49 protein-coding genes, 1 other RNA gene and 1 pseudogene (2 of these 51 cut by a window edge) are annotated in these 57,671 nt (G+C 61.5%); 17 read left to right on the plus strand and 34 right to left on the minus strand.

What is annotated here, in order from left to right:
- The 5 genes from HFO99_RS05635 to HFO99_RS05655 all read right to left on the minus strand — a co-directional run.
- A protein-coding gene (locus HFO99_RS05635; RefSeq protein WP_222359821.1) for a DegQ family serine endoprotease crosses the window boundary here: on the minus strand, positions 1-388 show its start. It extends 1,364 nt beyond the left edge of the window; 388 of the gene's 1,752 nt are visible here — the first part of the coding sequence; it begins with the start codon at positions 386-388; its stop codon lies beyond the left edge, outside the window.
- A gap of 208 nt (positions 389-596) precedes the next feature.
- Positions 597-1,565 carry a protease modulator HflC gene (hflC, locus tag HFO99_RS05640; RefSeq protein ID WP_222359823.1) on the minus strand — a complete coding sequence of 323 codons (969 nt, stop codon included), beginning with the start codon at positions 1,563-1,565 and terminating at the stop codon, positions 597-599.
- Between the two features lie 3 nt (positions 1,566-1,568).
- Positions 1,569-2,651, minus strand: a complete 1,083-nt coding sequence (gene hflK / locus HFO99_RS05645; protein WP_222247231.1) for an FtsH protease activity modulator HflK — start codon at positions 2,649-2,651, stop codon at positions 1,569-1,571.
- Between the two features lie 148 nt (positions 2,652-2,799).
- Positions 2,800-3,318 carry a dihydrofolate reductase gene (locus tag HFO99_RS05650; protein ID WP_222359825.1) on the minus strand — a complete coding sequence of 173 codons (519 nt, stop codon included), beginning with the start codon at positions 3,316-3,318 and terminating at the stop codon, positions 2,800-2,802.
- 13 nt (positions 3,319-3,331) lie between these two features.
- Complete coding sequence (locus tag HFO99_RS05655; protein WP_222331551.1) at positions 3,332-4,126, minus strand: thymidylate synthase; 795 nt, start codon at positions 4,124-4,126, stop codon at positions 3,332-3,334.
- A gap of 111 nt (positions 4,127-4,237) precedes the next feature.
- On the opposite strand from HFO99_RS05655, the gene ssrA reads away from it, so the two are divergent.
- The 4 genes from ssrA (at position 4,238) to HFO99_RS05675 (ending at position 5,814) form a co-directional block, all read left to right on the plus strand.
- Positions 4,238-4,600, plus strand: a transfer-messenger RNA (tmRNA) gene (gene ssrA, locus HFO99_RS05660).
- A gap of 127 nt (positions 4,601-4,727) precedes the next feature.
- A complete protein-coding gene (locus tag HFO99_RS05665) occupies positions 4,728-5,243 on the plus strand; it encodes an SspB family protein (RefSeq protein WP_003541317.1) in 516 nt (171 codons plus the stop codon).
- A 46-nt stretch (positions 5,244-5,289) separates the two neighbouring features.
- Complete coding sequence (locus HFO99_RS05670) at positions 5,290-5,484, plus strand: DUF4169 family protein (RefSeq protein ID WP_064249591.1); 195 nt, start codon at positions 5,290-5,292, stop codon at positions 5,482-5,484.
- Positions 5,485-5,592: 108 nt separating this feature from the next.
- Positions 5,593-5,814 (plus strand): ribbon-helix-helix domain-containing protein, encoded by a 222-nt coding sequence (locus tag HFO99_RS05675; protein WP_064246068.1) that lies wholly within the window; start codon positions 5,593-5,595, stop codon positions 5,812-5,814.
- A gap of 43 nt (positions 5,815-5,857) precedes the next feature.
- On the opposite strand, the pseudogene HFO99_RS05680 reads toward HFO99_RS05675, so the two are convergent.
- From HFO99_RS05680 to HFO99_RS05695, 4 genes and pseudogenes are all read right to left on the minus strand, one after another.
- A pseudogene (locus tag HFO99_RS05680) lies at positions 5,858-6,558 on the minus strand (DUF1223 domain-containing protein).
- A gap of 189 nt (positions 6,559-6,747) precedes the next feature.
- The gene (locus HFO99_RS05685) at positions 6,748-10,455 is read right to left on the minus strand and encodes an AsmA-like C-terminal region-containing protein (RefSeq protein ID WP_222359827.1); all 3,708 of its coding nucleotides are present in this window, start codon (positions 10,453-10,455) and stop codon (positions 6,748-6,750) included.
- Between the two features lie 202 nt (positions 10,456-10,657).
- Complete coding sequence (locus tag HFO99_RS05690) at positions 10,658-12,070, minus strand: FAD-binding oxidoreductase (protein ID WP_222359829.1); 1,413 nt, start codon at positions 12,068-12,070, stop codon at positions 10,658-10,660.
- Between the two features lie 161 nt (positions 12,071-12,231).
- Positions 12,232-13,266 carry an aldo/keto reductase gene (locus HFO99_RS05695; protein WP_222359831.1) on the minus strand — a complete coding sequence of 345 codons (1,035 nt, stop codon included), beginning with the start codon at positions 13,264-13,266 and terminating at the stop codon, positions 12,232-12,234.
- A gap of 91 nt (positions 13,267-13,357) precedes the next feature.
- Between HFO99_RS05695 and HFO99_RS05700 the strand changes: the two genes are divergently transcribed.
- A complete protein-coding gene (locus HFO99_RS05700; RefSeq protein ID WP_222359833.1) occupies positions 13,358-14,260 on the plus strand; it encodes a LysR family transcriptional regulator in 903 nt (300 codons plus the stop codon).
- 253 nt (positions 14,261-14,513) lie between these two features.
- Entirely contained in the window at positions 14,514-15,608 is a 1,095-nt protein-coding gene (locus HFO99_RS05705) for an AbrB family transcriptional regulator (RefSeq protein WP_222247216.1), read from the plus strand.
- Positions 15,609-15,659: 51 nt separating this feature from the next.
- Here HFO99_RS05705 and HFO99_RS05710 read toward each other — a convergent pair whose 3' ends face one another.
- Positions 15,660-16,580: an AraC family transcriptional regulator gene (locus tag HFO99_RS05710; RefSeq protein WP_222331544.1), complete on the minus strand. Its 921-nt coding sequence runs from the start codon at positions 16,578-16,580 to the stop codon at positions 15,660-15,662.
- 45 nt (positions 16,581-16,625) lie between these two features.
- Between HFO99_RS05710 and HFO99_RS05715 the strand changes: the two genes are divergently transcribed.
- Positions 16,626-17,033, plus strand: coding sequence for a DUF2000 family protein (locus tag HFO99_RS05715; RefSeq protein ID WP_222247211.1), 408 nt, complete (start codon positions 16,626-16,628; stop codon positions 17,031-17,033).
- Between the two features lie 52 nt (positions 17,034-17,085).
- Here the strand turns inward: HFO99_RS05715 and HFO99_RS05720 are convergent, their stop codons facing one another.
- The 9 genes from HFO99_RS05720 to HFO99_RS05760 form a co-directional block, all read right to left on the minus strand.
- The gene (locus tag HFO99_RS05720) at positions 17,086-17,751 is read right to left on the minus strand and encodes an OmpA family protein (protein WP_222247209.1); all 666 of its coding nucleotides are present in this window, start codon (positions 17,749-17,751) and stop codon (positions 17,086-17,088) included.
- Positions 17,752-18,001: 250 nt separating this feature from the next.
- On the minus strand, positions 18,002-19,000 hold the full coding sequence (locus tag HFO99_RS05725; protein ID WP_222359835.1) for a flagellin: 999 nt from the start codon (positions 18,998-19,000) through the stop codon (positions 18,002-18,004).
- 374 nt (positions 19,001-19,374) lie between these two features.
- A complete protein-coding gene (locus tag HFO99_RS05730) occupies positions 19,375-22,527 on the minus strand; it encodes an efflux RND transporter permease subunit (protein ID WP_222359837.1) in 3,153 nt (1,050 codons plus the stop codon).
- Positions 22,524-23,735 carry an efflux RND transporter periplasmic adaptor subunit gene (locus tag HFO99_RS05735; RefSeq protein WP_222359839.1) on the minus strand — a complete coding sequence of 404 codons (1,212 nt, stop codon included), beginning with the start codon at positions 23,733-23,735 and terminating at the stop codon, positions 22,524-22,526. The genes HFO99_RS05730 and HFO99_RS05735 overlap by 4 nt, the downstream gene beginning before the upstream one ends.
- Before the next feature lie 267 nt (positions 23,736-24,002).
- Positions 24,003-24,929 (minus strand): adenylate/guanylate cyclase domain-containing protein, encoded by a 927-nt coding sequence (locus tag HFO99_RS05740; RefSeq protein ID WP_222359841.1) that lies wholly within the window; start codon positions 24,927-24,929, stop codon positions 24,003-24,005.
- A gap of 240 nt (positions 24,930-25,169) precedes the next feature.
- Positions 25,170-26,720: a SpoVR family protein gene (locus tag HFO99_RS05745; protein WP_222331539.1), complete on the minus strand. Its 1,551-nt coding sequence runs from the start codon at positions 26,718-26,720 to the stop codon at positions 25,170-25,172.
- Positions 26,717-27,991, minus strand: a complete 1,275-nt coding sequence (locus tag HFO99_RS05750) for a YeaH/YhbH family protein (RefSeq protein WP_222331538.1) — start codon at positions 27,989-27,991, stop codon at positions 26,717-26,719. The genes HFO99_RS05745 and HFO99_RS05750 overlap by 4 nt, the downstream gene beginning before the upstream one ends.
- Positions 27,992-28,003: 12 nt before the next feature.
- Positions 28,004-29,947 (minus strand): PrkA family serine protein kinase, encoded by a 1,944-nt coding sequence (locus tag HFO99_RS05755; protein ID WP_222331537.1) that lies wholly within the window; start codon positions 29,945-29,947, stop codon positions 28,004-28,006.
- Positions 29,948-30,366: 419 nt separating this feature from the next.
- Positions 30,367-30,843 (minus strand): VOC family protein, encoded by a 477-nt coding sequence (locus tag HFO99_RS05760; protein WP_222331536.1) that lies wholly within the window; start codon positions 30,841-30,843, stop codon positions 30,367-30,369.
- A 245-nt stretch (positions 30,844-31,088) separates the two neighbouring features.
- Between HFO99_RS05760 and HFO99_RS05765 the strand changes: the two genes are divergently transcribed.
- Entirely contained in the window at positions 31,089-33,569 is a 2,481-nt protein-coding gene (locus tag HFO99_RS05765; protein WP_222359843.1) for an ATP-dependent helicase, read from the plus strand.
- Between the two features lie 27 nt (positions 33,570-33,596).
- Here HFO99_RS05765 and HFO99_RS05770 read toward each other — a convergent pair whose 3' ends face one another.
- The gene (locus tag HFO99_RS05770; RefSeq protein WP_018483837.1) at positions 33,597-33,944 is read right to left on the minus strand and encodes a hypothetical protein; all 348 of its coding nucleotides are present in this window, start codon (positions 33,942-33,944) and stop codon (positions 33,597-33,599) included.
- 390 nt (positions 33,945-34,334) lie between these two features.
- On the opposite strand from HFO99_RS05770, the gene HFO99_RS05775 reads away from it, so the two are divergent.
- The 3 genes from HFO99_RS05775 to HFO99_RS05785 all read left to right on the plus strand — a co-directional run bounded on the left by HFO99_RS05775 (position 34,335) and on the right by HFO99_RS05785 (position 36,536).
- Entirely contained in the window at positions 34,335-34,814 is a 480-nt protein-coding gene (locus tag HFO99_RS05775) for an EF-hand domain-containing protein (RefSeq protein WP_222331534.1), read from the plus strand.
- Positions 34,815-35,146: 332 nt separating this feature from the next.
- A complete protein-coding gene (gene pncA, locus HFO99_RS05780) occupies positions 35,147-35,773 on the plus strand; it encodes a bifunctional nicotinamidase/pyrazinamidase (protein ID WP_222331533.1) in 627 nt (208 codons plus the stop codon).
- A gap of 97 nt (positions 35,774-35,870) precedes the next feature.
- Positions 35,871-36,536, plus strand: a complete 666-nt coding sequence (locus tag HFO99_RS05785) for a dihydrofolate reductase family protein (protein ID WP_222359845.1) — start codon at positions 35,871-35,873, stop codon at positions 36,534-36,536.
- Positions 36,537-36,727: 191 nt separating this feature from the next.
- On the opposite strand, the gene HFO99_RS05790 is transcribed toward HFO99_RS05785, so the two are convergent.
- Positions 36,728-38,320, minus strand: a complete 1,593-nt coding sequence (locus HFO99_RS05790; RefSeq protein WP_222359847.1) for a hypothetical protein — start codon at positions 38,318-38,320, stop codon at positions 36,728-36,730.
- Positions 38,321-38,409: 89 nt separating this feature from the next.
- The gene (locus tag HFO99_RS05795) at positions 38,410-38,655 is read right to left on the minus strand and encodes a DUF2164 domain-containing protein (protein ID WP_222359849.1); all 246 of its coding nucleotides are present in this window, start codon (positions 38,653-38,655) and stop codon (positions 38,410-38,412) included.
- Positions 38,656-38,788: 133 nt separating this feature from the next.
- Between HFO99_RS05795 and HFO99_RS05800 the strand changes: the two genes are divergently transcribed.
- Together HFO99_RS05800 and HFO99_RS05805 are read left to right on the plus strand one after the other, a co-directional pair.
- Positions 38,789-39,520, plus strand: a complete 732-nt coding sequence (locus HFO99_RS05800; RefSeq protein WP_222359851.1) for an AzlC family ABC transporter permease — start codon at positions 38,789-38,791, stop codon at positions 39,518-39,520.
- A 3-nt stretch (positions 39,521-39,523) separates the two neighbouring features.
- On the plus strand, positions 39,524-39,832 hold the full coding sequence (locus HFO99_RS05805) for an AzlD family protein (RefSeq protein ID WP_222359853.1): 309 nt from the start codon (positions 39,524-39,526) through the stop codon (positions 39,830-39,832).
- 69 nt (positions 39,833-39,901) lie between these two features.
- Here HFO99_RS05805 and HFO99_RS05810 read toward each other — a convergent pair whose 3' ends face one another.
- Positions 39,902-41,737: an aminopeptidase P family protein gene (locus HFO99_RS05810; RefSeq protein WP_222359855.1), complete on the minus strand. Its 1,836-nt coding sequence runs from the start codon at positions 41,735-41,737 to the stop codon at positions 39,902-39,904.
- 278 nt (positions 41,738-42,015) lie between these two features.
- Between HFO99_RS05810 and HFO99_RS05815 the strand changes: the two genes are divergently transcribed.
- Entirely contained in the window at positions 42,016-42,189 is a 174-nt protein-coding gene (locus HFO99_RS05815) for a hypothetical protein (protein ID WP_222359857.1), read from the plus strand.
- Positions 42,190-42,592: 403 nt separating this feature from the next.
- Here HFO99_RS05815 and HFO99_RS05820 read toward each other — a convergent pair whose 3' ends face one another.
- Positions 42,593-43,471: a 50S ribosomal protein L11 methyltransferase gene (locus tag HFO99_RS05820; protein WP_222359859.1), complete on the minus strand. Its 879-nt coding sequence runs from the start codon at positions 43,469-43,471 to the stop codon at positions 42,593-42,595.
- 68 nt (positions 43,472-43,539) lie between these two features.
- Complete coding sequence (locus HFO99_RS05825) at positions 43,540-44,142, minus strand: SCO family protein (RefSeq protein ID WP_064246046.1); 603 nt, start codon at positions 44,140-44,142, stop codon at positions 43,540-43,542.
- Positions 44,143-44,468: 326 nt separating this feature from the next.
- On the opposite strand from HFO99_RS05825, the gene HFO99_RS05830 reads away from it, so the two are divergent.
- Both HFO99_RS05830 and HFO99_RS05835 read left to right on the plus strand, forming a co-directional pair.
- Positions 44,469-44,936, plus strand: coding sequence for a chemotaxis protein CheW (locus HFO99_RS05830; protein ID WP_017965084.1), 468 nt, complete (start codon positions 44,469-44,471; stop codon positions 44,934-44,936).
- 176 nt (positions 44,937-45,112) lie between these two features.
- Complete coding sequence (locus HFO99_RS05835) at positions 45,113-46,264, plus strand: epoxide hydrolase family protein (RefSeq protein ID WP_222359861.1); 1,152 nt, start codon at positions 45,113-45,115, stop codon at positions 46,262-46,264.
- Here HFO99_RS05835 and HFO99_RS05840 read toward each other — a convergent pair whose 3' ends face one another.
- Positions 46,265-46,759, minus strand: coding sequence for a CreA family protein (locus HFO99_RS05840; RefSeq protein ID WP_222247175.1), 495 nt, complete (start codon positions 46,757-46,759; stop codon positions 46,265-46,267). It abuts the gene before it with no gap.
- Between the two features lie 76 nt (positions 46,760-46,835).
- Positions 46,836-47,426 carry a 3'-5' exonuclease gene (locus HFO99_RS05845; RefSeq protein ID WP_222359863.1) on the minus strand — a complete coding sequence of 197 codons (591 nt, stop codon included), beginning with the start codon at positions 47,424-47,426 and terminating at the stop codon, positions 46,836-46,838.
- A gap of 279 nt (positions 47,427-47,705) precedes the next feature.
- On the opposite strand from HFO99_RS05845, the gene HFO99_RS05850 reads away from it, so the two are divergent.
- Complete coding sequence (locus HFO99_RS05850) at positions 47,706-48,242, plus strand: GNAT family N-acetyltransferase (protein WP_222359865.1); 537 nt, start codon at positions 47,706-47,708, stop codon at positions 48,240-48,242.
- A 31-nt stretch (positions 48,243-48,273) separates the two neighbouring features.
- Here the strand turns inward: HFO99_RS05850 and ligA are convergent, their stop codons facing one another.
- The 7 genes from ligA to ftsA form a co-directional block, all read right to left on the minus strand.
- Positions 48,274-50,430, minus strand: a complete 2,157-nt coding sequence (ligA, locus tag HFO99_RS05855; protein ID WP_222359867.1) for an NAD-dependent DNA ligase LigA — start codon at positions 50,428-50,430, stop codon at positions 48,274-48,276.
- Positions 50,431-50,599: 169 nt separating this feature from the next.
- Positions 50,600-51,070: a DUF6886 family protein gene (locus HFO99_RS05860; protein WP_222359869.1), complete on the minus strand. Its 471-nt coding sequence runs from the start codon at positions 51,068-51,070 to the stop codon at positions 50,600-50,602.
- 94 nt (positions 51,071-51,164) lie between these two features.
- Positions 51,165-52,838 carry a DNA repair protein RecN gene (gene recN / locus HFO99_RS05865; protein WP_222359871.1) on the minus strand — a complete coding sequence of 558 codons (1,674 nt, stop codon included), beginning with the start codon at positions 52,836-52,838 and terminating at the stop codon, positions 51,165-51,167.
- 5 nt (positions 52,839-52,843) lie between these two features.
- Complete coding sequence (locus tag HFO99_RS05870) at positions 52,844-53,713, minus strand: outer membrane protein assembly factor BamD (RefSeq protein ID WP_222359873.1); 870 nt, start codon at positions 53,711-53,713, stop codon at positions 52,844-52,846.
- Between the two features lie 256 nt (positions 53,714-53,969).
- On the minus strand, positions 53,970-54,926 hold the full coding sequence (gene lpxC, locus HFO99_RS05875) for a UDP-3-O-acyl-N-acetylglucosamine deacetylase (RefSeq protein ID WP_162115970.1): 957 nt from the start codon (positions 54,924-54,926) through the stop codon (positions 53,970-53,972).
- A gap of 260 nt (positions 54,927-55,186) precedes the next feature.
- Positions 55,187-56,902: a cell division protein FtsZ gene (gene ftsZ, locus HFO99_RS05880; protein WP_222359875.1), complete on the minus strand. Its 1,716-nt coding sequence runs from the start codon at positions 56,900-56,902 to the stop codon at positions 55,187-55,189.
- Between the two features lie 55 nt (positions 56,903-56,957).
- On the minus strand, positions 56,958-57,671 hold the 3' portion of the coding sequence (ftsA, locus tag HFO99_RS05885; RefSeq protein ID WP_003561012.1) for a cell division protein FtsA. It continues 618 nt past the right edge of the window; the window shows 714 of its 1,332 coding nt (coding positions 619-1,332); its start codon lies off the right edge, out of view — the gene reads right to left on this strand; the stop codon is at positions 56,958-56,960.

The raw sequence follows: 57,671 nt of genomic DNA on the forward strand, positions 1-57,671 counted from the left end.
ACGGCGAGCCGTCGGGCGCGCGCGGCGCCGGGCCTGCACCCTCGTCGTCCTTCACATTCTGCGAGGTCGAGATGTTGACCACGGCATCGAGCAGCCCCTCGGCGAGATCGGCGACCGAAGCCGGACCGCTGTTGGGCACGACGGCCTGGGCCGGGGCCGTCTGCTGCGGGGCGGGAGCAGCCGTTTCCGGTGCAGCCGCGGCCGGCGGTGTGGGTGTCGGAGCAGTCGTTTCCCGAGTAGCCGGAGCAGGTGTCGTAACCCCAGGTGTGGTCGTCTGAGGCGCGGCTTGGGCATACGCGACCCCGTTCATGCCGGCATGCGCAAGAATTGCAGCGCTGGCCATAAGCGCGAGCGTTCGTCTGAAGGGCGAGCGAATCGTGGGGGCCATCAAGCTTCCTCATAGGGGGGTACATGCGCACATTGAGCACCAGCATAAGGCGGAATGATGGAGGGCGAAATCACCTTTTCGCGAAATCCCCGTGCAATGTGACGTGGCCTCGCAAAAGCCAAATTATCTCGACTATTCCACGAAAAAAGGGCCGGCACTCGGGCCAGCCCTTCCATGATTGTCGGGATGCGAATGGCATCCTTTGCCGTTAGTTCGCCGGCTGGGCGGGAGCTGCGGGAGCAGCCGCGCCGGGAACTGCCGCAGCCGGTGCGGCAGGATTTGCCGGTGGCTGCAAGCTGCCGGCGGCATTATCGAAATAGCGGAAGAATTCCGAATTCGGCGACAACACCAGCGTCGTGTCCTGCGACGAGAGAGCAGAGGAATAGGCCGCCATCGAGCGATAGAACTCGAAGAAGGCTGGATCCTTGCTGAAGACTTCGGCAAAGACGCGGTTGCGGTCCGCATCGCCCTGGCCTCGAAGGATTTCCGCATCGCGCTGGGCGCCTGCGGTGAGTTCGACGACCTGACGGTCGGCGATGGCCCGGCGCCGCTGGCCTTCCTCATTGCCCTCCGCACGGATACGCTCGGCCTCGGCGAGGCGTTCCGAACGCATGGCATTATAGGTGTTGGGAGCAACTTCCGGTGAAAGGTCGGTGCGGCGGATGCGAACGTCGTCTATATGCAGGCCGAGGTTTTCGGCATCTGTGCGCAGATCGTCGCGAATCTCCAGCATCATAGCGACACGCTCTTCCGAGAGCGCAGCATTGTAGTCACGCAGACCGTACACGCGGCGAAGCGATGAATCGAGCTGCGCCCTCAACCGCGCTTCCGCGGCTTCGCGATCGCCCGATACTGTTTCGCGGAAACGGCGAACATCCGAGATGTTATAGATCACGAAGGCATCGACATCGAAGGTCTGGCCGTCCTGGACCTGAACGCGGATATTATCGAGATCGAGCCGCAACGCCTGCTTTTCGACCAGCTGAACCCGGTCGGCATCCATGAAGCCGAAGGGCAGCTTGAAGTAAATGCCAGGCTCGGTCTTGACCGTCTGGATCTGGCCGAAACGGACGACGATGGCCTGCTCGCGCGCATTCACCACGAAGATGGACGAATAGAGCCCGACCAGCACGATGGCGAGGATGAGGAAAATGATGGGAAGTCTGTTCGATGTCATGACTCAACCTCCCTGCTGCGCCGGCTTGCCGAGCTCATTGAGCGGCAGATAGGGCAGGACGCCCTGCTTCTCGTCGATGATGACCTTCCTGGAATTCTTCAGCACCTGCTCCATCGTTTCGAGGTACAACCGCTTGCGGGTCACATCAGGCGCCTTGGAATATTCGTCGTTGATCGCAGTGAAACGCTGCGCTTCACCTTCCGCCTCCTTCACGACACGGTCCTTGTAGGCGGCGGCATCTTCACGGATTCGCGCTGCATCGCCTCGCGCCTGGCCGAGCTTCTGATTCGTGTAGCGATTGGCCTCTTCGATCGTGCTATCGCGGTCACGGCCGGCACGCTGCACTTCTTCGAAGGCATCGGCGACTTCGCGCGGCGGCGCCACGTTCTGGATCGTCACTCCGGTCACGGTCACGCCTGCGCCATAGCGGTTCATCGTGTCCTGCAGGATATTGAGCACATCCACTTCGATCGGCTGGCGATTGCTGCGGAAGGCGTCCTGCGCCGGACGCCGGCCGACGATTTCACGCATGGCACTGTCGGAAACCTGCTGCAGGGTCTCTGCCGGGTTTTCGACATTGAAGAGATAGGCCTTCGGGTCACTCACCGTGTAAAAGACGGCGAACTGCACGTTGATGACGCTCTTGTCGCTGGACAGCATCAGGCCGTTCGAAGACGATGCGGAAGTCGCCCCGATGTTCAGCTGCTGCACGGTCACCTTGACTGTCTCCACGGTTTCCATCGGCCACAGGTGGAAATGCAGGCCCGGCATCGAAATCTCTTCCTTCGGCTTGCCGAACCGCAGCTCGACGCCGCGTTCGTCCGGCTGCACGACGTAGATGCACTGGATTAGCCAGAAGACGGCGACGAGCGCCGCGACGATCACCGCCACGCCGCCGTTGAAGCCGCCGGGAATGATGTTGCGCAGTTGGTCCTGGCCGCGCCGGATGATATCTTCCAGATCGGGCGGTCCGCCCTTGCCGCCGCTACCGCGCGGCCGGTTCGGCCCCTGTCCCCATGGTCCCTGATTATTACCGCCGCCGCCGCCCCAAGGGCCGCCGCCGCCATTCTGATTGCTCCAGGGCATCAAAACCTCGTTGTTCGTTAAGTCTCCACGCATCCGAAACCGTGGGGGCTGACCGGCGGACGCGTTGGTGACCGTTATAGGTATCGCCGCATCGGCTTTCAACGCAGCGCGAGAAACTTGGTCAATTTAATTGGAAAATAGTTCATTTTCAGGCGTGTCGACGTTCGTAGACGATGAAACGCGTGGGGTAGCTGTCCTTCTCGCCGGCTGGAACCGCGATCGCCTCCCCTGCCTGCCAGATATCGGGATCGATCGCGGGAAACGACGCGTCGCCGTCAAGATCGGCCTCGACATGCGTGATGCACATCCGGTCGGCAAGACCGATCGCCTGGGCATAGATTTGCCCACCGCCGAGAATGCAGATCTCGTCGACGCCGGTTTCGAGCGCCAGCCTTTCGGCCGCCTTTATCGCCTCGGGCAGCGAATGGGCCATGCTGACATCAGCACGGTCTATCGCCGCCTGTCGCGAAATAACGACGTTCGGCCGTCCCGGCAGCGGTTTGCCGATCGAATCGTAGGTCTTGCGGCCCATCACCACAGGCTTTCCCAATGTCAGCACCTTGAAGCGTTTGAGATCGCTCCAAAGCCGCCACGGCATGTCGCCATCGCGGCCGATAGTGCCGTTGCGGGCAACGGCGGCGATAATGGTCCTGCGGATGTCAGCCATGAGTTGTCCCGGATCAGACGGCGATCGGCGCCTTGATGCTGGCATCGGCCTCGTAGCCGATCAGCTCGAAGTCGTCGAAGGTGAAGCCGAAAATATCCTCCACATCAGCATTGATGCGCATGAACGGCAGCGGTTTCGGCCGGCGCGCCAGCTGCAGCTTCGCTTGGTCGAAATGGTTGTGATAGAGATGGGCGTCGCCGAGCGTGTGGACGAAATCGCCGGGCTTCAGCCCGGTCACCTGAGCCACCATCATCGTCAGCAGCGCATAGGAGGCGATGTTGAACGGCACGCCGAGGAAGATATCGGCCGAACGCTGGTAGAGCTGGCAGGAAAGCTTGCCGTCAGCCACATAAAACTGGAACAGGCAATGGCAGGGCGGTAGCGCCATTTCGTCCACCTCGGCCGGATTCCAGGCCGAGACGATGTGGCGGCGCGAATTCGGATTGTTGACGATGCCTTTGACCAGATTGGCGATCTGGTCGATATGGCCGCCGTCCGGCGCTGGCCAGGAGCGCCACTGGGCGCCGTAGACCGGCCCGAGATCGCCGTTTTCGTCGGCCCATTCGTCCCAGATCGAAACGCCGTTCTCCTTGAGATAGCGGATGTTCGTCTCGCCCTTCAGGAACCAGAGAAGCTCGTGGATGATCGAGCGCAGATGCAGCTTCTTCGTGGTGAGGACGGGGAAGCCCTCGTCGAGGTCGAAGCGCATCTGATAGCCGAAGACCGAACGCGTGCCGGTGCCGGTACGGTCGCCCCGGTCGGAGCCCTTTTCCAACACATGATTCAAGAGATCGAGATATTGCTTCATGTCGCGCTGATTCCGTTTCGGCTAATTTAAGCCTTCGGAACCGGGAAACCAATCACCGGCGGGCATTTTCCCAATGTTTTTGATGGATCGCATTACGCTTTTATGACGTTTGCCCTTTCCTTGGGCTGAGGAAACCACTATATCACCCCTGCCGGCTTTCGGGCCGGCTATGGCGATAAATGAGCGGTGTAATAAACCTATTGGACCCGGGGGCGGTACCCGGCGCCTCCACCAAAAACCGGCGGTCTTAAAGGCCGGCTTTTGATGGGGGCGAAACAGGATCGACAAGGGTGTAAAGATCGTCTTTTTGCTCGGCATTGTACCGCCGTTATCGGGCTAAAATTGTAGTTGCAAACGACAACTATGCGGAAGCTCGTCTCGCTGCTTAATCGCGGTGTGACACTTCAATCAAAGTCCTAGTGGTTCGCACCTCTAGGCGGGGTCCGAAGGCACCTGGCAACAGAAGCCTTCACCTTCTCCCTGCCGCCGAAATCATGTATGCTGCTTAAAAACGTGACTCGGCTCCGGTCTTTCCCAAGGCGCCCGGACGTGGCATACAACCTTGTGAAAAGACTCCGAACCGACGAAAGACAGGAAAAGCATGGGGCAGGATCATATCCGCTACGACATTCTGGCACAGGATGCACTTCGCGGCGTCATCCGCAAGGTTTTGGCGGAAGTCGCAGCTACGGGTCGCCTGCCCGGTGATCATCACTTCTTCATCACCTTCCTCACCGGCGCGACCGGCGTGCGGATCTCCCAGCACCTGAAGTCGAAATACCCCGAGCAGATGACCATCGTCATCCAGCACCAGTTCTGGGATATGAAGATCACTGAAACGCATTTCGAGATCGGCCTTTCCTTCTCGGACGTTCCGGAAAAGCTGGTCATCCCATTCAATGCGATCCGCGGTTTCTACGATCCCTCCGTCAACTTCGAGCTCGAATTCGATGTGCCTCTCGCCGATGGCGAGGAATTGCCGTCCGGCGAAATCACTGCCTATCCGGTGGATGCGGCCGGAAAGCCCGATGACGCCGCGGGCGCAAAACCCGCCGACGGCGAGGAGAAAAAACCCGGCTCCGTCGTCTCACTCGACTCCTTTCGCAAGAAGCAGTGATTTGAAAGGGAGGCTTTGCCTCCGTTTTCCATAGGAATCGAGGGCCATGAGCGCCGAAATCGTCAACCTGCGCCAGTTCCGCAAGAAGCAGGCCCGTTCCGAAAAGGAGAGGCAGGCCGAGCAGAACCGCATCTCCTTCGGCCGCACCAAGGCCGAGAAACAACTGACCCGCAGCTTGAATGACAAGGCAGACAAGGCCCATCGCGACGGCCGGATCGAAACCGATGACGACGGCGCATGACGGCTTCACGCAAAGCTTTAAGAGCCGGAATGGATTCTGCGATCAGCCACTTGCGCGATCACCTTGAATCGATCTCTAAACCCCAATCAAGATCTGAAACAGCCCGTCGTGATCCGTAAGCATTCGGCGACACTGCACGGTCATCGCACCAGCTTCTCGCTCGAAGATGAATTCTGGGCCGAACTGAAGACGATCGCCGCAAGCCGTTCGATCCCGCTCGCTACCCTGATTTCCGAAATCGACGACCACCGCCCTACGGACAGCAACCTCTCCTCAGCGCTGCGGCTGCATGTGCTCTCGTGGCTGAAGGCCGCAATTCAGGCAAGGTGACGCGCAACGTGGCCGCGCGTCATTGAGAGTGTCGTTGCAAAGCTCAGTCCGTGATCGCCGACAGGATGGGACCTCCATTCGGCGCCTGCACCAGGATGGCCGTTTTCAACCCTGATTCCGACAGAGGAAGGGGAAAGGAAGCCTTCGATCCATTCCATATTCCCAAGCGATCGAGACGATGCACGACATGGGTGTGCGGCAGGGTGTTGCCCTCATTCTCGCCACGCGCCACCGGAACGGATTCGATGCGCGGATCATAACGAACGAGCCAGACGTCGGCCGCGTTCGCGACATTGGAGGTTCCGCCAATCTCGATGAGATCATGATCAAGTGCGAGGCTCGGCCCTTTGGCCGGTCGCGCCTGGGATAACAGCGCTTCGACGTCGAAAGGCGGTTGCCGACTATGGTTGTCGTGCCGTTCACCACCATTTGCGGCGTGAAGGGACCAGCTTGCCGCAGCGCCGGCTCGTAGTCGACCTGCCGTTGCGTATATTCCGGTTTCCCGTAGGTGTCCTTCCACCCGAGATAATCCCAATAGGTCACCGAAAAGCTCAGCGCCAGCACGTCCGGGCGGCTGCTGATCTTGATTAGATTGGCGTTGGCTGGTGGGCAAGACGAGCAGCCCTGACTGGTGAACAGCTCGACAACCGTCGGTGATCGATCGGCGGCAAATACCGGCATCGTGGTCGTGACGGCGGCAAGAGCTGATGCGATCGTTACAGCGATCTTTCCCCGCTGGTTCATGTTGGCGCTCCCTTTTCAAACGGCTTCGATGTTGGAACCACCCAACCCGATATGTTTGATTTCGCTGTGAGGGGGCGGTTTGTTACGTCGTCACGTCAACGTGATCGTCGTAACGGCCGGTCAACCGGCCCGCGCCGGAGAGAACAAGGCAAGTCGCCGAGAGAAGAAGAGCCGTGGCTGTGGCTCGCTTTATTGCGCCTGAACACCCGGCACATGATCGAAATTAAGCTGGCCGGGCTGCGACTGCTCGCCCTGACGCGCTGCCTCGGCTGCTGCCCTTGCCTGCGCATCCGCCTTCTCCTTCGCTTCAGCCGCAACACGTGCGGCATCCGCCTCGGCGGCGGCCCTGCGTTCGGCAGCCTCCTGCGCCAATGCACGCAGCCGCTCTTCCTCCGCCTGCCGTTGTTGCTCGATCTCGGCCGCCTTGATGCGCTCGGCGTCGTTAAACCGATAGAGCGCCACCTCGCGGCGCAGCCGCTGTTTTTCGAGCACGATCGCCTGCAGTCGCTCGACCCGCCGACGCTCGCGCTCGAAGGCGCGCAGCGACAGATAGCTGGTGATATCGGTGACATCCATCGTCTTGCCGGGTGACGGCAGCATGCCGGAAAAATTCAGCTTGAGCGCCGGCTCGGCGCCGGAAAGCGCTTCTGTTCCCGGATTGAATCCGACACCCAGCGTCGCGCTGACCCGCTCTTCCGGCAGCGCGATCTGCGCATCGGCGGTGATGCGGGCGAGATCGTTGGCGACGGTGACGTTCTGCACCCTCAGCGTCCCGTCGGTGATGTTGAAGGGGATGCCGAGTGGCGGCAGCTTCGCCTCGCCGTTGCTGAGCAGCGTCTCGATGATCGGGTGCACCTTGCCGGCATTGATCTGCTCCTGCATCGTATCGGTCGCGGCAAGCAGCGGCGGAAGGATGGCAAGGTTCAGCCCGCGTATGCTGGTATCGCCGAGCCTCAGTTCGCCGGAACCATTGAGCGAGCTGGCGATCTCGCCGATCGTCTTGCCCGAGGCCTCCATCGACAGCGACAATCCGAACTTGCCGTTGGCGATCGGCGCGCCGTCGCGCAGCCAGACGACGCCGGAAAGATCGGAATCGGCAAGCGCAATCTTCGTCTGTAGGAAGCCGGTGCCGTTGGCATTGGTGAAGAGCAGGTTGCCGGAAAGCTTTCCGCCGTCCCAGTTGCCGGCCATGTCGTTGAGCTGCAGCTCGTCGCCCTTGTAGGCGACGTTGCTGGTGAAGTCCGACACCGCCGTTTCCGGTAGGCCCGGCCAGAACTGCTTGGCCGTCAGCTTCACGTTGACGTCGAGATCCTTGAAGACGGGCAGCCCCAGCGGCGCCGTCGTCAGCTGACCGTTGGCGGGATCGACGATCTGGCCGAATACCGCCTCGCCGAGCCAGCCGGCATCGGCCTTAGAGAGTGTCAGGCCGCCGCTCGCGGTCGTCTTCGCAGCCTTCCGGTCGACGGTCAGCGCACCTGAAAATTCGTTGTCGGCCGCATGCCCCTTAAGATCCGAAAGGACGATCTTGTCGCCATCGACGGCTGCATTGACTTGCAAGCCGAGCGGCAGCCCGGTTCCGGTCTGCGGCAGGGCGATGCCGTTCATGATGAGATAGGGGTCGATATCGGCGCTGTCGAGCGACAGTGCGATCTGGCCGTTCATGAAGCTCTCCGGCCGGACATCGACCTTGCCGTTGGCCATGAACGAGGTCCGGTCGGTCGCAAAGCTCAGCGCCGCATCGGCGGGATCGTTGCCCGATGCCTTCACCTTGAGCGTCAGGCGGCCATTGGCCCCGACATCGACCGGCAGTGGGTCGAGCCCGGCCTGACCGAACAGGATGGACGGCACGGCGTTTTCGAGCGTCGCCTCGAGGCTCGTCGTGCCGTTGCCGGTCAACGCCAGGAGGTCGGACATGCGGTAGTCGAGATTGACGCGGCTGCCGTTCGCCACGCCGGCAAGCGTCACGGTCAGCGCGTTGCCCTCGTCGCCGCCGAGCGTCAGTGCGCCGCGCAAGGCCGTATTGCCGTACCAACCGGCATTGCGCACCAGCCGGTCGAGCACCGGGTGATGCGGCAGGTGCCCGCGCAGCATGGTGAAGAACCCGCCGGGATCGGCCGATTTGAAAGTGATCTCACCGGCGCCCTTGTAATCGAGCAGCGAGCCCTCCGCCCTGCCCGTCGCCGTCAGCTCGGCGCCTGCGATGTTCTTGATCGACAGCTGGTCGACGGCAAGCGCCCCATCGGCGATCGTAAAGGTGGTCTCGACATTCTCGGCGTCGACGCCGAAGGCCGTGAACTTATCGGCCTTGAGCTGGGCGGCGATCTTGTGGTCGAGCACGTTATCGCCGGCATCCGGGCCAGTCATGAGCCCGCTCAGCGCCTGCAGCGCGTCCAGATCGAGCGTATCGCCGTTCAGCGCCACCGACAGCGTCGGCGTCTGGCCGGAGATCGCCTGGCGCTCCAGCCGACCCTTCAGCGTCGCCGGTCCGATGGCAATCTCGAGATTTTCAAAACGCTGCAATTCGTGCGTCAGGCTGACATTCGCGGAAAAGCCAGCCTGCCGCAATTGCCGGATAGCCGGATCGACCGAGCCGGCAAGCCAGGAGGCAAGCCCCGTCGGCTGGCTGGAGGCCACCACGATCTGGCCATTGAACGAAGCTTCGCCCTCAAGCAGGAGCTTGCCCTTGCCTTCCACTTGCGTACGCCCCGGCAGCGTGCCGGTGGCGCTGTCGATCATCCAGCCGGTGCCGGCAGGTTCGAGCTCCAGCTGGACGTCGCGCAGCGTCGTATCGCCGGCGACGATCGCCGGCAGTTTGACGCTCGCCTTGCCCGGCACCTGCGGGATCGGCACCTGCCGGACGATATCGATCAGCGAATTCAGCCGTTGGCGCGCCGAAACAGCGGGATCCCGTGTCGTCTTGCCCGACGCGCCCTGATTGCCGATGCGGTTGACGTCGATCTGCTGCCCATCAGCGGTCAACAGGAATTCCGGCGCATTGCCGGTATCGAGCGTCGCCTCGCCGGTTATGACATAGGGATCGTCGGTCGGGCCGATCTCCATCCGGTATTCGGGAATGCGGATGCGTTCATTGGTGAGTTCGAAGCGGCCCTTGACACGCGGCGGCTGCTCTTTTTTGTTGGCGGGCTTGGCGCTGTTGCGGATTTCGATCGCGGCCGAAAGCTGGCCCTGATAGTTCGGCCTGCTGTCGACGAGTTTCAGTTCGCCGTCGAGATCGACGCTGACAGGGTGCTTGTCCGGCGAAAGCCTCGTGCGCATGCGCAGCACGCCCTTCTCGTCCGGCTGACTGCTCGAGATCGAGAAGCCGCCGTGCTCGCCGTCGAGCGCAGCGTCGCCCTCGATGCGCCAGGGACCGGCCAGCGACTTTGCCGACATTTCCGCATTGAGGCCGGTGATGCGACGCGAGCGGCCCGACTGGTCGTCGATGAATTCGACCTCGCCGCCGCTGACATGCACGTTTTCAAGTACGACGGTCCTTGCCGGTATTTCCGCGCGGCTGCCGCGCATCCAGTCGAGCGTGCCGTCCTTGAGCAATCTCAAGCGCACCTTCGGATTGACGATGCGCATGTCGAAGATCAGCGCTTCACCCGACAGGAAAGGTGCGAGCTCCGCATCCATAGAGAACTGCTCGACCTTGACGATCGGCGTGCCGTCCGCTTCCTGGCCGACGCGCACGTCATGCAGCGTCACCGATGGAAACGGCAGCAGGCGCGCATCCACCGTGCCGTAGACGGTGACTTTCTTGCCGATAATGCGGCTTGCCTGATCCTCGAAATTCTTGCGGAAATCCGTCCAGTCGATGAACAGCGGCGCAAGCAGCGCCACAAACAGCACTACGACGATCACTCCCCCCAGAAAGACGAGGAACCGGCCTACCAATGCAAAGCGTCTCCATTCGGGATTCTGTTGCCGACACTAGAGCATGATGCCGAAAAGTGTGAGCGATTTTCGGACGACATCATGCTCTAACTCTTTATTTGAGAACAGAATTCAGATTTTAGGTTGAGCCGGCCCAACATCATCCTGTTCTAGCGCTATTCATGCCGGGGGCAAGGCCCAAGTTCATGAGAGTATTCCGTTTTCAGCCATGGTGGAAAATCTTGCCGGGATTGAAGATGTCGTCCGGATCGAGCGCCTGTTTCACCTGTCGCATCAGATCCACCGCGCCGCCAAGCTCCTGTTCCAGAAACGCCATCTTGCCTTGCCCGATCCCGTGTTCGCCGGTGCATGTCCCGTCCAGGTCGAGTGCCCGCTGGTTGAGTCGCTGCACGAAGCTCTCAGCCATGGCGATGTCTTCTGCCCTTCTGTCGTCGAACAACAGCAGCACATGGAAGTTCCCGTCGCCGGCATGGCCGACGATCGGCCCCAGCAGCCCGTGCTCCTCGATATCCGCCTGCGTAGCGGAAACACAATCGGCAAGCCTCGATATCGGAACACAAACATCGGTCGAAAGTGCGGCAAGCCCGGGCGCCAGCGCCCTTGCGGCCCAATAGGCGTCGTGGCGCGCCTTCCAGAGTTTTGTCCGTTCCTCGGCATTGGCGGTCCACAGGAATTCGCCGCCCCCACATTCCGCCGCGATCTCGGCAAAGGCTGCCGATTGCAGCGGCACCGTCTCGTCGGTGCCGTGGAATTCGAGGAAGAGTGTCGGGCTTTCGGCATAGGAAAGCCCGGAATAAGCATTGCAGGCCCGCATCTGCACCGTGTCGAGGAGCTCGATGCGCGCCACCGGAATGCCCATCTGGATCGTCATGATGACGGCATCGCAAGCGGCCTTGACGCTCGGAAAGGCGCAGGCCCCGCCGGCGATCTTCTGCGGGATCGCCTGCAGGCGCAGCGTCACCGAGGTCAGGATGCCGAGCGTGCCCTCGGCACCGACGAAGAGCCGCGTCAGATCGTAGCCCGCCGAGGATTTGCGGGCGCGCCGGGCCGTGCGGATCTCTTCGCCATTGGCGGTGACCGCGGTGACGGCAAGAACATTGTCCTTCATCGTTCCGTAGCGCACGGCATTGGTGCCGGACGCCCGCGTCGAGGTCATGCCGCCGATCGAGGCGTTGGCGCCGGGATCGATCGGGAAGAACAGGCCGGTATCGCGCAGGTGAATGTTCAGCGCTTCGCGTGTCACGCCCGGCTCGACGGTACAATCGAGATCTTCGGGATTGACCTCGAGCACCCGGTTCATGCGGCTGAAATCGATCGAAATACCACCATGGGCGGCATTGATCTGCCCCTCCAGCGAGGTGCCGGTGCCGAATCCGATGACCGGCACCTTGTGGGTCGCACACGCCCTGACCGCCGCCTTCACATCCTCGGCACTCTCGGCGAAGAGCACCCCGTCCGGCAGCTGCGGTGGGATATAGGTGGTCGTATGGGCATGCTGTTCGCGGAAGGACTGCCCGGTCTGGAAGCGCTTGCCGAAGCTCTGCTTGAGAATGCCAAGCACGGCGGCGATACCCACCTCGTTGCGTGTGCCGGCCTTTGCGTCCTTCAGCGCCATCCCTTTGATCTCCCTGCTATTCCGCGGAAACCATATCGTGTTCCGCAGGTTAGGCTGGGTATGCGGCAAGTCAAAGCGGCTGTCCAGTTAAGATTGGGAGAAGAATTCATTCCCTCTTTGTTGTAGGCCGCTGTTATAGCCAAATCCGACGCCCCGGCGCCTCAGACGATCGGCGGATTGAGCCGCGCAAAACCCTCCTGCCGCCGATAGGGGAAATAGGGGTAGGGCGCCGTCACCGCGCTGACGGCGTCGAGCCTTTCGATCTGAGCCTTCGACAGACTCCAGCCGACTGCGCCGAGGTTCTGCCTGAGCTGCTGCCCGTTGCGGGCGCCGATGATAACGCTCGACACTGTCGGCCGGCTGAGCAGCCAGTTGATGGCGATCTGCGGAACCGTCCGGCCGGTCTCGGCTGCGATGGCGTCGAGCACGTCGACGATGTCGAACAGTTTTTCGTCGTCGACCGGCGGGCCGTATTGCGCCGTCTCGTGTAGACGGCTTGCCGCAGGCAGCGGCTGGCCACGGCGGATCTTGCCGGTCAGCCGTCCCCAGGCAAGCGGGCTCCAGACCAGCGCTCCCACACCCTGGTCGGCACCAAGCGGCATCAGCTCCCATTCGTAATCGCGCCCTGCCAGCGAATAATAGACCTGATGGGCGACATAACGCGGATAGCCGTGGCGCTCGGCGGCGGCGAGCGACTTCATCAGTTCCCAGCCGGCAAAATTCGAAGCGCCGACATAGCGGACCTTGCCTGATGCTACGAGCCCGTCGAGCGTCGACAGCACCTCCTCGACCGGCGTCGAGGCATCGAAAGCATGAAGCTGCAGCAGGTCGATATAATCGGTCCCGAGCCGGCGCAGTGCATCCTCGGTGGCGCGGATCAGCCGCGCCCGCGACGCTCCCCAGTCCTGCGGCCCCTCGCCCATCGGTAGCGCCGTCTTCGTCGAGATCAGCACAGCGTCGCGCCGGCCGCGGATCGCCTGGCCGAGCACCTCTTCGGAAGCGCCGGCCGAATAGACGTCGGCTGTGTCGAAGAGATTGACACCGGCTTCGAGGCAGATGTCGACGAGCCGCCGGGCTTCCTCGGCATCGGTATTGCCCCAGGCGCCGAACAGCGGGCCGCTGCCGCCGAATGTACCCGCGCCGAAGCTTAAGATCGGTACTCTGAGGCCGGATGCGCCGAGATTTCTGTAGTCCATGGACCTGTCTCCTGTCTTCCTATGAGATAGACCTTGGCGGTTCGATGATATAGATTGCTCAAAAGCAAAACATTTGTGACGTGAATTCATCATGGGCCGTCAGGACATCAATCGCTCCGGCGAAATGGAAGTCTTCGTCAGTGTCGTCGAGCGCGGTGGCTTTTCGGCGGCCGCCACGGTCCGGCGCATGACGCCGTCGGCCGTCAGCAAACTCGTCGCCCGGCTGGAGACACGCCTCGGCGCCCGCCTCGTCAACCGCTCCACGCGACGGCTGCAACTGACGCCGGAAGGCTGCGACTTCTACGAGCGCAGCATCGCCATCCTTGCCGATATCACCGAGGCCGAATATCAGGCCTCGACGGGCGAACAGGCCTCAGGCCGCATCCGCATCAACACCAGCGGCTCCTTCGGCAACCATCTGCTGGCGCCGCTCGTGCCTGCTTTCATGGCGCTTCATCCGGCCGTGACGCTGGATATTTCCCATACCGACAGGATAGTTGACCTGATGGAAGAGCGCGCCGATGTCGCGATCCGCGCCGGCCCCTTGAAGAATTCCAGCCTGATCGCCCGCAAGCTTGGCGCCACCGGCAAGATCATCGTCGCGTCGCCGGATTATCTCTCGCGTCACGGCAAACCACGCACGACCGCCGATCTCCGCCGTCATTGCCGTATCGGCTTTTCCTATGCCCGCGCTATCGAGGGCTGGCCGCTGCGCGACGACGGCGAAACGGTGATGATCCCGATCACACCGGGCGTGCAGGTGGGAGACGGCGAAGCCATGCGCCACCTCGCTTTGTCAGGTGCCGGCCTTGCCCGCCTTGCCGCCTTCGCCGTGCGCGCCGATATCGATGCCGGGCGCCTGGTGCCGGTGCTTGAGGAGGCCAATCCCGGCGATCTCGAAGAGTTCTACGCTCTCTATGTGGGCCAGGGTGGCCCGCTGCCGGCGCGTGTACGCGCGCTGCTCGATTTTCTCGTCAGCCATGTGCATTTCTAGTGCATTTCGTTCAAAACGGTTCAGTGGCTTGGAGGACGATCTGCATTAAAACAACGGCTTGAAGCGACCGCATGAATCAGTTTCGCATTCCAAGACGCCAAGAAGCCAGATTTCGCCATTGACCGCCGCCGTGCCACCCACCTATACCGGACCCGCGCCGGCCGGCTCCTGCAGCCGGCCTCTCTTCGTCATGCCGGAGCTTCTCCTACCTTCAACCTCAGGGCTTGGCACGGCCAGGAAAGAGACGGAGATCATGTCATTCAGCGACGCGAGCCGCCTGCTTCGGGATGCCGGCCTGCTGAAATGGGCGCTGCTGCTCGCGCTTTCCACAGCTCTCGTCGTCTTCCTCGAGCTCTTCGCCCTGCCGGCCTCGCTGCTGATCGGGCCGATGGTCGCGGCAATCGCGCTGGCGCTGACCGTCGGCAAGGGAAAGCTTCGCGTGCCCTTCTGGCCGTTGCAGTTCGGCCAGGTCTTGGTCGGCCTGATGATGGCGCGCACCATCACTCCCGATATTCTCGGCACCATGGCGAAAGACGCGCCGCTCTTTCTGCTGTTCATCTTTTCGGTCATCGCCATCGCCACCGGCCTCGGCTGGCTTTTGACGCGCTGGCAGGTGCTGCCGGGAACGACCGCGGTCTGGGGCTCCTCGCCGGGCGGCGCCTCCGCCATGGTCATCATGTCGGAAGCGTATGGCGCCGATGCCCGTCTCGTCGCCTTCATGCAGTATTTGCGCGTCGTCTTCGTCGCCGTCGGCGCCTCGGTGATCTCGCGCCTGTGGGTGGCAGCCGACGGCGCCGAGCCGCCGCCACTCGTCCTCTTTCCCGAGATCGACTGGCCGGCCTTTGCAGCGACGATGGCTTTTGCCGCCTTTTGTGCCTATGGTGTCCGGCGCCTGCGCCTCCAGGGCGGCACGATCATTGTGCCGCTCTTTCTCGGCGCGCTGCTGCAGGGCATGGGCCTGCTAAAGATCGAGCTGCCGATGTGGCTGCTCGCCATCGCCTATGCATTGGTCGGCTGGAGCATCGGTCTGCGTTTCACCCGCTCGATCCTCAAGCACGTGGCGCGCGCCCTGCCGAGGGTATCGGCCTGCATCGTGCTGCTGATGGCGCTCTGCGGCTGCATGGCGGTGGCGCTTCACATCTTCGCCGGCATAGATCCGCTGACCGCCTATCTCGCCACCAGCCCCGGCGGCGCTGATTCCGTCGCCATCATCGCCGCCTCCAGCGATGTCGACGTGCCCTTCGTGATGGCGATGCAGACCGGCCGTTTCCTGGTGATCCTGATGATCGGCCCGATACTCGCCCGTTTCATCGCGCGCCGTTCCGGCCTTGTGGAAAATCCCGCTTGATGCATAACGCCCAAAAGTGTGCGGCGGTTTTGGGATAACGACATGCATAAATCAAAGACTTAGCGCGTCGCATGAATCCGGATTGACGCGACGCGCTTTAGAGTGCGGCGCGGAGTTATGCGCGAGCGCTGCCCACTGGCCAGGCGTCATGCCGTAGGCCTTCTTGAAATGGCGGTTGAGATGGCTCTGGTCGGCAAAGCCGGTCGCTGCCGCCACGTCGGAAATCCCCTCGCCCGCGCCAATCATTGCCCGCGCCTGCTGCAGCCGCCGCATCAGCAGGTAGCGATGCGGACTGGTGGCAAAGGCCGCCCGGAAATGCCGCGATAGCGCAAAACGGTCGAGACCCGTCACCGCCTCAAGCTCGCCGGAATTCACTGCCCGGGTCGCATGCGCCACGAGATAATCCCGTGCCGCCCGCGCCTGCCGCCAGGCGACGAGGCCCAGCGGCCGCGACGGCAGGCGCGCATGCCGGGACAGGCCGCCTGCCACCTGCGATACGAAATCGTCGACGAAAAGCGCGTCCAGTTCGCGGTCGAGTTCGCCGAGAGCCGCCAGCAGTACACCCGCCAGCGCCGGATCGCCGATCACGGGTTCGCCGACGAATGGCAGGCCGACCCCATCCGCCTCCAAGCATTCAAGCAGCAGCGATGGCTCCAGGTAGAGCATGCGGTATTGCAGCCCGTCCTCCGTCCCCGCCCCACCATCGTGCTCCTCGTCGGGATGCAGCACGATCACCTGCCCCGGCAGACTGAAGCGCCGCTCGCCGCGATAGCGGAAGGTCTGAACTCCCTTCAGCGTCACGCCGAGTGCATAGGTGTCGTGCCGATGCGGCTCGAAGGCATTGCCGGAGAACTGCGCCTCGATGCGTTCGATGCCGGGAAAGGCCGGTGCGGCCAGGATAGCGTTGCCGGTTGGTCCCGCGCACAAACGTTCAAGACCTTCGAAGACCTGTGGATGTAAATCCTGGTTCAACGCGCCCGATACTCCGTAACCCGTAGATAGGTGAAAGACCGTCCGATGTTTGATACCAAAATTGCCGTCGTCCTGCGAAACAATCTTGCCGGCTGGCAGAAGCTGAACGTCACCGCCTTCCTGATGACAGGCATCGCCGGCCGGCATCCCGAGATCATCGGCGAAGCCTACAGGGACCGCGCCGGCAACCTCTACAATCCGCTATCGATCCAGCCGATCATCGTACTCTCCGCAGACGAGGCGACCATATCAGCCATTCATCGCCGCGCGCTGGAGCGCGATATCACCAGCTCGCTCTTTATCGACGAAATGTTTGCAACCGGCCACGACGCAGCCAACCGCGCCATCTTCGCAGAATTTGCGCCCGAAGACGCCAAGGTGGTCGGCATCGCCTTGCGCGCCGAAAAGAAGATCGTCGACAAAATCACCAAGGGTGCGACGATGCAGCACTGACGAAAAAGGCCGGGAGTGACCCGGCCTTTCCGCAAATGCATATGAGCCGGAATCAGCCCTGTGTGATCGGCGCGATCTGGATCTCGACGCGGCGGTTCTGCGCGCGGCCGGCCTCGTTCGCATTGGAGGCGACCGGCTGGGACGGACCGAAACCGACAGCGGAGACGCGGCGCTGGTCGATGCCCTGACCGCCGAGATAATCGGCAACCGACAACGCGCGGCGCTGCGACAGGTCTTGATTATGCTGCAGGCTGCCGGTCGAATCAGTATGGCCGTTGACGTCGATCAGCGTGCGGTTGAACTTGCGCAGCACGATCGCCACCGAATTCAGCGTCGGATAGAAGCCTGGCTTCACCGCGTCCTGATCGACGTCGAAGGTGATGTTCGAGGGCATGTTGAGGATAATTTTGTCGCCGTTACGGGTCACCGAAATGCCGGTGCCTTCGAGCTGGGCGCGAAGCTCGGATTCCTGCTGGTCCATGTAATTGCCGATCGCACCGCCGGCGAGAGCGCCGACGCCGGCGCCGATCAACGCCGCATTACGCTTGCCGTGGCCGCCGCCGCCGACAGCCACGCCGACGAGAGCACCGCCCAGCGCGCCAAGCGCCGCGCCGCCGGCCGTATTGGAAACCTTCTGTTCACCGGTATAGGGATCGGTCGTCGTGCAGGCGCTGAGATAGCTTGCGGCAATAGCGAGAAGTATGAATTTCTTGATCATGGACAGGACGGTCTCCGTTCGACTGATGCGAGCAAATGGCAAGGATTGCGGCAAGAAAATGAAGATGTTCTCCTGATAGGGCAAATTCGGGCATCGAAACACAGCCATGTTGCTGGAATGCGCTCCTTATCACCAGTTTTGGTGGACGCCGTCCTGCGCTTCCACGGGAATTTGTGAAAACTCCGCGGCGGGAAGCACTTCCTGCCTGCGGAGTTCGATTTCACGCGTTTTGGATGAAAAGAGTCTGGCCTCAGAAATTCTGGAATAACTGCCGCACGGTATCGTAAGTTGCGTTGGCGATGTTCAGCGACTGCAGGCCGAGTTGCTGCTGCGTCTGCAGCGCCCGCAGTCTGCTCGACTCCTCCTCCATGTCGGCATCGACGAGCCGGCCGATGCCGGCAGTGATGTTGTCATGCAGTTTCGTCGCGAAGTCGTCCTGCAGATTGATGCGTTTTTCCAGCGCGCCAAAAGCCGAACCGACCGTCGTCAGCTGCGTCAGCGCTGCATCGACGACGCTGATCATTTCGCTGACCTGTCCTTTCGTCGTGCTGGCTGAGAGCGAAATCACCACCTGCCCGGTGGTGGTGCCGTTCTTGCTCTGCATCAGCACATAGTCCTGCGAGGCTCCGAGCTCGGTGGCGAAGCAGGCCGATGTCAGCACGCCGTATTCGCCCGAACCGGTGGCGCGATCGTCGATCAGGTAGCGCGCGTCCTTGGAAGTCGTGGTCCCGCTCGGCGTCGTGTCGATATGGTAACTCAGCATGCCGACCGAGATCGTGCCGTCAGCGTTGCGGATGAAGGAGGCCGGGATCTGGCGCGGCTGCGTCGGCGTCGCGTCGTCGTTGAGAACCACCCAGTTGTCGCTATTGAAGGTCGCCGATTCCGAAACGCTGCGCAGTTGCTCCTGCAGCTGTTTGATCTCCTCGTTGATCTTGTTCTTGTCGATGCCGTCTTCGGTCGCGGCAACGAGCTTGGCCTTGATTTCGGAGACGACGTCGATGACATTCTGAACGCCGGTATAGGCCGTTCCCATCGTCGCCGCCGCCATACCGAGTGCATCCTGGATCGCCGAAACCGCCTTGTTGTCGGTTCGAGCAGTGGTAGCGATCGACCAGTAGACGGAATTGTCTCTGGCCTCTGCGACACGCATGCCGGTGGTGATGTGGTTTTGCGTGACCGCCATATTACGGTTGATATCGCGCAGCACATGAAGCGCCGCATCCACCGAGACGCGCTGATAAATACTCACGAAACTAAACTCCAAAAACACAACAGGACGCAAACTGCACAAGAAATGAACCGTCCGCACGGACTCTCATGTCCGGGGTCGCTGGAATTCCAGCGCGTTGCGGCCTCCAAGAAACGAAGAAGACCAGTCGGTTACCGGTAGCAATCATTGCCGTTTATGCTTAATAAACGACTAAACTTCAGAAGTAATTTAGCTTATTTCACAAGGTTTCATACACCAAGTGAAACGCCGCCGGCTTGCGGCGTCGCGCGTCTTCTCAGACCAGCAAAGGACGCTGTAGCACTTCGAATTGCTGCATAATTTTCTCCTTAAATCGATTACGATTCAAGGAACGATGCAGCAGGTCCGGCAGCGTTCGAAATCGGATTAAGGCCTTATTCGGCCGCCTGTAGCTGCTCGTCGGGCGCAGGGCGCGGCCGCGTGGCGACCGACATCTCTTCGTGCAGGCGCGCCTCCTCATGGGCGTGCGGCTTGGCGAAGCGGGCAAGCAGCAGATAGGCGACCGGCGTGATGAACAACGTCACCAGCGTCGCGAAACCGAGACCGCCGACGATCACCCAGCCGAGCGCAATGCGCGCTTCGGCGCCCGCGCCATGGGCAAAGACCAGTGGCACGCCGCCGAGGATGGTGGCGATCATCGTCATCATCACAGGGCGAAGGCGTAGCGCGCAAGCCTTCTCGATGGAGGACCGCACATCCTCGCCCCGGTCGCGCAGCTGATTGGCGAATTCGACGATCAGGATGCCGTTCTTCGCCATGACGCCGACCAGCAGCACCAAGCCGATCTGGCTGTAGATATTGAGGCTGGAGCCGGTGATAACAAGTGCGAAGATGGCGCAGGCAAGACCAAGCGGCACAGTCGACATGATGATCAGCGAAGAGAGCACGCTTTCGAACTGCGCGGCCAGCACCAGGAAGATGATGACGATGGCGAAGCCGAAGGTCAGCGCCATGCCGCTCGAATTCTCTTCAAGAGTCGCCGCTTCCGCTAGCGGCAGCAAGCGAGAGCCTGGCGGCAGCAGCGGCTCGGCAAGCGCCGTCACTTGGCTGACGGCATCACCGAGCGACATGCCGTTCCTGAGGCCGGCGGTGATCGCGACAGAGGCGAGCTGTTGCTCGCGGTTGAGCTGCGGCGCGACCGAACCTTCCTTCATCGTGGCAATGACCGACATCGGCACGATCTTGCCGTCGCCAGTCTTGAGGAACACGTTCTCAAGGTCTGTCGGATCGTCGATCGGTCGCGTCGTCGAGGTCAGAAGCACGGGATAGGATTCGCCGTCGACGAAGACGTCGACCACCGAGCGCCCTTCGAGCAGTGACTGGATCGCCGTCGAGAGCCCGGTTATGTCGATGCCGAGATCGGACGCGCGCTCGCGATCGATCGCCACCGATACCTGCGCCTGGCTGGGCTCGTTGGTCAGGCGCGGCGTATCATATTGGCCAGTGGCCTCCAGGGCCTGAACCAGCTTGGCGGCCGCCGCCGTCAACGCCTCGTGATCATTGCCGATCAGCGCCATCTGTAGACCACTGCCGGCACCGCGGATGCGCAGGCTGTTGGAGGAAATTGCATTGCCGCGCAGCGCCGGCACCCTGGAGGCTGCCTGGTTGATATCGCGGACGATCTCCGTCTGTGTCCTGTCACGTTCTCCCCAGGGGGCGAGCGTTAGCACCATGAAGCCGCTGTTCAGCGAACCGCCCTGCCCGGAGATCGAGAAGACGTTGCGGATGTCACCGCTGTCGACCAGCGGCTGCAGATATTCCTCGACGAGCTGCATCTTGTCGCGGGTATATTCGAGGCTCGATCCCTGCGGCGTCGTCAGCCGCATCATCACCATCGACCGGTCCTCTTCCGGCGTCAGCTCGCTCTTCACCGTCGAAAAGGCGACGAGTGCCGCACCGGCAAAGATCACCGAGAAGAGGATGACCACGAAGGGCGCGTTGAGACAGCCGTGCAGAGCCCCTTTGTAGAGATTGGCAAGCGCCCCGCCGAAGCGGCCAAGCGCGCCGTGATCTTCGAGCATCGGCTTCGTGAGCATGCGCGAGGCAAGCATGGGACACAGCGTCAGCGCCACGATCGACGACAGTCCGACCGAGAAGGCGAGCACGAAGCCGAATTCGCGAAACAGGCCGCCGACCTGTCCCGGCAGGAAGGAGAGCGGAATGAAGACCGCCGCCAACGTCGCCGTCGTGGCGATCACGGCGAAGAACACCTCGCGCGTGCCGAGCACCGCGGCGGCGCGCGGTCCCATGCCTTCGGAGCGCCGGCGTACGATATTTTCGAGCACCACGATCGCGTCGTCGACGACGAGGCCGGTCGCCAGCACGATCGCGAGCAGCGTCAGGATGTTGATCGAGAAGCCGACCATATAGATCGCCGCCAGCGTGCCGATCAGCGCCACCGGCATGCTGACCGCCGGGATCAGCGTCGCCCGCCAGTCGCGCAGGAAGAGGTAGATGACGGCGGTGACGATGACGGCGGCGAGCACCAGCGCCAGCACTACCTCGTGGATTGCACCCTGGATGAAGACGGCGTCATCGCTGGTGATGGCGATCGTCGTGCCCTCGGGCAACGTCTTCGACAGTTGGTCGACGGCCGCCTTGATGCCGGTCGAGATGTTCAGCGTATTCGACTGCGCCTGGCGGATGATACCGAGGCCGATGCCCGGCCTGCCGTTGGAGCGCAGCGCTGTCTCGCCGTCGCGTGGCCCGAGCATCACCGTCGCGACGTCGCCGAGCCGGACGCGGTCCTGCAGGATGACGTTGGAAAAATCCGCCGGCGTCTGCAGGTTGGCGGTGGCGCGCACCACGATATCCTGCGTATTGCTCTTCAGCGAGCCGGCCGGCACGTCGAGTGCCGCATTATCGAGCGCCTTCGTCAGGTCGGCGATGGTCAGCCCGCGGCTGGCGAGAGCCCCCTGGTCGACGTCGACGCGGAACACCTTCTCTTGGTCGCCATATTCCTCGACGTCGGCAACCCCGTCGACGGAGGCGAGGCGATCAATCACCTCGTTTTCGACGAGCTGGGTCAGATCGTCCATGTTGAGATTGGTGGAGGTGACGGCGAGGCGCATGATCGCCGAGGAATCCGAATCCGCCTTGACGATCTGCGGCGCATCGGCTTCGTCGGGCAGGTTCTGCGTAATGCGGCCGATCGCGTCGCGCACGTCATTGGCGGCGACCGAGAGATCGATCGCATCCGAGAATTCCAACGTCACCCGGCTCTGACCGAAGGACGAGGTCGACGAAATCGATTTCAGGCCGCTGACGCGCGCGACCGCCCCCTCGATCACCTTGGTCAGTTCCTGGTCGATCGTCTGCGGCGATGCGCCGTCGAAGGTGGTGCGCACGGTGACGACGGGACGATCGACATCGGGCAGTTCGCGCACCTCGACGCCGACATAGGCAGCAAGGCCGGCAACGACCATTAGCGTGTTGAACACCAGCGCCAGGATCGGCCGCCGAACGAAGAGCGCGGTGAAGCTCTGCTTGCCCGAGGCTCTGTCCTGATGAATTTCGGTCACGCTCATCGGGCGACGACCTCCGCATTCGCGGCGACATCGGCGCTGACACGCACCGCCCCACCCTCACGCACGCGCTGGAGGCCCTGTGTGACGATCACGTCGCCGTCCTTGAGGTCGGCTTTGATGAGCACGAAATCCGGGTTGCGCTGCACGATGCTGACCCGCACCTTGCGTGACTTGTCGTCGTTGACCTGCCAGACGAAGGAGCCCTGCGAGTCCCACTGCACGGAGACCGGGTCGACCGCCGGATATTTGTCGCCGGCAAATTTCATGCTGACGTTGAAGGACATGCCGGCGCGCAGTTCATCCGAACTATTGTCGATCTTGGCGCGCAGGCGAAGCGTGCGGCTTGCCGCGTCGATGCGGTTGTCGACAGCTTCGACCACGCCCGCAAAGACCTGTCCCGGCCGTGCTACCGACATCGCCTCGACCGGCTGGCCGACCGACACCGTATTGGCGAAGCGCTCCGGCACCCAGTAATCGACGAGGATTTCCGAACGGTCGTCGAGTGTGACGATCGGGATACTCGTCGTGACGTTGTCGCCGATATTGACCGGTACGATGCCGACGATGCCGTCGATCGGCGCGGTGATATTACGCCGTGCGAGATTGAGCTCGGCGGCCTGCAATTGCAACCGAGCGCCTTGCTCGGCGATCTCGGAATCGAATACGTCCATGCGCGACACGCTGGACTTGATGTTGTGATAGAGGTTGGATTTCTCGACGGCGGCCTTGACCGCCACATCGGCCTGGCCGCGGGCGATCACCTGCTCCTCGCTGTCGAGCTTGGCGAGCACCTGCCCGGCCTTGACCCTGTCGCCCGACTTGATGAGGATTTCGCGGATCGTGCCCGATGCCTGCGGCGTGACCGCAACCGAGCGGATCGCGTCACCCGTGCCGATGGCGTTCAGCCGGTCGTTGACGACGCCCTGGACGACAGCCTGCGTGGCGACGAGAATGGCGCTGTTGCGCCCGCCGCCACCTCGGCCATTCTGTCCCTGCCCTTGCCCGTTGCCGCGCTGCTGCCCTTGCGCCCGGGTAGGAGCGTCGGCATCCGCCGTCTCCTCAGCCTTCGGCGCGATCTTGGAAACGATGCTGTCTGGAATACCTGCATCGCGCATCGTATCGCCGGCGCCGGGCACAAAGAAAACCCACGCGGCAAAGCCGGCAACAATGGCGATGAGCGACAGTATAAACTGCTTCCAAAAGGCCATTCACGTCTCCAGAGGGACTCGGGGTTGGACCAGGGTCGGTCGAAAGAGGCGCTGCGGGATGGAGATTCCCATCTGATGCGGCAATATCGCGCGTTTACAGCTCACCGGCAAGCATAAGCGGCCGGCATTACCGATTTGTAATATCAGCAGAGAATGGAAATAACCCGGCCGCTCACTTTTGCTTGAACGGACACTCGCCCATGTCTTTGGCACTGCCGATTATCGGCCGAGATACCGTACAAATCCCTGACGATGCGGGTTGGATGTCTATCGGCGCATCGACCACCGCAAGCCCATCACGGCCGCAATGCCCAGTATCGGCCACACCGCCCAGAACTGCCCCGTCCAAGTGAAGAGGTTGATACCGGCAATGCCGAGCGCCAGGATCGCCAACGAGGTGATCTTGCGGTTGAACAGGGTCTGATCGCGGTTCCAGGCGAGCGCCGCGACGGCGGCCAGCGCAAGCACGGGAAAGCGCGCCCAGAAGACGCCCTGCCATGACAGCAGATTGACGCCGATCAGGACAGCGGCGATGACGGCGAGCATGCCGTACAGTCTGCGTCCGCGCGGTGCCGGCCTTGCCTCGGCCATATCAGCCGCCATAACCGCCGCCGGCTGCGGCTGCGGACGCGCGTAGCCGGATCGTTGAGCAGGCGGCGCCTCGTCCTTGGCGTCGCCGATCTTCACCGCGTAGCTCGGCACACCTTCATCGACGTTCTTCACCATCAACGGTCCGAGAAACTCGAAGCCAACCGCCACCTTGTTGCGGACCTGGTCGTAAACGGAACTTGATATGACGATGCCGCCGGCCGCAGCCGACGCCTGCAGCCGCGCGGCAATATTGACGCCGTCGCCATAGATGTCGTCGCCTTCGACGATCACATCGCCGAGATTGATGCCGATGCGGAAGAGCATGCGCCCGTCGGCCGGGCGGCGGGCGTTGAAGCCAGCGAGTTCATTCTGGGTGTCGACGGCCGCGCGCACCGCTTCGACCACGCTCGGGAAATCGGCGATCAGCCCATCGCCCCAGGTGTTGATGACGCGGCCGCCATGGCTTTCGATCAGGCGCCCCATCGCTTCCCGGCAGCGCTTGAGGCTCGCGAGCGTCCCCTCCTCATCAGCCCCCATCAGCCGCGTATAATCCTGCACGTCAGCACAGAAGATCGTCGTCAGCTTGCGCCGCGTGTCACTCATGGTGTCTCGTCTCCGCGCTATCCGCCCTCGGGAAAGATCGCTGCAAAGGCTGAAACTGGTCGATTGGAGATCATGGGCTATTGCAGCGGCGGTAAGTTACTAAGCCTTTGTGTTCGTTACCACCGATAATTACTGATCGTCGACCCGCGTTTTCCGGGCATGAGAGGTGGCGTGGACGATTCAGATGCCGCCTACGGCTGCAGATCTATCTAACTCCAGCACGTCAAGAAAAACGCCAGGTTACTGAATGATCTTGCGCGGGCTCGCCGTGTGTTCTCTCGCGACGGTGTTGGAATCATCAATTTCCTGAAGCAGGACCTCGTAGCCCCAGAGATCGGCAAGATGCTGCAAGACCAGTTTCATGTCGGCTTCCTGAAGATAGCAGCCGTTCATGACGATGTGCTGCAGCAGCAGGCGGCGGTCGCCGGCGAGATCGACGTCGACGATATCGATCGCCGGATCGGTCCAGCCGATATCGTATTCGCGGGAGAGCTGGCGGCGGATCCGCAAGTATCCGCGCTCATTGTGGATCGCCGAAACCAGTACCCCCTCGGTCTGCTCCGGATCGTCGTAGAGATGGAACAGCCGCAACTGCCGGATTAGGTTCGGGCTGAGGAACTGGCTGATGAAGCTTTCGTCCCGGTAATTGGCCCAGATGTCGCGCAGGACGGCCATCGCGTCCCCGCGTCCCGCAATATCGGGAAACCATGCACGGTCCTCTTCCGTCGGCTTCGTGACGATCCGCTCGATATCCTGCATCATCGCAAAACCCAGCGCATAGGGGTTGAAGCCCGAGAACCGCCGGTCGTCGTAGCTCGGCTGGAACACGACGTTGGCGTGCGACTTCAGGAATTCGAGGAAGTTTCCGTCACTGATCTGCCCCCGCTCGTGAAGTCGGTTCATGATCTGATAGTGGACGAAGGTGGCGGTTCCCTCGTTCATTACCTTGGTCTGCCGCTGGGGATGAAAATATTGCGCGACGTGGCGGACGATGCGAAGGATTTCACGCTGCCACGGCTGCAACCGCGGCGCTGATTTTTCGAGAAAATAAAGGATGTTGTCCTGCGGAAGACCGAGGGCGGCGCGGCGCTTTTCCAGGCCGCTGTCGCCCGCCTTCCGAGCCTTGCCGGCAGGGACAGTGCGCCACAGATCGTTGAATATCTTCTCCTCGTGGGCGCGGCGCTCCTGCTGTCGCTTTTCCTCCTGGCGAAGATCGATCGTGGTCTTGCCCGCGTATCGATGCACCCCGTGCGACATCAGCGCATGGGCTGCATCCAGCGTGCGCTCGACGGCCGTCTCGCCGTAACGCTCCTCGCAGCGGGTGATATAACCCTTGGCGAAATCGAGGTAATCGAGGATGCCCTCGGCATCGGTCCATAGCTTGAAGAGATAGTTGTTCTTGAAGAAATGGTTGTGGCCGAAGGCCGCATGCGCGGTGACGAGCGTCTGCATCGTCGCCGTGTTCTCCTCCATCAGGTAGGAGATGCAGGGAGAGCTGTTGATGACGATCTCATAGGCGAGGTCGCGCATCCCGCGGCGATAGAAGGTTTCGTGATGCGCGAAGTGTTTGCCGAAGGACCAATGGCGGTAGAAGAGCGGCATGCCGGTCGAGGAATAGGCATCAAGCATCTGCTCCGAGGTGATGACTTCAATCTGGTTCGGATAGACGTCGAGGCCAAGTTCGTTAAGCGCGATCTCCTCGCAGGCGTCGTGAATGCGCTGAAGTGTTGAAAAGTCCCAGTCCGCCCCCTCGAACAATAGCCGTTCTCGTGTCCTCATCGTCATGGTCATGGCGTCACCTTCGACTGTGCGTCACGTTTCTGGAAGAGATCATGGAAAACAGGGAAAATTTCGTTTCGCCGGCAGACCTTGCGCATCGAAAGCGGCTGCAGCTCGGAACGGATCCCGTCATAGAGCATCCAAAGCGGTGAGCGTGATACCGAGGAGTCACCGCCTTCTTCGCCGACCTCAATATAGGCGAAATACTGGCACAGCGGCAAAATCTCGCGCAGCAGCTGTCCGCTCAGGTTCCCGTCGGAATGGGCGTTGTCGCCGTCCGATGCCTGGGCGCCATAGATATTCCATTCCGCCGGATCGAAACGCGCCGCGATGATCGCCCGCATTGCCGCTAGCGCACTGGAGACCAGCGTGCCGCCGGTTGCCGGACCATAGAAGAAGGTTTCCTCGTCGACTTCCTCCGCCTTATCTGTGTGACGGATGAAGACGATCTCCACTTTCTTGTAGCGTTTCGACAGGAAAAGGTAGAGCAGCAGGTAGAACCGCTTCGCCAGGTCCTTCATGTGTTCCGACATGGAGCCGGAGACGTCCATCAAGCAGAACATCACGGCCTTTGCCACAGGCTTCGGCTCGTTTTCGAAGCGGCGATACCGCACGTCGAGCGGATCGATATAGGGAATGCGCCGGCTTTTTTCCGTCAGAGATTTGAGTTTTGCCTGAAGCGCCAGCCGGCTCTGGTCGTCCTCGCATTCCTCAATCTGGCGCTGCAGGGCTTCGATTTCTTCGCGACGCGGACGGTGAAGCGCGACACGGCGCATCATCGCGAGCCTGGTCGTGCGACCGACGGCGATGTTGGACGGCGATCCCGACACGGAATATCCGGCACGGAAGGGAGTTTCCTCCTCGGTTTCGGCCAGACGCCGCTTGGCAAGGTCGGGCAGTTCCAGATCGTCCAGGAACACATCGAGGAATTCCTCGCGCGTCAGCACAAAGCGGAAGCCGTCCTCGCCGTCACCTTCGCCCGCATCCTTGGGTTTTCCGCCACTGCTCCCCGGCGGGCGCGGAAGAATGTCGCCTTCGACGAAGGCCCTGTTTCCAGGCAGGATATGGTCGCGAATGCCGCCGTCGCCCCTTCTCAAGTTCGGCTCGGCCATTCCATCGATCGGCAGGCTGATTTCCCCGCCGTCGAGCACATCGCGAATGTTCCGGTTTTGCAGAGAACGTTTTACCGCCTGCTGCACGGCGCCTTTCATGCGCCGAAGAAACCGTTGCCGATTTTCCAGACTTTTACCGCGCGGATTTAGCCGACGGTCGACAATGTGCATATTGGCTCCACATTAACTTGCCTGTTTGACGCGCATGTACCATTCGACGAGGCGCCGAACCTGCCTCTCCGTGTAGCCCCGCGCAGCCATGCGCGAGACAAACTCGCTGTGTTTCTTTTCTGTTTCCGAATCCTTCTTCGAACCGAAGGAAATGACTGGCAAAAGATCCTCGACCTGCGAGAACATTCGCTTCTCGATGACTTCCCGGATCTTCTCGTAGCTCGTCCATGACGGATTCTTTCCGCCGTTGGCTGCCCGTGATCTCAAGCAGAACTTGACGATTTCGTTGCGGAAATCCTTCGGATTGGCAATTCCCGCCGGCTTTTCGATTTTCGTCAGTTCCTGGTTGAGGAGCTCGCGGTCGAGAAGCTGGCCGGTATCGGGATCCTTGAAATCCACATCTTCGATCCAGGCATCGGCATAATCAACGTAGCGGTCGAACAGATTCTGTCCGTAATCCGCATAGGACTCAAGATAGGCCTTCTGGATTTCATTTCCAATGAACTCTGCGTAACGCGGCGCAAGATCGGCCTTGATGAACTCCAGATAGCGCTTCTCGACATCGTCGGAAAACTGCTCGCGGCGGATCGACTGCTCCAGCACATACATCAGATGAACCGGATCGGCGCCGATATCCGTGGTGTCGTGATTAAAGGTGGAGGCGAGCACCTTGAACGCGAAGCGGGTCGATATGCCGTCCATGCCCTCGTCGATGCCAGCGGCATCCCGATATTCCTGGACACTGCGGGCGCGCGGATCCGTTTCTTTCAGGCTCTCGCCGTCATAGGTGCGCATCTTCGAGAAGTATGTCGAATTCTCGTGCTTGCGCAGACGCGAAAGCACGGAGAAGCGGGCCAGCATTTCGAGCGTCGCGGGGGCGCATGGCGCATCGGCCAATTCCGATCCCTCGATCAGCTTCTCGTAGATCTTCTGCTCTTCCATCACGCGCAGGCAATAGGGCACCTTGATCACGCAGATACGGTCGATGAAGGCCTCGTTGTTCTTGTTGGCCTTGAAGGTCTGCCATTCCGCTTCGTTCGAATGCGCAAGGACAATGCCGGAGAAGGGTATGGCGCCGATATTCTCGGAGCCGATATAGTTACCCTCCTGCGTCGCCGTCAGCAGCGGATGCAGCATCTTGATCGGCGCCTTGAACATCTCGACGAATTCGAGCACGCCCTGATTGGCGCGGTTGAGCCCGCCTGAATAGCTGTAAGCATCGGGATCGTTCTGGGAATAGGTCTCCAGCTTGCGGATATCGACCTTGCCGACCAGCGACGAGATATCTTGATTGTTCTCGTCTCCAGGCTCGGTCTTGGCGATGGCGATCTGGCGCAACCGCGAAGGCTGTACTCTGACGACGCGGAAGCGGGAAATATCGCCTCCAAAGTCATCGAGCCGTTTCAGGCACCACGGGCTCATCAGTCCGTTTAGGCGTCGCAAGGGAATACCGTATTGCTCCTGCAGGAGCGATCCCATCGTGTCCGGGTCGAACAGGTTGAGAGGACTTTCGAAAACGGGGCTGATCTCGTCACCCGCCTTCAGCACGTAGATCGGATGAACCTCCATCAGCAGCTTCAGCCGCTCCGCCAGCGATGACTTGCCGCCGCCGACCGGGCCAAGCAGATAAAGGATCTGCTTGCGCTCCTCGAGCCCCTGCGCCGCGTGCCGGAAAAAGGAAACGATGCGTTCGATTGTCTCTTCCATGCCGTGGAAGCCAGCAAAGGCCGGATAGATCCGGATGGTCCGGTTCATGAAGATCCGGCCGAGGCGGGTATCCCTGGCGGTGTCGACCATCTGCGGCTCGCCTATCGCGGCGAGCAGGCGCTCGGTCGCATTGGCATAGGCAAGCGGTTCCTTTTTGCAAAGCTCGAGATATTCCGAGATCGACATATCGGTCTCGCGACGCGCATCATAACTGCGGGTGAACGCATCAAATACGGATTCGCTCAGCATGGGCCCTCCATTCAAGGTTAATGCCACAGGCTTCAGGTGTCCCTATAACCATCGAGATGGCCATGACGTTCCTGAGAATCAATAGTTTCGTCGGTTATTCCACGCTCACCGGCCGTTTCAAGCAATGCACAAAATTGTGCATCCACCGGTTCTTTAATTACTATACGAAACTGTCGGTCAGTATAGTTGAGAAAGCCGCCATCGCGGTATCAGCACATTTCACGACGTGACAGAAAGATGAAAAAGGTGTGCAATGTCGCCCGTGATTCGAGATCACGAAAGTCAGCGATTGGCAGGCGGCGACCCGGCTTCGATCGGTGCGACGGGCCATATGACATTCGAAAATTTGGGATATTCTTAGAGAAATAGGCGCATGACCATCATGCGCCGGATATTGCGATCATGTCTCCGCAGGCCTCTCAGCCGTTGAACGCATCCTCGAGCGCAGCGACGTCGATCTTGACCATGCCGAGCATCACTTCGGTCACGCGCCTAGCCCGCTCGCGGTCGCTGTCGGCGATCATCTCCGACAGCACGCGCGGCACGATTTGCCAGGAAAGGCCCCAGCGGTCCTTCAGCCAACCGCAGGCCTCCGGCGTGCCGCCATTGCCAAGGAAAGCATCCCATATCCGATCGATCTCGGCCTGGCTTTCCAGAAGAATCGCGATCGAGAAGGAATGGTTGAAACTATCGAGCGGGCCGGCCTTCATGGCCAGGAAGGACTGGTCGCCCAGCGTGAACTCGATCAGCTCGACGCTGCCCGGAGGCCCGCTCGGCGTTTCCGCCGGCAATATGGTGGTGCGGCCGATGCTGGAGTCCGGGATGACAGACACGTAGAATTCGACGGCTTCGCGCGCTTCCTCAGCGAACCAGAGATTTGAAACGACCTTCGGCATGAAACGGCCTCCTTGTTGACGGGTGTTGATCCGGACTGCTGTCCGATGCCCCAAGGACGCCTTACTGGCGCCGGTCCGACACGCCGCGATCGGAATTTTAGCCCTGCCCGCCCGCATCTCGACCGCAGCCGGGCTCGGCGGCGGCGTTGCCGCTCACAACATACCGCCTGGAATAGCGCCGGTTCGGGAATGAAAGCAGAACATCTTTTCTGGTCTTTCCTTCCCGAATCACTACATTACGCGCCATGAGCAATAGTTTCGACGATATGCCCTTCTTCGACGAAGAGCCGGGCGAGGTGGCGCGCAAGCCGCAGCCGCCTGCCGCACCCGCCGAAAGGGCGCCCGCCGCCGGTGGCGGCATCGCCGCCCGCGCCATGGCGGCCCGCGACGGCGGCAAGCGGCCGGATTATCTCGCCGGGCTGAATCCCGAGCAGACCGAAGCAGTCGAAACGCTGGAAGGCCCCGTCCTCGTGCTCGCCGGCGCCGGCACCGGCAAGACGCGGGTGCTCACCACCCGCATTGCCCATATCCTCAATACCGGCCGCGCCTTTCCCTCGCAGATCCTCGCCGTCACCTTCACCAACAAGGCGGCCCGCGAGATGAAGGAGCGCATCGCGCTGCTCGTCGGCGGCGCCGTCGAAGGCATGCCCTGGCTCGGCACATTCCACTCCATCGGCGTCAAACTTCTGCGCCGCCACGGCGAGCTCGTCGGCCTGCGCTCCGATTTTACCATTCTCGATACCGACGACGTCGTTCGCCTGATCAAGCAGTTGATCCAGGCCGAGGGTCTCGACGACAAGCGCTGGCCGGCCAAGCAATTCGCCGGCATGATCGACACCTGGAAGAACAAGGGTCTCGGCCCGGCCGATATCCCCGAGGGCGACGCCCGCGCCTTTGCCAATGGCCGCGGCCGCGATCTCTATTTCGCCTATCAGGCGCGCCTGACGACGCTGAACGCCTGCGATTTCGGCGACCTGCTGATGCATCCGATCGCGATCTTCCGCAAGAACCCGGACCTCTTGAAGGAATATCACGGCCGCTTCCGCTATATCCTCGTCGACGAGTACCAGGACACCAACACCGCCCAGTACATGTGGCTCAGGCTTCTCGCCCAGCGATCCAAAGGCGAGCCGCAGAACGTCTGCTGCGTCGGCGACGATGACCAGTCGATCTACGGCTGGCGCGGCGCGGAGGTCGACAATATCCTTCGCTTTGAAAAGGATTTCCCCGGCGCCAAGGTCATCAAGCTCGAGCGCAACTACCGCTCGACCGAACATATCCTCGGGGCCGCCGCCCATCTGATCGCCCATAATGAGGGGCGTCTCGGCAAGACGCTGTTCACCGACCGCTCCGATCCCGACGACGTCAAGGTGCAGGTCCACGCTTCGTGGGATTCGGAGGAGGAAGCCCGCGCCATCGGCGAGGAGATCGAGCAGCTCCAGCGGGGCGAGCATCTGCTGAACGACATGGCGATCCTCGTGCGCGCCTCCTTCCAGATGCGCGAATTCGAAGACCGCTTCGTCACCCTCGGCCTCAACTATCGCGTCATTGGCGGCCCACGTTTCTACGAGCGCCTCGAGATCCGCGATGCCATGGCCTATTTCCGCCTGGTCGCGCAAGCCTCCGACGACCTCGCTTTCGAACGCATCATCAACACCCCGAAGCGCGGCCTCGGCGATACGACGGTGCGCGCGCTGCACGACTATGCGCGTGCCCGCAATATCCCGATGCTTGCGGCAGCCGCCGACATCATCGAGACCGACGAGCTGAAGCCGAAGGCGCGAAAGGCGCTCTTCGACGTGATTCAATCTTTCCGCCGATGGCAGGAACTGCTTGAAAACACGCCGCATACCGAACTGGCCGAGCAGATCCTAGAAGAGTCCGGCTATACCGACATGTGGAAGAACGACAAGAACGCCGAAGCGCCGGGCCGCCTTGAGAACCTCAAGGAACTGATACGCTCGATGGAAAGCTTCGAGTCGATGCGCGGCTTCCTCGAACACGTCTCCCTGGTGATGGATGCCGAGACCAACGAGAACCTCGACGCCGTCTCGATCATGACGCTGCACTCGGCCAAGGGCCTGGAATTCGACACCGTCTTCCTGCCCGGCTGGGAGGAAGGCCTCTTCCCGCACCAGCGCTCGCTGGACGAGAGCGGCCGCGCCGGCCTGGAGGAGGAACGCCGCCTCGCCTATGTCGGCATAACCCGCGCCAAGCATCGCTGCCACATCTGGTTCGTCTCCAACCGCCGCATCCATGGCCTCTGGCAATCGACCCTGCCCTCACGCTTCCTCGACGAACTGCCGGAAACCCATGTCGAGGTCGCTCAAATGGAACAGAGCTACGGCGGGTACGGCCGCGGTGGCTACGGCCAGTCCCGCTTCGACAAGGCCGAACCCTTCGCCAATTCCTATTCCACCCCCGGCTGGAAACGCGCCCAGGCCAACAAGACCGACGCCACGCGCGACAATTGGGGCACCCGCTCCGGCCACGCCGTCGAACGCATCGGCTACGGCGAGAGCGGCCCGAAGGGACGCACGATCGAAGGCGAGCTGGTGGCGAAATCGACCTCGTCGGAACCGTCGAGATTCACCCTCGGCGACCGCGTGTTCCACCTGAAATTCGGCAACGGCAACGTCACCGGCATCGAAGGCAACAAGCTGACGATCGAGTTCGACCGGGCCGGACAGAAGCGGGTCTTGGACGGGTTCGTCGAGCGCGTGTGATCTCACCTCGGCACGACGCGAGAGCGTTTACCCGAGCATCCGCATCCTTCCGAGCCCAAGAATATCGTTGATCAGCGCAATGCCGATTCCGGTGGCGACGATTCCCAATCCGATCAGGAAGAGCCGGCGAGACCGGTCATATTTGACGGCAAAGAGCGAGTCGCGCGCCAGCAGATCGGCAAAGACCTTCACCTGGATGGCGATACCGATGGTCAGAAACAGCATCGGCGGGATATCGATGCGGCTCCAGTCGTTGGGGTTGGAAACCCAGACACTGATGAAATTGAGCGAGAAACCGAGGATGATCCCGGCGGCTGTCAGCGACCCGTTGCGAAACGTCGCATCGATCTTTTCGTCTGGATCGGGCTCGGACATGGCTTCGCTTCCCGCTGCTGAGGGTAAGAAAGGCAGAAATCATGATCCGGAGCAAGCTCGGCCTGACATCGCCCTCACAGGAAGCAGACGAAATGTCGCAGCCCGCGGGCACTCCGCCCATGGCTCCTCCGCACGCTGCGTTACGGCAATTTCAGGCAAACACGGGCACGGATTTAATCGCGCCCAGACGAAGCAATCGCTAAAAAAAGCCAATAATTCCAATGAAACAACTTTGGTAACCGAAAGGTTAACGTGCATCGCCCCGCGCCGTCAATCGCACTTCTGCCCTGTCAAAACGTCGCTTTGACGCCTTGCGCAAATCAGCTTAGCCCAGAGGCTGCCCACCCATGAAAGGCGGGCTTCACGACGAACTTTTCGAAGGAGGTTCAAGTGACCAGTGTTTCATCTCTCGGCAGCAGCTTAACTCAATATCAGTCTCCGCTTTCCAGCCTGGACAAGAATGGTGACGGCGTCATATCGGCGGATGAATTGGCCGCCGCCTCGCAGTCCCCGACATCGGCCACGACATCGACCGACAGCGACGACAGCAGCACCGATATCGTCAAGAAGATCACCGCCGACATTCTGTCGCTGATGCTGTCCATGCAGAAGACCGACGGCAGCGACGATCAGAGCGACGACGATTCCAAGGGCGTCTTCGCCGCGATGGACACGAATGGCGACGGCAAGTTGACCACGTCCGAATTTCTTGCCGCCGAACCGAACAGCATCAAGACTTCAGGCGACAGCGATCCGCTCCTCACCAAAGTGCTGAGCGACATGCAGACAGCCCTTCAGGCCTACCGCAATACCTACGGCGCTTCCGCCGCAGCAGGTGACTCCGCAACCGAAGACGTGGCGGCGGTCTAGCTGGCCGAGATCTGGGCTCTGCCGGGGAGCCTCGATCCATCGATGCCGCACAAAAGTGTCTACGCAGGCAGATCGATTTGCCGGCACTTGCCACCGTCGTCGGCCGTGTCTGCGATCCGGAAATCATGCACGTGCCTTGCCGCTCCGTTCCATTTCACCACGAGAACCGCCGCCGGCTATCGCAATGATTGCATTAGAGCATTCTGCGTTGACGACTTACTACCGCTAGCGCCAGAATTAACACTTGCGCGTTCGCGCCTGGAAATCCACTAGTTGATCCATTCGGTGTGCTTAGCGTCCTACACTGCAAAAAGCGAAGGGATTGGGCCTTGATGAAAGCGCTGCTGCTCGTCGACATTCAAAACGGCTTCTGTCCAGGCGGCAATCTGCCGGTGCCTGACGGCGACGAGGTGGTTCCCATCGCAAACAGACTGATCGACAGCGGCAAATACGACCTGATCGTCGCCTCGCAGGACTGGCATCCGCCGGGCCATGGCAGCTTTGCCTCCGCCCATCCGGGTGCCGCCGCCTTCGAGATGGGCGAACTGTCGGGCAAGCCGCAGATGATGTGGCCTGACCACTGCATTCAGGGTACGCTTGATGCCGAACTGCATCCCGAACTCAAATCCGAAGAGATCGACCTGATCCAGCAGAAGGGCGAGGATCCTGATATCGACAGCTATTCGGCCTTCCGCGACAATGACCGCGATGCCTCGACCGGCCTTTCCGATTTCCTCGAGGATCAGGGCGTCACCGACCTCGACGTCTGCGGGCTGGCGACCGACTATTGCGTCAAGTTCTCCGCGCTCGACGCGCTGGAGATGATGCCTGGTATCCACGTGCGCTTCATCGAGGACGCAAGCCGCGGCATCACGCCCGAAGGCGTCGCCGCCGCCATCGAAGAGATGCGGGCGCATGGCATCGCGATCATCGACAGCGTCAAGGCCTTGGCCGGCTAGTTCAGCTCGGATACCCCCAAAAAAACGCGTCGAATGTCGGATCGGTGCAAGTCAATCCGTCCTCGGCTCTGAACACACCAACAATGGGAGTTGAGAGATGAGAAAGCTAGTTGCTGCAGCCTTCGTCAGTTTGGACGGTGTCATGCAGGCGCCGGGCGGGCCGCGGGAGGATCCGACCGGCGGCTTCACGCAGGGCGGCTGGACCGTCAATTATTGGGACGAGCCGATGGGCCAGTTCATGGGCGGGATCTTTACCGATCCCTTCGAACTGCTGCTTGGCCGCAAGACCTACGAAATCTTCGCCGCGCACTGGCCCTTCGTAGGGAAAGACGACCCAATCGGCAAGGTCTTCAACGCCGTGACCAAATATGTCGCGACCACTTCCACGGAACCGCTCACCTGGGCAAATTCCGTCGCCCTGCGTGGCGACGCCGCCGCCGAAATCGCCCGGTTGAAGCAACAGGACGGTTCCGTCCTCCTGACACAGGGCAGCAGCGGCCTGTTGCAGACCCTATTGGCGCATGATCTGATCGACGAATTCCGGCTCCTGACTTTTCCGCTCGTCCTCGGCCAGGGCAAACGCCTGTTCGGTCAAGGCGCCAAGCCGCAGGCGCTGAAGCTCACCGCCAACACGATATCGACCACGGGCGTCATCATGAGCGTCTACGAGCGCGCCGGCGCAATCAAGACAGGCACATTCGAGTTGGCGCAGCCCTCGGAGGCCGAGATCGAACGCCGCGAGCGAATGAAGCGCGAAGGCTGAATGTGCCTTTGCGATTGCGGGGCCGCGGGCACTGTCGCGTCCCGTCCATAGGCTCGGGCCCTTGTTCGTCTGGTCGCGCTCCAATCGCGGCGCCACTCCCGAAGGTGTCGCTGCCGCAATCGACGAAATGCGGACGCATGTCACAATGATCAAATGCGTGGACGTGTGTAAACAAGCTGCCGGCTGGTAGCTTATTTCAGTACGTAGACGTCGAACGTCTCATCGCTTCCGGCAACCGTGCCGAAGCGCTTGACGAGGCTCGTCGCGCTCTGGAAAGCAGAAACGTCTTCCGGCGTCAGAGACAACCGCCAAACGTAGCTTTCACGCAGGGAAACGGGCGCAGTCATCTGATCAAGCCGCTGTGAAAGAAGGATGACAACAGGGACATGCTCACTCTGCCGCAATCGGTGTGCCGTTTGCAGAATATCGGCAAGGCTGAGGGAAAGCCGCGCATTCCGGGTATATCGTACGATGGCGCCGAACCGCTCCTCCCGCAGAAGATAGGTGCGGTTGGGGACGTAATAGGGCAAGGCTTCCACCAGATAGTCGGGATCCGCCATAATGACCGCATCCTTGAGATCGGGGCGCGATTGAATGAACGCACCGAGATCCTTGCTTCGGCTCAGGGGTATTTCGGCTATGAAGGCCTGATGGACCTTTTCGATGCCGGACATGACCTGTAGCGCCAGCAATATCAGGAAACACAGGCGCCCGAACTTTACGATGCCGCCAGCAACCTCGATGCCGGCAACGCCCGCCCCGTCGCGCTGAGGCTCTATGGTCAAGGCGGTGATCGCGATTATGAAAACCAGCCAGAGCGCCTGATGTCTGTACCCGCCGGGATAGACAAGCGTAAAAAGCAGCGAAAGCCCCAAGAGAACCAGTCCCGCTGCGATCATCGCCGGCCATTGGTTCGCCAGCGCCAACAGGCTGCCGTAGATGAGCACGGGCATCAACGCTGCGAAAATCTGGGCGGCCAACGGATACGCCACGACCAGTTCAAGGACGCTGTTGGGATAGAACGCCATAAAATGCGAACTGGTCAGGGCAAGAGCGCGAAGGACAAGCAAAGCGAAATTCTCGCCGCTGAGATCGTTCTGCCCCGTATCGTTGAAGGTCGGATAGACTGTTACGAAACATAGAACAACTCCAACCGCGGCAATGGCAGCGGCTGTCACAAAGGCCCGATATGCCGTCAGAGGCAGCTTTGGCCGGGCCAGAATTAAATCGAAAAACCAATAGGCGAGGAAGCCGCCGACGAGGACGACCGAATGGACGTTGGTATTTGCCAGCAAGGCAAACAACAGGCCGAGCAATATCCCGTTGCGTGCTCCTTTCTCCCAACTCAGGACGATAAGGAAAATCACCAGCATGCTGATGCCGTAATTTCGCGACATCGCGGCATAATCGAAAATCGAAAAGCTGCTGAACAGCGCCAGCAGCATGATGGAAAGCGGCAGTTTCAGCCTGAAAACAAGAAGATAGGCCGCGGTCGCGGCAATCGTCAGTGCGACGATCTTCAGGACGACAGGCGAGCCGACCACGGCATAGGCGGCGCGCAGCAGAATATACCAGACAGCAGGATGACCCTCACCGTGCATCCGGCGAAGCATATCGATGAAATTGTCCCCTTGAAGGGCGAGTGACAGTGCACGAACCTCGTCACGCCAGAGCGTTTCGGACCAGCAAAGCGCAGACGCCAGCGCAAGCCAGACCATAAAGATCAACGCCTTGCCGAGCTTGGCGGATCGAGGTTCATCGATAGCAGAGACAATCACGGCCATAACACGCAACCCGGTGAACGAAAGCGTCACGACCATATCGGCGCAGAAATAAATTGGCGTTAAGTAAAGGCCGATTTGATTTTAAGGCGCTAGAATTTTTGCTCCCTCTCAAGAAGATGAATATCCTCGGCCAGGTGTTCCATTCTCGTCGATAAGGCGGCCTGGGCATCTCTCAGCCCTCGATTGTAGAAATACGGCCCGATCTCCTCGGCGAAGAAGTCAAGCAGGAATTCGGCCGGCAATGCACCGATGGGATCGAGTTCCCGGTCGAAATAAGCGCGGATGCGCGAAACCATCTCAGCCTTTTCTTCCTTGGAAAATTCGATCTTTTTCATGGTTGCCTCTTTGCCGAATGTGATCAGGACCTTGATGGTTCAGCAAAATCGATCGGTCAATCAAGGAAATTCAATTGCCGTCGCAAGCCGTAGACCATAAGGGAAAACTTGAATTCCAACCGGACAAGATCGCATGAATCGCGCCGACTTTGTTGAAGGTTTGCGGGGCGGCTCCGCCGTTGCGCTGGCATCGGCGCCCTTTGGCGCTCTCTTCGGAGCGCTGGCGGTCGAAAATGGCATGTCGCTTTCCGAAGCCGCCTTCATGAGCGCCACCGTCTATGCCGGCGCCAGCCAGATGGTCGGCATCGAACTCTTTGGTCACAATGTTCAAGCCTGGCTGATCGTACTGTCGATCCTCGCCGTGAATTTCCGCCACGTGCTCTATTCGGCGGCGCTGGCGCGCTACATCGGCCATTTCACGCCGGTGCAGAAATTCTTTACCTTCTTCCTCCTCGTCGATCCGCAATTCGCCGAAGCAGTCAAGCGCGCCGAGGCCGGCCGGCAACTCACCTTCGCCTGGTATTTCGGCTTTGCCATCATCATCTACATTCCCTGGGTGCTGATCAGCGTCGCCGGCGGCATGCTTGGCGGCTTCATCGGCGATCCGAAGGCCATCGGCCTCGACATCCTGCTGCCGGCTTATTTTCTCGGCATCGTCCTCGGCTTCCGCAAGCGAGATAATTTTCTGCCTGTGGCGCTCGTCAGCGCGGTGGCGTCCGTGTTCGCCTACCGTTGCGTCGGCTCGCCCTGGCATGTCAGCCTCGGTGCTGCCGCCGGCATCGTGCTCGCCGCCGTGCTGCCTTTGCCGCCGGAAGAGCCTGATCTTGAAGCCGACGCCCTTCAATCCGAAGTGCACGAGGTCTGAGCCATGGAATTCGATCTTCACATGGCGCTCGTCATCCTCGCCGCAGCGGTCGCCACCTTCGCCACCCGCATCGGCGGCTATATCCTCATCACCCGAATGAAGAGCATCCCCCCGCGCATGGAGGCGGCGCTGAATGCAGTGCCGGCGGCCGTGCTGACGACACTCGTCGCACCCGCCTTCTTCATCGGCGGCTGGGAATCGAAGCTGGCGCTGATCGCCGCCCTCTTCATTGCCTTGCGCTTCACCCATACATGGATGCTGGTCGCCGCCTGGATCGTCGTGATGACCTGGCGCCACACGATCGGCGCCTGAGCACCGGCCCGAAAGCCGGCGCAGAAATTCAAGGCATTACAGCGTCGCCGACCCTCTAATGCCGTTTTCTCAATATTCCAACCGCAGCGTCGCGTTTTCGAGCCACGCCCTGACATCGTGATCGTGGATGAGTGGCATCAGCGCCTCGCAGGTGCGGCGATGATAGTCGTTGAACCAGTGCAACTCGTCATGGGTCAGAAGCTCAGGAATGACGAGGTTGCGGTCGATCGGGCAGAAAGTCAGCGTCTCGAATCCGAGCATCGGCGCATCACCGCCCTCGATCTCTTCGGCCCCGCGCACATAGATCAGGTTCTCGATGCGGATGCCGAAGCTGCCGGGCCGATAATAGCCCGGCTCGTTCGAAAGGATCATGCCGGGCAGCAGTTCCTGCGTCGAAAGCCTGGAGATGCGCTGCGGCCCCTCATGCACCGAGAGATAGGAGCCGACGCCGTGGCCTGTGCCGTGAGCGAAATCGGCGCCGGCCCGCCACAGCGCGATGCGCGCCAGCGGATCGAGGTCGCAGCCGCGCGTGCCTTTCGGGAAACGTGCCGTGCTGATCTCTATCATCCCCTTCAGCACCAGCGTGAAGAAGCGCCGATGCTCTTCCGATACCGTACCTATGCCGACGGTGCGGGTGATGTCGGTCGTGCCGTTGATATATTGCGCGCCAGAATCGATCAGGAAGAGTTCGCCGGGTTCGATCAACCGGTTGGTCTCGGTTGTCACGCGGTAATGCATGATCGCCGCATGTTCGCCGGCGCCCGAAATCGTGTCGAAGGAAATGTCCTTCAGAGGGTTCTGCATGCTCTGGCCGACGCGGGCACGCACCGCTTCGAGATGCTCGGCAGCAGCGATCTCGCTCACCGTGCCGGGCTTCCTCTGCGACAGCCAATAGAGGAATTCCACCATCGCCGCCCCGTCCTGCAGATGCGCGGCGGCCGAGCCGTTGATCTCGACGTCGTTCTTCACCGCGCGCGGCAGCTTGGCGGGATCGGCGCCCTCCACCACTTCGCCGCCCGCCTTACGGATGATCTCCGCCAGCGCATAGGCGGCGATATCAGGGTCGATCAGCACCCGGCCGCCGTCTCTCGAAACGGCGGCAAGCCTCTCCTCCAGCGCCGAGGGCGGCAGCTGCGTGCAGATCTGCCCGAGATAGGCCTCCGGCTCGATGCCGGTCTTGCGCTTGTCCAGGAAGAGCTCGGCCCGGCCGTCGGCATGGATGATGGCGCGTGCCAGCGGATGCGGGGTGTGCGGCACGTCGGCGCCGCGGATATTGAAGGTCCAGGCGACCGAAGAGGGATCGGCGATCAGCACCGCTGCAAGGTTCTTCTTCGAGAGATCGGCGGCGATCGTCGCGATCTTGTCGCTCGCCAGCATGCCGGCCTGCGCGACGTTCTGGATGCTGACCGCGCCGAGCGGCTCGGCTGGCCGGTCGCTCCAAAGCCTGTCGAGCGGATTGTACTGCAGGAAGACCAGCGTGCCGCCAATCTGCGAAAGCGCCTTTTCCAGACGGCGCACCTCTGCACCCGCATGCAGCCAGGGGTCGATGCCGAGCCGCAGGCCCTTGCCGCCGTTTGCGACAAGCCAGAGATGCGGCGGTTCGTTGACGAGATCGCCGCCCGAAAAAACCGAACCGTCGACCTGTTCGGCAAGCTGCGTCACATAGCGCCCGTCGACGAAGACGATCGCCTGCGTACGCAGGATGAGCGCAATGCCTGCCGAGCCGGTAAAGCCCGTCAGCCATGCCAAGCGCTCCGAACATGCGGGAACATATTCGCCGTTGAACTCGTCGGCGCGCGGCACAAGAAAGGCGTCGATGCCAAGCGAATCGAAACCGGCGCGCAGCGCCGATACGCGATCCCTGCCGAATTGCGGCGTGGAAGTAACTTCGAAAGACTGGAACATGCTGGAAACCCGAATGATTGAAACGAATCCGGTTAATGGGATGCCGGCCATGTTAGCGAAATTTCAACTGATGGGGAGAAAAAGCGACCAAACGAGTCGAAAGCTCTGTGGCCGCTCAACATTTTGACAGAACTGTGACGCCAAAAGTTAATTTGGCACGCTTTATGCATTGGCCGCATGGCTCCCATGAGCGAAACCCTCTGCCTCCGCATTTCAGAATAGCTATATAGGCGTCATCGAACGGTTCGCGATGAACCTATAACAAAGGAATTCTTGAAATGACCGCCTCTCTCTCGCGCTTCGCATATAGCAGCCCGATGCAGGCTGGCGAACGCCAGACCGTGCGTCACGTGATCGGCGCCCGCCGCCCGCAGAACGAGGACAGCCTCAAGCTGCTCGGCGCCGGCCAGCGGGCCACGCGCCACAAGGGCGCCCCCAGCTACGCGTTCTAAGCCTGAAAGCCAGTCCGTCTCCTCCCTCCCGGACCGGCCTATTGGAATGCAGTAGAGCCCGCTTGAGCGCTCCTCCCCTTGAGCTCGCGGGCATTTGACCGGATACACCGGTCGAAGGCGGTGCCATCGGTACCGCCTTTTTCTTATCTTCAACAAGGCTTGGGAGGTACGCTATCCTGTGGAATGATCCGGTTGCAGCTTGCTCCCTCTTCTCCCCTCGGGGAGAAGGTGGCCCGAAGGGTCGGATGAGGGGGCCACACGGCACGCCATTCATTGCCCTTCGCTGCGCTCAGCGCATTCGCGGCTTCGCCGCTCACCCCCTCATCGCCTCGCTATCGCTCCGGCACTTCTCCCCGCTGGGGAGAAGAGGGCACCGCATTCGCCTCCCCAACTCTCGCCCTCATCAAGGCCGGTCGAGGTGGATGGTCACCCAGCCGTTGCGCCAGATGGTTTTGACGTGGCGAAGCCGCGCGCCACTATAGGCGGCAATCACCTTCCAGCGTTGCCCGGCAAGGATGCCGGAGAGAATGACCGATCCGCCAGGCGCAAGATGCGTCGCAAGCTTCGGCGCCATGCGGATCAGCGGCCGGGCGAGAATATTGGCGATGATGAGATCGAAGGGACCATGCTCGGAAAAGGCCGTCGAATGAAAGCCCGGCGCTGTCCTGGTGACGATGCCCGAGGCGATGCCGTTGCGGCGCACGTTCTCGGCCGCCACCTTGGTCGCGATCGGATCGATGTCGGTCGCCAGCACCGGTATGTTCCTGAGCTTGCGCACCGCAATCGCCAGCACGCCGCTGCCGGTGCCGAGATCGAGCGCGTTGCGGACCGGGCGCGAACGCACCACGGCATCGATCACCTCGAGGCAGCCCGCCGTCGTGCCGTGATGGCCGGTGCCGAAGGCCTGGCCGGCATCGATCTCGATGGCGATGTCGCCGGGGCGGATCTTGTCGCGGTCATGCGAGCCATGCACCAGGAAGCGCCCTGCCCGGACAGGCTTCAGGCCCTCCAGCGATTTCACCACCCAGTCGATCTCGGGGATGACTTCCCGCTCCAGCCGGGCATTGGGGAAAGTGGCCTTCAATGCGTCCTCGACGCGGGATTGCACCTCAGTCTCGTCCTCGGCCATCATGTAGATCGAGGCTTCCCAGATATCCTTCTTCTCATCGATCTCGGTGGTGCCGATGGCAAAGTCTTCTTCACCGAAGACTGCACTCAGAAGGTCGAGGATCTCTTCGGCCTTGCTTTCGGTCGTCGTCACGTAAAGGCGGATTTCACTCACGATAGGCGGTCTTTCCCGTTTCCGTTGCCCGCCGCCGGTCGAGCCAACGCCCCATCACGCTGAAGCTGTCACCCCTTGCTGGCGAGATTCTCCAGCTTCTTTACCGCCGTGTCCGGGTTTTCGCCATAGGCGATCGTTCCGGAAAAGCGCCCGGCCGAATCAAGCAGGAAGACCGAGGCGGTGTGATCCATCGTGTAGTCGCCGTTCGGATCCTTCTCGTCGACCGGCACTTTCTTGGCGTAGACGCGAAAACCCTTGACGACCTCGGCGATCTTGTCAGGCGCGCCTGAAATGCCGATGATGCGCTTGGAAACATTGGAGACGTATTCGTTCATGATCTCAGGCGTGTCGCGCTCCGGATCGACGGTCACGAAATAGGCCTGTAGCTTGTCGCCCTTCGGATCGACCTTCTCCATCCAGCCGTTCAGTTCGAAAAGCGTCGTCGGGCAGACCTCCGGGCAATGGGTAAAGCCGAAGAACAGCGCCGTCGGCTTGCCGCGCAACGCCTGCTCGGTGATCGGCTGCCCGGTTTGGGAGACCAAAGTGAAGGGCACGCCGAAGGGCGGTTCTGCCACCATGTCCCTCGACTTCGTCAGGTTGAGCGTGTACGCACCAAGAAACCCGGCAAGTATCAGGACACCGACCCAGACGGCGATGCGGAATGTCTTCATTGGCATGATCCTCGATCCGGGCGGAGACGCGCGGCCCGCCCCTTTTGCCCCGCGTGATTATAGCCTCGACCGGACGGGCGCAATTCAACAATATGTTTTCTGACCGGCGATTAATTGTCTCACCGATAGCAACTGCAACAGCAACGAAGTCCGACCTCAGGAATCTGCGCGGATCAAAAATGGCATGTTTGTGAATAGCTTGCCTTTGGCGCGACGGGTAATCGGAAAATACATATCGTTAGGAAAGACTTAAGCCGTCACATCTATATTTAACGGCGGTTCTGCATCGCCTCTCCCGCCGGGGACAACTGGGAAGAATTCTGACCATGAACAACAACGCCATCAAGCAGTCGGGCGCTTACCTCGAAATCGTTTCGTTCCACCTGGGCGATCAGGAATTCTGTATCGACATCATGGCTATCCGCGAAATTCGCGGCTGGGCGCCGGTGACGCCGATGCCGCACACCCCGCCCTACGTGCTGGGCCTCATCAATCTGCGCGGTGCGGTGATCCCTGTCATCGACATGGCCTGCCGCCTCGGCATGAAGATGACCGAGCCCTCCGAGCGCTCGGCGATCATCGTCACCGACATCGCCGGCAAGCTGGTCGGCCTGCTGGTCGAGCAGGTTTCCGACATGATGACCATCAAGAGTGAAGACCTCCAGCCGCCGCCGGAAATCATCCCGGAAGCCCAGCGCGCCTTCTGCCGCGGCATCGTCGCGCTGGAAAAGACCATGGTCTGCTTCTTGAACCTCGACACGGTCATTGCCGACGAGCTGACACAGGCCGCATAAGAACAACCGATCCTCGATCGGAAGGCCGCCTGCAGCCGATCGCTGCGGGCGGTTTTTTTGTATTTAACGGACCGGCAGCGCAAGGTGCCGCAAGCAGACCGACACGCCGTCACCTTCCAATTGCTCGGACGGAGACTACCTCCCCCTTCGATAAAGTGCCCGGACAGGAGCCTTCCATGCGTGTCAGCACCTACAAGATAAACATCGACGACGAACGGGTCGACGACCTGCAGCGGCGCCTGCGCTCGACGCGATGGCCAACAGCACTCGACGCCGACAGCTGGGAAGACGGAACAAGTCTCGCTTTTCTCAAGGAGCTCCTCGCCTATTGGAAAGACCATTTCGACTGGCGCGCGCAGGAGGCGCGCCTCAACATGCTTCCGCAGTTCATTGCCGAGATCGATGACCTGTCGATTCATTTCGTCCACCAGAGAGGAAACGGGCCCTCGCCACTGCCGCTCATCCTCACGCATGGCTGGCCGGGCTCCTTCTTCGAAATGGAGGGGATTATCCCAATGCTGGCGGATCCTGCAGCACATGGCGCCGACCCTGCCGATGCATTCGATGTCGTCGTGCCGTCCCTTCCGGGCTACGGCTTCTCGCAGGCGCCAGGCTCAGCCGGGATCGGCCCCTATGAAATATCGGGACTGTGGCTGAAACTGATGCAGGGTTTGGGATACGAGACCTTCTGCCTGCAAGGCGGCGATATCGGCGCGGCTGTTTCGAGCTGGCTCGCCTACCGGTTTCCACAGAATACGACAGCGCTGCACCTGAACTATATTCCGGGGAGCTACCGGCCGCCGCTGGGCGCGGGACAGGCACCGATTTCGACGGAGGAACAGGCCTTTCTCGATCACGCCGCGCAATGGGCCGATAGCGAAGGCGCTTACGCCCACATGCAAGGAACGAAGCCGCAGACGCTTGCCTATGCGCTGACGGATTCGCCCATTGGCCTCGCTGCCTGGATCAGCGAAAAATTTCAGGCGTGGAGCGACGGCGATATCAGGACGACGTTCTCTCTCGACGCCCTCTTGATCGAGATTTCGATCTATTGGTTCAGCGGCACCCTGGATTCGTCGCTTAGGCTCTACAAGGAAAGCCGAAAGCGGCCGATGCATTTCAAGGCGAACGAACGCGTCCTGCCGCCGCTCGGCCTGGCGCATTTCGCAAGGGAATTGCCCCTGCCGCCACGCTCTTGGGTCGAACGCGTCTATGACGTCAGGCGATGGACCGAAATGCCGAAGGGAGGCCATTTTGCAGCCATGGAGCGGCCCGAGCTTCTGGCCGAAGATATCCGCGCTTATTTCCGCCCATTCAGGACGCGCTGATCACTGCGGCTTCCCATTCTTCCAGACCACGTTCTGCCCATAGAGCGGAATAGTCGAGATCGACATCTTCGCCGAACCGTCGGTCAGTTCGCGCGAATGGGCGAGATAGATCAGCGTGTCGTTCGTCTTGTCATAGATGCGGTTGACGACCAGCGTCTTCCAGATCAGCGACATGCCCTGGCGGAACACCTCGCTGCCATCCTTGGACAGGTCGATATTGCCGATCTCGATCGGCCCGGTCTGCCGGCAGGCAATGGAATTGTTGGACGGATCCTCGAACCAGTTACCGTTCTTGAACCGGTCGATCAGGCTACGGTCGAAATAGGTGACGTGGCAGGTAACGCCCTTGACCTCGGGGTCGGAGACCGCCTCGACGATGATGTCGTTGCCGATCCAGTCGACCCCGACCTTGCCGACGACTTCGGCCGAGGCAGCAGCTGCCGAAAGGGCGAAGAAAGACAAGGCGGCGAGGAGAAGATTGCGCAGTCTGGACATGGCGGCTCCCTGAATAATCCGCATTCTACATAAGCATGCACCCATGCTTTGCAAGAAATGGGGCTCGCGGAAGGGATCAGCCTTTCCGGCAGGTGCAAGGCTCGTAGGCCCGCGCGGTCAGCCGGCCGGGTCTCATGCCGATCAGTGCCGGTATCGCGTGAACGGCATTGGCCTTGACCGCTTTCGCCATCTCGATCGCCGCCGCCGCGCAGACGGCGGCATCCTCCGCGGCGTTGTGGTGCACGAAACGCAGGCCGAGATGATCGGCAATCAGGTTGAGCCGGTGCGAGAGGAAATGCGGCCAGATCCGCTGCGCCATCTTCAGGCTGCAGAGATAGGTAAGCTCCGGATAGGATTGCCGGTAGAGATCGAGGCTCGCCCGCCAGACGCTGAAATCGAAGGCGGCATTGTGCGCGATCATCGTCGCGCCGCTGATATCCTCGTGGAACTCGTCCATCACCTCGGGAAACTCAGGCGCATCTTCGACATGTTCCGGCCGGATGCGGTGGATTGCGATGTTCATCCCGGAAAAACGCATCTCCCGCGGCCGGATCAGCCGTTCCTCGACGCGCGTCACCCTGCCCTCCTCGATCCAGGCAAGGCCGACGGAACAGGCGCTGCCGCGCTGTTCGTTTGCCGTCTCGAAGTCAATTGCGATGGTCTTCAATGCAGCAATCCGAATCGTTTCTTCGAGCACAGGAATACCGCCCCGCTTCCGACCGTGCAAATTCGACATGACGCAAGATTGACTTTTTAACCACATACCGAAACTTGCAACCATGATCGGTTCCGTGACCATGGCAGCGCTTATTCATCACACCACGACCCTTGAAGGGTACGCGGGAGCGATGGCGCGTTAGCAGCGATCCGATCATCCGAAAAACCCTGCCGAGGCGAGCAGGGTTTCGGAAACCGGCTCTCCTCCCGACACCGATGGAGAGCATGAATGTCCGAAAACGAAGAGAATGAACCTCGCGGCCGAGCGCCCCTGCCAGATGGCGTCCTCGTGCGCGCCGTCCGCCTGCCCGATGCGGAGGAGATCACCGATCTCATAAATCTGCCGGGCTACCGGGCCGGCACTTTGCGGCCGCCCTACCAGCGGGTCGAGGAAGTTCGCAAGCACATGGAAAATCCGTCACCGGGCGCGCTCAATCTCGTCGTCACCCCGGATGGCAAGATCGTCGGCAACGGCGGCCTCAACCGCCTCTCCGGCCGTAGGCAGCACGTCGCCAGCATCGGCATGGGCGTGCATGACGGTTTCACCGGCCGCGGCTTCGGACGGATCCTGCTCAGCGCGATGGTCGACGCTGCCGACGACTGGCTCGATATCAAACGGCTGGAACTGACCGTCTATACCGACAACGATGTCGCCATCGGCCTCTACCGGAAATTCGGCTTCGAGCAGGAAGGCCTGCTGAAGGCCTTCGGCTTTCGATCAGGGGAGTATGTCGACGCCTATACGATGGCGCGGCTCAAGCTTTGAGCAAGAGGGGTTGGCGGCATGCCGCCAACCCTCACCCGCTGATCAGCGCCAGCCATTCGTCCTCGTCCATCGTCTGCACGCCGAGTTCGCGCGCCTTGTCCAGCTTGGAGCCGGCGCCGGGACCGGCAACGACGATGTCGGTCTTCTTCGAGACCGATCCCGCCACCTTGGCGCCGAGACTTTCCGCCCTCGCCTTTGCCTCGTCGCGGGTAAACTTTTCCAGCGAGCCGGTGAAAACCACAGTCTTGCCGGCAACCGGGCTGCCTGCCGTCTTCGGTTGTTCGGCCTCCTCGGGCGTCACCTCCTCGATAAGCCGGGTGATCACCTCGACATTGCGCGGCTCCTTGTAGAATTCGACGATAGCCCGCGCCACGACCTCGCCGATGCCCTCGATGGCGTTGAGATCGTTCCATGCGTCGCCGGAAAGCGCCTCCGCCTCGCGCATTGCGGTTTCAAAGGCCGCATAGGTGCCGTAGGAGCGCGCCAAGAGCTTCGCCGTGGTCTCGCCGACATGACGAATGCCGAGCGCGTAGATGAAGCGGTGGAGCGCAATGCTGCGCCGTTCGTTGATCGCCGCGTAGAGCTTGCCGACGCTGACCTTGCCGAAGCCGTCGATATTCTCCAGCTTGGTCATCGATTGCTGCTGCCGCTTCTCCAGCGTGAAGATATCGGGCGCGGTGCGGATCTGCAGCGACGCGTCTTCATTTTCGAAGAAGAAGTCGATCTGCTTCGAACCGAGGCCCTCGATATCAAAAGCGTTTCGCGAAACGAAATGCTTCAGATGCTCCGTCGCCTGCGCCCTGCAGATGAAGCCGCCGGTGCAGCGGGTGACCGAATCGAGCTTGCCGGTCTTCTCATGTCTTTCACGCACGGCATGCGAACCGCAGACCGGGCAGGTCTTCGGAAATTCATAGGGGCTGGCCTCGGCCGGCCGCTTCTCCATGACGACGTCGAGCACCTGCGGGATCACATCACCTGCGCGCTGGACGATGACGGTATCGCCGATGCGGATATCGTGCTCGTCGTCGCGGATCCGCTCGCCGCTATTGCCGATGCCCCTGATGTAATCCGCGTTGTGCAGCGTCGCATTGGTGACGACCACGCCGCCGACGGTGATCGGCGTCAATCGCGCGACGGGTGTCAGGGCGCCGGTGCGGCCGACTTGAATGTCGATATTCTCGACGATCGTGAAAGCCTGCTCGGCAGGAAACTTGTGCGCCGTCGCCCAGCGCGGCGAACGCGAGCGGAAGCCGAGACGGGCCTGCAGTTCGAGACTGTCGACTTTATAGACGACGCCATCGATATCATAGTCGAGATCCGGGCGCTTGAGCCCGATCTCGTCATAATGCGCCAGGATGTCGGCGACCGCGTTCAACCGTTTCATCAGCGGATTGACCGGAAAACCCCACTCTTTGAAGGTCTGCACCATACCGAACTGTGTATCGGCGGGCATCTCCGACATCTCGCCCCAGGCATAAGCGAAGAATTTCAGCTTGCGACTTGCCGTCACCTTGGCGTCGAGCTGGCGCAGCGACCCGGCCGCGGTGTTGCGCGGATTGACATAGGTCTGCTTGCCCTCCGCCTCCATCTGCCGGTTCAGCGCCAGGAAGTCGCTCTTGGCCATATAGACCTCACCGCGGATCTCGACGACGGCGGGAACGCCCTTCGGCAGCTCGTTGGGGATCTCGGCGATGGTCCGGATGTTGGCAGTGACGTTCTCGCCCGTCGTGCCGTCGCCGCGCGTGGCGGCCGTCACCAGCCTGCCGTTCTCGTAACGGATCGACATCGACAGGCCGTCGATCTTCGGCTCGGCGGTAAAGGCGATCGACTGATCCGGCAGCCGGCCGAGGAAGCGATAGACGCCGGCGACGAAATCCTGCACGTCCTCCTGCGAGAAGGTGTTGTCGAGCGACAGCATCGGCCGCGCATGAACAACAGGCGCGAAGGTGACGGAGGGTGCTGCGCCGACATGCCGCGACGGGCTGTCCTCGCGAATCAGCTCGGGAAACCGCATTTCCAACGCATCGTTGCGGCGCTTCAGCTCGTCGTAATCGGCATCCGAAATCTCCGGCCGGTCCTTGCCGTGGTAGAGAGCATCGTGATACGCGATCTCCTTTGCCAGCCGTTCGAGCTCGGCGGCAGCCTCTTCGATCGTCAACGTGTCGACGGTGGAACCTTCGGTGGGCATGGAACATCACTCCAGAGAATCTGGCCAGAAAATCTGGATTGTTTTTAGAGCAAAATTGCCGGATGAAAAGAGCGGCTGGATATCCTGCATAGGCAAGATCGCTCTCCCCGGCCTATTCCCAATCCCTGGCGTTGCGCAGCCGGATGCCACTGACATGCAGGCTGGTGTTCTAGAGGTTCTTCAACGGCCGCAGACTATCGACCACCCGAAGCTCCACCCTGCGCGGCCCAAACTCCTGGTCGAGCCGCGAGATGGCGGTCCTCTCCATCGGAATGACGCGTCTGCGCGCCACCCACATGCCCGCATCATCCAGAGCCTCGAAGCCTTCGGCCGGCATCTCGTAACGATGGATCGTCTCCGCTTCGAGCCTTTCCAGCCAACGGCGCTCGACACAGGCGACGGCGCGCCAGTCGCCGAGCCAGTGCGGCCGCTCCGTCTCCAGCGTCTCGGGTTTCGCCCATATCAGGATGCGGGGGCAGTCACGTGGAAAGAGATACATGAAGTCATGATCATCATCGATTGCCCAGACGAGCGGACCGTTCAGCCATTCCCGGCCGGGCGCGCGGGCAGACGGGACGCGAACCGAGCGTGGCTCGAACACCGTGATACCGGAATCGCCGCTGAAATGGAAAAGTTGCATGGCTTGGGCTCGCCGCCGATCGGGAAGCTTCAGCGCATATCGCGCCGCGGGATTATTGTCATCCCACCTGCCGAAGCGGAAACAGCATCGGAAATCAGCCGTTGCCGGCCAGCAGCCGCTTCGCCGCCGCCCTGGCCTCTTCGGTCACCGAAGCCCCGGCCAGCATACGGGCGATCTCCTCGGTGCGGTCCTTCTGTGCCATCGTCGCGACGCGCGTGGCGATCTTTTCCGAACCGTCGGCCGATGGTCCCTTGGAAATCAACAGATGCGTCGCCGCCCGCGCCGCGACTTGCGGCGCATGGGTGACCGACAGTACCTGTACCCGCTCCGACAGCCGCTTCAGCCGCTGGCCGATCGCATCGGCCACCGCACCGCCGACGCCGGTATCGATTTCGTCGAAGACCAGCGTTGGGGCCGATCCGCGATCGGCGAGCGCCACTTTCAGCGCCAGCAGGAAACGCGACAGTTCGCCGCCCGAGGCGACCTTCATGATCGAGCCCGGCCGCGTGCCCGGATTGGTCTGAACATGGAACTCGACGACGTCGATGCCTTCGGCGAGCGTCTCCTCCGCATCCGTGGCGATCTCGACCATGAAACGGGCCCGTTCGAGCTTCAGCGCCGGCAACTCGGCCATGACAACCCCAGCCAGTGCGGTGCCGGCGTGATGGCGCTTGTCGGAGAGCGAACGCGCCGCCGCATCGTAATTTTCCCGCGCCAGGCCGACCTTGGCTTCGAGCCGGGCAAGCCTCTCCTCACCCGCATCGAGATCGGCAAGATCGGCGATCATGCGCACGGCAAGCGCCGGCAGCTCGGTGACGGGCACGGAATATTTGCGCGAGGCGGCCCTGAGCGCGAAAAGCCGCTCCTCCACCCGCTCCAGCTCTCTCGGATCGTATTCGGTCTTGCGCAGCGCCGCCTCGACTTCCATCTGCGCGTTGGAAAGCTGGTCGAGCGCGGCATCGAGCAGCGTCACGGTATCTTCGAGCAGTCCCGGCGCCTCATGGCTCTTGCGCTCCAGCCGGCGCACCAGCGAGGCGATATGGGGCACCGGCGAGGCATTGCCGTTCAGGAATTCGGACGCCTCGGCGATATCGCCGGCGATTCGCTCGGCCTTCATCATTTTCTGCCGGCGATCGGCGAGCTCTTCCTCCTCGCCATCCTGCGGCGAAAGCTTCTCGAGTTCCGCGACGGAAGAGCGCAGATAGTCCGCTTCGCGCGCCGCACTTTCCACCTTCTCGCGGTGCTTCTTCAGCGTCCGCTCGCTGTCGCGCCACAGGCGATAGAGCCGGGAGACCTCGGAAACCTCGTCGGTGAGGCCGGCGAAGGCATCGAGGAGAGTGCGGTGAGCGTTGGTGTCGACCAAGGCGCGATCGTCGTGCTGGCCGTGGATTTCGACCAGCATCTGGCCGGCCTGGCGCATCAGCTGCACGCTGACCGGCTGGTCGTTGACATAGGCCTTGGTGCGCCCATCCGCCGATTGCTGGCGGCGGAAGATCAAGTCACCCTCGTCGTCGATGCCGTTTTCACGCAGGAGCGTGCGGGCGCCGTGTTCCATGCCGACGTCGAACACCGCCGTCACCTGGCCTTTCTCCTCGCCGTGGCGCACCAGATCGCCGTCGCCGCGCCCACCGAGCGCCAGCGACAGGCTGTCGAGCAGGATGGATTTGCCCGCCCCGGTCTCGCCCGTCAGCACGGAGAGGCCGGTCTCGAAGGCAAGATCCAGCCGCTCGATCAGGACGATATCGCGGATCGAAAGCTGGATCAGCATTGGCCTCAGGAACCGAGAAGAAGTTTCTTGCCCGCTGCCGCGATCCACGAGCCCTTGTTTTCACGCGGCTCGGCACCGCCGCTCTGCAGCAGCTTGTAGGAATCAGCATACCACTGGCTGTCGGGATAATTGTGACCGAGAACGGCAGCGGCTGTCTGCGCCTCGTCGACAATGCCCATGGCGTAATAAGCTTCGACGAGACGTGCTAAGGCCTCTTCGATCTGGTTTGTATTCGGATATTTCTCGACGACGAGGCGGAAGCGCGAGATCGCGGCGAGATATTCCTTCCGCTCCATGTAGTAGCGGCCGATCTGCATTTCCTTGCCGGCAAGCTGGTCGCGCGCAAAGCGGATCTTGGCCTGTGCGTCATCGACATATTCGGAGTTCGGATAATTGTCGATGACGGCCTGCATCGCCTCGATCGTCTTGGCGGAGGCGCGCTGGTCCTGCGTCACGTCGACGATCTGCTTGGAATAGGTAAGACCGATAAGATACTGCACATAGGCGGCATCCTGGGACTTCGGATATTGCGACATGTAGCGGTTGCCGGAAGCAAGCGCATCGTCCAGGCGGCCCTGGCGGTATTTGACGAAGGTGCTCATCACAAGCGCCTTGCGCGCCCATTCGGAGAATGGGTTTTCGCGGTCGATCGCGTCGAACTTGCGCGCCGCTTCCGCCATGTTGCCGGCCTTCATATTGGCAAGGCCCTGGGTGTAGAGCACGTCAGGCGGATCGGTTTCGAGACCGAGCTTGGTGATGTCGATATCGGGATCCGACTGGCAACCGGAGATCGAGGCGCCTGCGCTGAGCACCAGAAGCGATGCGAACAAGGCGCGCGTTGTCTTCATCATACCTTCAGATCCTGCATAACCCATTCGAAAGAACCCCACTGCCGCCGCTCTCTCCACGGCAGCCACGCCTCGCTGGCGTTTCTAGCCACAAATGTGCATCAAGAGCAACGCAATGATAAGGCATTAACGCATTTTTGTGGCAGCAGCCGCAGAATGACCGGCTTTTCAACTTCTTCCCGACCTGTGGCAGCCAAGCATCAGCTATCGACGCAGACACGGCCGGACATAAAAAAACCGCCTCCGGGAAAGAGGCGGCCTGGTCTTGAGAATATGCTGGAGGTCATGCCGACCAGGGAGCGAATTCCGAAGCGCTGACTGCAATCAGTTCGCGGGCAGCGACGCGCTGGCGCGGCGTCGACGTCTCCACAACCTCGTAGGCGGAGGGATCGGCGAGCAGCGCCTTCAGCGCATTGGCATTCATCTTGTGACCGCCGCGATAGGAGCGGTAGCAGCCAATGAACTGGGCGCCGGCAAGCGACAGATCGCCGACGGCATCGAGCGTCTTGTGGCGGACGAATTCGTCCTTGGCGTAACGCAGACCTTCGACGTTGATGACGGTGTTGTCGTCGGAGATGACGACTGAATTTTCAAGCGAGGAGCCGAGCGCGTGGCCCGACGCCCAGAGACGCTCGACATCGCGCATGAACCCGAAGGTGCGGGCGCGGGAAAGCTCGGTCTTGAAGACGGCGGCGGTCATGTCGCCGGCCCACTTCTGCCGGCCGATCAGCGGGCAGTCGAAATCGATCTCGACTTCGAAGCGCGTACCGTCATAGGGACGGAACTCACTCCAGGAGCCGCCATGCTCGATTCGCACCGGCTTGGTGATACGGATATAACGGCGCTTGACGCCAAGCGAGACGAGACCGACCTGCTCGATCGCCTCGACGAAAGGTAGCGAGCTGCCGTCCATGATCGGCATTTCGGAGCCCTGCACCTCGATCACCACATTGTCGAGGCCAAGCGCATAGACGGCGGCCATGACATGCTCGATCGTCGCGACCGAATGGGCGGGTGAGAAGCCGAGTACGGTGCAGAGGTCAGTATTGCCGACCTGCGAAGAGACGGCCTTGAGTTCGGTAATATCGCCATTGTCATGCAGGCGCTGGAAAACGACGCCGGTGTCCGATTCGGCCGGGTTCAGGGTGATCGAGACTTCTGCGCCCGAATGCACTCCGATGCCCGAAAGCGTCACGGGACGCGATACCGTCGTTTGAAAACCCAGCAAGCCAATTGCCATAAATTCTGCCTTTTATTCTTCCGTACCGGCGGTCTGTCCGATCGGCGCGGTCATCGTTCATTCTGCGGAAGGAGCTGTTGAAAGCCTCCTAGGGCAGTTTTCTTGCACCATACTTACGTGCGCCGGCGCTCCAATCCAAATCACTGTTTCTTTCGCTTTGTTACGAAGTCACGCGATTGAAATCATTTGCGAATCACGGGCAAAAAAGCAGCAATGCCCGGGACCTTGATCCCGGGCATGAACGGCGCCGAAGCACGGACTCAGTTCGACTGGCGACGCAGGAATGCCGGGATTTCCAGTTGGTCGTCTTCCTGCATCATCCGGGCCTGCGGAACTGCTCGGCCCTGGTCGTCGAGGTTGCCGCGACGCGGTGCGTAGAGGCTTGCCTCCGGCGATAGCGGACGGCGCTGCTGCGAAGCGGCCGGCGGTGCGGCGCTCATATCGGCGGCAACGGCGTCGTCGTCGCGGCGGCCAAGCGAATTGGTGATTCGCTTGAGCAGGCCCATCGGACCGCGCTCTTCCGCCGCATGCGCGGAGGCCGGCTGCGTGCGGTGGTCGAGTTCGGCCTGGACGACCGGCGGGAAATCCTCGACCTTCGGCATGCGCATCGGTTCGGGCGTCTGGCGGATGGTCGGCTCCTGCCGAACCGGCTGCTGGACCGGCTGGCTTATCACCGGCTGGCTCATGACGGGCGCCGGAGCCTGCTGCTGCACCGGTGCCGGACGCATTGCCGGAGCTTCCGGTGCAGGCGCGAAGATCTTGCTCTGCGGACGGAAGGTTTCTTGCTGTACGACCGGCTGCTGCAGCGGTGCGGCGGCACGCGGGGCCGGAATTTCGAGCTCGCGTTCCATCTCGGCTTCGCGGATGGTCTGCGCGATCGGATCCATGGCCTTCGGTGCCTGCATCACGGGGGCAGGCTGAACTGCGGCCGCTGCCGGAGCAACAGCCGCGGAGGGGCGGATAGCGGGCCTTGCTGCCGGCTGGAGGTTCCGTTCGGCGGCTTCGTTCATCGCCCGGTCGATGCCGGTTGCGACGACCGAGACGCGGATGATGCCTTCGAGCGATTCGTCGAAGGTGGCGCCGAGGATGATGTTGGCGTCAGGATCGACTTCCTCGCGGATGCGGGTCGCGGCTTCGTCGACTTCGAAAAGGGTGAGGTCGCGACCGCCGGTGATGGAGATCAGCAGGCCCTGGGCGCCCTTCATCGAGGTTTCGTCGAGCAGCGGGTTGGCGATAGCAGCCTCTGCGGCCTGCAGCGCGCGGCCGGAGCCGGAGGCTTCGCCGGTGCCCATCATCGCGCGGCCCATTTCGCGCATCACCGAGCGGACGTCGGCGAAGTCGAGGTTGATGAGGCCTTCCTTGACCATCAGGTCGGTGATGCAGGCAACGCCCGAATAGAGAACCTGGTCGGCCATGGCGAAGGCATCGGCGAAGGTCGTCTTGTCGTTGGCAATGCGGAAGAGGTTCTGGTTCGGAATGACGATCAGCGTATCGACAGACTTCTGCAGCTCCTGGATGCCCATCTCGGCCAGGCGCATGCGGCGCCCGCCTTCGAAATGGAACGGCTTGGTGACGACGCCGACCGTCAGGATGCCCTTGTTGCGGGCGGCCTGCGCGACAACGGGAGCAGCACCTGTACCGGTGCCGCCGCCCATGCCTGCGGTGACGAAGCACATATGCGTGCCGTTCAGGTGATCGACGATTTCGTCGATGCACTCCTCGGCGGCCGCGCGGCCGACTTCCGGCTGCGAGCCGGCACCGAGGCCTTCGGTGACGTTGACGCCGAGCTGGATGATGCGCTCAGCCTTCGTCATCGTCAGCGCCTGCGCATCCGTGTTGGCGACGACGAAGTCGACACCCTGGAGGCCGGCGGTAATCATGTTGTTGACGGCATTGCCGCCACCGCCGCCAACGCCGAACACGGTGATGCGCGGCTTCAGCTCTGTGATGTCAGGCTTTTGCAGCTTGATGGTCATGGTACCTGTTCCTTCTCTCTCTGGCCGCATCGCCACGCCGGCCAATTACTCAATTTCAGAAACTTTCCTTCAGCCACTGGCCCATGCGGGCTATGCGGCTGTTATTTCCCCCAAGCGACATGAGCAGACCGCTCTGTGACGCATGTGTCTCCATGTCCGCGACCTGCGGATAAATCATCAGGCCGACGGCCGTCGAAAAGGCCGGACCCTTGGCCGCCGTCGGCAGCCCCGAGACGCCCATCGGACGGCCGATGCGGACGTTGCGGGCAAGGATGCGCCGCGCCACGTCGGCAAGGCCGGTCAGCTGGCTCGCCCCGCCGGTCAGCACGACACGCTTGCCGACGATCGGGCTGAAGCCTGAGCGCTGGATACGGTCGCGAATCAGTTCCATCGTCTCTTCGATTCGGGCCGACACGATGCGCGAAACCAGCGCCCGCGGCACCTGTGACGGCTGGTCGCGATCGTCCTCGCCGATCGGCGGGATCGAGATCAGCTCGCGCTCGTCGGAGGAATTCGAAAGTGCCGAGGCATGCACGACCTTCAGCCGCTCCGCATCCTCGATGCGGGTCGAAAGCCCGCGCGCCAGGTCGGTGGTGACGTGATGGCCGCCAAGGCCGACGGCATCAGTATGAACGAGTTTGCCTTCGGCAAAGACCGAGATCGTCGTCGTGCCGCCGCCCATGTCGATTGCCGCGCAGCCGAGCTCGACCTCGTCGTCGACGAGAGCCGCAAGGCCCGATGCATAGGGCGTCGCGACGATGCCCTCGAC

This window comes from Rhizobium leguminosarum (assembly GCF_019798305.1).
Lineage (GTDB): Bacteria > Pseudomonadota > Alphaproteobacteria > Rhizobiales > Rhizobiaceae > Rhizobium > Rhizobium leguminosarum_U.

Bases quoted from the DNA above. Each gene is read 5' to 3' on its own strand.
- hflC (WP_222359823.1), bottom strand. From the start codon at position 1,565: ATGACATCGAACAGACTTCCCATCATTTTCCTCATCCTCGCCATCGTG.
- hflK (WP_222247231.1), bottom strand. From the start codon at position 2,651: ATGCCCTGGAGCAATCAGAATGGCGGCGGCGGCCCTTGGGGCGGCGGC.
- HFO99_RS05650 (WP_222359825.1), bottom strand. From the start codon at position 3,318: ATGGCTGACATCCGCAGGACCATTATCGCCGCCGTTGCCCGCAACGGC.
- HFO99_RS05655 (WP_222331551.1), bottom strand. From the start codon at position 4,126: ATGAAGCAATATCTCGATCTCTTGAATCATGTGTTGGAAAAGGGCTCC.
- HFO99_RS05665 (WP_003541317.1), top strand. From the start codon at position 4,728: ATGGGGCAGGATCATATCCGCTACGACATTCTGGCACAGGATGCACTT.
- HFO99_RS05670 (WP_064249591.1), top strand. From the start codon at position 5,290: ATGAGCGCCGAAATCGTCAACCTGCGCCAGTTCCGCAAGAAGCAGGCC.
- HFO99_RS05690 (WP_222359829.1), bottom strand. From the start codon at position 12,070: ATGGCGCTGAAGGACGCAAAGGCCGGCACACGCAACGAGGTGGGTATC.
- HFO99_RS05695 (WP_222359831.1), bottom strand. From the start codon at position 13,266: ATGGACTACAGAAATCTCGGCGCATCCGGCCTCAGAGTACCGATCTTA.
- HFO99_RS05700 (WP_222359833.1), top strand. From the start codon at position 13,358: ATGGGCCGTCAGGACATCAATCGCTCCGGCGAAATGGAAGTCTTCGTC.
- HFO99_RS05705 (WP_222247216.1), top strand. From the start codon at position 14,514: ATGTCATTCAGCGACGCGAGCCGCCTGCTTCGGGATGCCGGCCTGCTG.
- HFO99_RS05715 (WP_222247211.1), top strand. From the start codon at position 16,626: ATGTTTGATACCAAAATTGCCGTCGTCCTGCGAAACAATCTTGCCGGC.
- HFO99_RS05720 (WP_222247209.1), bottom strand. From the start codon at position 17,751: ATGATCAAGAAATTCATACTTCTCGCTATTGCCGCAAGCTATCTCAGC.
- HFO99_RS05730 (WP_222359837.1), bottom strand. From the start codon at position 22,527: ATGAGCGTGACCGAAATTCATCAGGACAGAGCCTCGGGCAAGCAGAGC.
- HFO99_RS05735 (WP_222359839.1), bottom strand. From the start codon at position 23,735: ATGGCCTTTTGGAAGCAGTTTATACTGTCGCTCATCGCCATTGTTGCC.
- HFO99_RS05740 (WP_222359841.1), bottom strand. From the start codon at position 24,929: ATGAGTGACACGCGGCGCAAGCTGACGACGATCTTCTGTGCTGACGTG.
- HFO99_RS05745 (WP_222331539.1), bottom strand. From the start codon at position 26,720: ATGACCATGACGATGAGGACACGAGAACGGCTATTGTTCGAGGGGGCG.
- HFO99_RS05750 (WP_222331538.1), bottom strand. From the start codon at position 27,991: ATGCACATTGTCGACCGTCGGCTAAATCCGCGCGGTAAAAGTCTGGAA.
- HFO99_RS05755 (WP_222331537.1), bottom strand. From the start codon at position 29,947: ATGCTGAGCGAATCCGTATTTGATGCGTTCACCCGCAGTTATGATGCG.
- HFO99_RS05760 (WP_222331536.1), bottom strand. From the start codon at position 30,843: ATGCCGAAGGTCGTTTCAAATCTCTGGTTCGCTGAGGAAGCGCGCGAA.
- HFO99_RS05765 (WP_222359843.1), top strand. From the start codon at position 31,089: ATGAGCAATAGTTTCGACGATATGCCCTTCTTCGACGAAGAGCCGGGC.
- HFO99_RS05770 (WP_018483837.1), bottom strand. From the start codon at position 33,944: ATGTCCGAGCCCGATCCAGACGAAAAGATCGATGCGACGTTTCGCAAC.
- pncA (WP_222331533.1), top strand. From the start codon at position 35,147: ATGAAAGCGCTGCTGCTCGTCGACATTCAAAACGGCTTCTGTCCAGGC.
- HFO99_RS05785 (WP_222359845.1), top strand. From the start codon at position 35,871: ATGAGAAAGCTAGTTGCTGCAGCCTTCGTCAGTTTGGACGGTGTCATG.
- HFO99_RS05790 (WP_222359847.1), bottom strand. From the start codon at position 38,320: ATGGCCGTGATTGTCTCTGCTATCGATGAACCTCGATCCGCCAAGCTC.
- HFO99_RS05795 (WP_222359849.1), bottom strand. From the start codon at position 38,655: ATGAAAAAGATCGAATTTTCCAAGGAAGAAAAGGCTGAGATGGTTTCG.
- HFO99_RS05800 (WP_222359851.1), top strand. From the start codon at position 38,789: ATGAATCGCGCCGACTTTGTTGAAGGTTTGCGGGGCGGCTCCGCCGTT.
- HFO99_RS05805 (WP_222359853.1), top strand. From the start codon at position 39,524: ATGGAATTCGATCTTCACATGGCGCTCGTCATCCTCGCCGCAGCGGTC.
- HFO99_RS05810 (WP_222359855.1), bottom strand. From the start codon at position 41,737: ATGTTCCAGTCTTTCGAAGTTACTTCCACGCCGCAATTCGGCAGGGAT.
- HFO99_RS05815 (WP_222359857.1), top strand. From the start codon at position 42,016: ATGACCGCCTCTCTCTCGCGCTTCGCATATAGCAGCCCGATGCAGGCT.
- HFO99_RS05825 (WP_064246046.1), bottom strand. From the start codon at position 44,142: ATGAAGACATTCCGCATCGCCGTCTGGGTCGGTGTCCTGATACTTGCC.
- HFO99_RS05830 (WP_017965084.1), top strand. From the start codon at position 44,469: ATGAACAACAACGCCATCAAGCAGTCGGGCGCTTACCTCGAAATCGTT.
- HFO99_RS05835 (WP_222359861.1), top strand. From the start codon at position 45,113: ATGCGTGTCAGCACCTACAAGATAAACATCGACGACGAACGGGTCGAC.
- HFO99_RS05840 (WP_222247175.1), bottom strand. From the start codon at position 46,759: ATGTCCAGACTGCGCAATCTTCTCCTCGCCGCCTTGTCTTTCTTCGCC.
- HFO99_RS05850 (WP_222359865.1), top strand. From the start codon at position 47,706: ATGTCCGAAAACGAAGAGAATGAACCTCGCGGCCGAGCGCCCCTGCCA.
- ligA (WP_222359867.1), bottom strand. From the start codon at position 50,430: ATGCCCACCGAAGGTTCCACCGTCGACACGTTGACGATCGAAGAGGCT.
- HFO99_RS05860 (WP_222359869.1), bottom strand. From the start codon at position 51,070: ATGCAACTTTTCCATTTCAGCGGCGATTCCGGTATCACGGTGTTCGAG.
- recN (WP_222359871.1), bottom strand. From the start codon at position 52,838: ATGCTGATCCAGCTTTCGATCCGCGATATCGTCCTGATCGAGCGGCTG.
- HFO99_RS05870 (WP_222359873.1), bottom strand. From the start codon at position 53,713: ATGGGTTATGCAGGATCTGAAGGTATGATGAAGACAACGCGCGCCTTG.
- lpxC (WP_162115970.1), bottom strand. From the start codon at position 54,926: ATGGCAATTGGCTTGCTGGGTTTTCAAACGACGGTATCGCGTCCCGTG.
- ftsZ (WP_222359875.1), bottom strand. From the start codon at position 56,902: ATGACCATCAAGCTGCAAAAGCCTGACATCACAGAGCTGAAGCCGCGC.